This window comes from Cytobacillus sp. NCCP-133, from assembly GCF_026011715.1.
GTDB lineage: Bacteria > Bacillota > Bacilli > Bacillales > Cytobacillaceae > Cytobacillus.
The window spans coordinates 39955-96534 of record NZ_BRVM01000006.1 but is presented as its reverse complement, the minus strand read 5'-3'; the positions used below and the strand labels follow the sequence as shown (position 1 = coordinate 96534).

The 56580-nt window shown below is 42.2% G+C and carries 61 protein-coding genes, 2 pseudogenes and 3 riboswitches (2 of these 66 cut by a window edge); of the genes and pseudogenes, 48 read left to right on the top strand and 15 right to left on the bottom strand.

Annotated elements, in window-relative coordinates; genetic code table 11:
- Nucleotide 1 carries a 1-nt sliver of an ABC transporter ATP-binding protein gene (locus NCCP133_RS09600; protein WP_264804712.1) on the top strand. Its footprint begins 824 nt before the window's first position, so just 1 of its 825 coding nucleotides falls inside the window; the start codon falls outside the window, past its left edge; only part of the stop codon is in view: it crosses the left edge, with 1 base visible at nt 1.
- On the top strand, nt 1-756 hold the 3' portion of the coding sequence (locus NCCP133_RS09595; protein ID WP_264804711.1) for an IucA/IucC family C-terminal-domain containing protein. 3 nt of this gene lie to the left of the window's left edge; 756 of the gene's 759 nt are visible here — the last part of the coding sequence; its start codon lies off the left edge, out of view; its stop codon occupies nt 754-756. Before NCCP133_RS09600 ends, NCCP133_RS09595 begins: the two co-directional genes overlap by 4 nt.
- Before the next feature lie 4 nt (nt 757-760).
- Nucleotides 761-1012, top strand: a complete 252-nt coding sequence (locus NCCP133_RS09590) for a YusU family protein (protein WP_264804710.1) — start codon at nt 761-763, stop codon at nt 1010-1012.
- Between the two features lie 282 nt (nt 1013-1294).
- Here the strand turns inward: NCCP133_RS09590 and NCCP133_RS09585 are convergent, their stop codons facing one another.
- The 3 genes from NCCP133_RS09585 to NCCP133_RS09575 all read right to left on the bottom strand — a co-directional run bounded on the left by NCCP133_RS09585 (nt 1295) and on the right by NCCP133_RS09575 (nt 2303).
- The gene (locus NCCP133_RS09585) at nt 1295-1648 is read right to left on the bottom strand and encodes a spore coat protein (RefSeq protein WP_264804709.1); all 354 of its coding nucleotides are present in this window, start codon (nt 1646-1648) and stop codon (nt 1295-1297) included.
- A gap of 27 nt (nt 1649-1675) precedes the next feature.
- On the bottom strand, nt 1676-1948 hold the full coding sequence (locus NCCP133_RS09580; protein ID WP_264804708.1) for a hypothetical protein: 273 nt from the start codon (nt 1946-1948) through the stop codon (nt 1676-1678).
- A gap of 223 nt (nt 1949-2171) precedes the next feature.
- Nucleotides 2172-2303: a YuzL family protein gene (locus NCCP133_RS09575; RefSeq protein ID WP_214724073.1), complete on the bottom strand. Its 132-nt coding sequence runs from the start codon at nt 2301-2303 to the stop codon at nt 2172-2174.
- Nucleotides 2304-2602: 299 nt separating this feature from the next.
- Between NCCP133_RS09575 and NCCP133_RS09570 the strand changes: the two genes are divergently transcribed.
- From NCCP133_RS09570 to NCCP133_RS09440, 27 genes are all read left to right on the top strand, one after another.
- Complete coding sequence (locus tag NCCP133_RS09570) at nt 2603-4984, top strand: 3-hydroxyacyl-CoA dehydrogenase/enoyl-CoA hydratase family protein (protein ID WP_264804813.1); 2382 nt, start codon at nt 2603-2605, stop codon at nt 4982-4984.
- A gap of 251 nt (nt 4985-5235) precedes the next feature.
- Nucleotides 5236-6411 carry an acetyl-CoA C-acetyltransferase gene (locus NCCP133_RS09565; RefSeq protein WP_264804707.1) on the top strand — a complete coding sequence of 392 codons (1176 nt, stop codon included), beginning with the start codon at nt 5236-5238 and terminating at the stop codon, nt 6409-6411.
- Between the two features lie 69 nt (nt 6412-6480).
- Complete coding sequence (locus tag NCCP133_RS09560; protein ID WP_264804706.1) at nt 6481-8265, top strand: acyl-CoA dehydrogenase family protein; 1785 nt, start codon at nt 6481-6483, stop codon at nt 8263-8265.
- Nucleotides 8266-8534: 269 nt separating this feature from the next.
- Nucleotides 8535-8894, top strand: a complete 360-nt coding sequence (locus NCCP133_RS09555; protein WP_264804705.1) for an arsenate reductase family protein — start codon at nt 8535-8537, stop codon at nt 8892-8894.
- A gap of 90 nt (nt 8895-8984) precedes the next feature.
- Nucleotides 8985-9368, top strand: coding sequence for a glycine cleavage system protein GcvH (gene gcvH, locus NCCP133_RS09550; protein ID WP_264804812.1), 384 nt, complete (start codon nt 8985-8987; stop codon nt 9366-9368).
- A gap of 137 nt (nt 9369-9505) precedes the next feature.
- Nucleotides 9506-9745 carry a YusG family protein gene (locus NCCP133_RS09545; protein WP_264804704.1) on the top strand — a complete coding sequence of 80 codons (240 nt, stop codon included), beginning with the start codon at nt 9506-9508 and terminating at the stop codon, nt 9743-9745.
- Nucleotides 9746-10009: 264 nt separating this feature from the next.
- Nucleotides 10010-10363, top strand: coding sequence for a toprim domain-containing protein (locus NCCP133_RS09540; protein ID WP_264804703.1), 354 nt, complete (start codon nt 10010-10012; stop codon nt 10361-10363).
- Between the two features lie 10 nt (nt 10364-10373).
- Nucleotides 10374-10679 (top strand): thioredoxin family protein, encoded by a 306-nt coding sequence (locus NCCP133_RS09535; RefSeq protein WP_264804701.1) that lies wholly within the window; start codon nt 10374-10376, stop codon nt 10677-10679.
- 333 nt (nt 10680-11012) lie between these two features.
- Nucleotides 11013-11351 (top strand): hypothetical protein, encoded by a 339-nt coding sequence (locus NCCP133_RS09530; protein WP_264804700.1) that lies wholly within the window; start codon nt 11013-11015, stop codon nt 11349-11351.
- Nucleotides 11352-11404: 53 nt separating this feature from the next.
- Nucleotides 11405-11506, top strand: a riboswitch (SAM riboswitch).
- A 109-nt stretch (nt 11507-11615) separates the two neighbouring features.
- Nucleotides 11616-12932: an O-acetylhomoserine aminocarboxypropyltransferase/cysteine synthase family protein gene (locus NCCP133_RS09525; RefSeq protein WP_264804699.1), complete on the top strand. Its 1317-nt coding sequence runs from the start codon at nt 11616-11618 to the stop codon at nt 12930-12932.
- A gap of 146 nt (nt 12933-13078) precedes the next feature.
- Nucleotides 13079-13182: riboswitch (SAM riboswitch) on the top strand.
- 153 nt (nt 13183-13335) lie between these two features.
- On the top strand, nt 13336-14361 hold the full coding sequence (locus NCCP133_RS09520) for a methionine ABC transporter ATP-binding protein (protein WP_264804698.1): 1026 nt from the start codon (nt 13336-13338) through the stop codon (nt 14359-14361).
- Entirely contained in the window at nt 14354-15022 is a 669-nt protein-coding gene (locus NCCP133_RS09515) for a methionine ABC transporter permease (protein WP_264804696.1), read from the top strand. The genes NCCP133_RS09520 and NCCP133_RS09515 overlap by 8 nt, the downstream gene beginning before the upstream one ends.
- Nucleotides 15023-15036: 14 nt before the next feature.
- Nucleotides 15037-15885: a MetQ/NlpA family ABC transporter substrate-binding protein gene (locus NCCP133_RS09510; RefSeq protein ID WP_264804695.1), complete on the top strand. Its 849-nt coding sequence runs from the start codon at nt 15037-15039 to the stop codon at nt 15883-15885.
- Nucleotides 15886-16032: 147 nt separating this feature from the next.
- Entirely contained in the window at nt 16033-16404 is a 372-nt protein-coding gene (locus tag NCCP133_RS09505) for a carboxymuconolactone decarboxylase family protein (protein WP_264804694.1), read from the top strand.
- Nucleotides 16405-16769: 365 nt separating this feature from the next.
- Nucleotides 16770-16922 carry a hypothetical protein gene (locus NCCP133_RS09500; RefSeq protein WP_264804693.1) on the top strand — a complete coding sequence of 51 codons (153 nt, stop codon included), beginning with the start codon at nt 16770-16772 and terminating at the stop codon, nt 16920-16922.
- A gap of 356 nt (nt 16923-17278) precedes the next feature.
- A complete protein-coding gene (gene sufC / locus NCCP133_RS09495) occupies nt 17279-18064 on the top strand; it encodes a Fe-S cluster assembly ATPase SufC (protein ID WP_264804692.1) in 786 nt (261 codons plus the stop codon).
- Between the two features lie 17 nt (nt 18065-18081).
- A complete protein-coding gene (gene sufD / locus NCCP133_RS09490; RefSeq protein ID WP_264804690.1) occupies nt 18082-19392 on the top strand; it encodes a Fe-S cluster assembly protein SufD in 1311 nt (436 codons plus the stop codon).
- Nucleotides 19392-20621 carry a cysteine desulfurase gene (locus tag NCCP133_RS09485; RefSeq protein ID WP_264804689.1) on the top strand — a complete coding sequence of 410 codons (1230 nt, stop codon included), beginning with the start codon at nt 19392-19394 and terminating at the stop codon, nt 20619-20621. The genes sufD and NCCP133_RS09485 overlap by 1 nt, the downstream gene beginning before the upstream one ends.
- Nucleotides 20611-21060 carry a Fe-S cluster assembly sulfur transfer protein SufU gene (sufU, locus tag NCCP133_RS09480; RefSeq protein ID WP_264804688.1) on the top strand — a complete coding sequence of 150 codons (450 nt, stop codon included), beginning with the start codon at nt 20611-20613 and terminating at the stop codon, nt 21058-21060. Before NCCP133_RS09485 ends, sufU begins: the two co-directional genes overlap by 11 nt.
- A gap of 141 nt (nt 21061-21201) precedes the next feature.
- Complete coding sequence (sufB, locus tag NCCP133_RS09475) at nt 21202-22599, top strand: Fe-S cluster assembly protein SufB (protein ID WP_264804687.1); 1398 nt, start codon at nt 21202-21204, stop codon at nt 22597-22599.
- Between the two features lie 199 nt (nt 22600-22798).
- Nucleotides 22799-23644, top strand: a complete 846-nt coding sequence (locus NCCP133_RS09470) for a DUF72 domain-containing protein (RefSeq protein WP_264804686.1) — start codon at nt 22799-22801, stop codon at nt 23642-23644.
- Between the two features lie 112 nt (nt 23645-23756).
- Nucleotides 23757-24059, top strand: coding sequence for a YunC family protein (locus tag NCCP133_RS09465; RefSeq protein WP_264804811.1), 303 nt, complete (start codon nt 23757-23759; stop codon nt 24057-24059).
- Nucleotides 24060-24258: 199 nt separating this feature from the next.
- The gene (locus tag NCCP133_RS09460; protein WP_264804685.1) at nt 24259-25353 is read left to right on the top strand and encodes an HD-GYP domain-containing protein; all 1095 of its coding nucleotides are present in this window, start codon (nt 24259-24261) and stop codon (nt 25351-25353) included.
- Nucleotides 25354-25416: 63 nt separating this feature from the next.
- Nucleotides 25417-26163 (top strand): sporulation protein YunB, encoded by a 747-nt coding sequence (yunB, locus tag NCCP133_RS09455; protein WP_264804684.1) that lies wholly within the window; start codon nt 25417-25419, stop codon nt 26161-26163.
- Nucleotides 26164-26230: 67 nt separating this feature from the next.
- Nucleotides 26231-26437: riboswitch (Lysine riboswitch) on the top strand.
- Between the two features lie 159 nt (nt 26438-26596).
- Nucleotides 26597-28177, top strand: a complete 1581-nt coding sequence (locus NCCP133_RS09450) for a Na+/H+ antiporter NhaC family protein (RefSeq protein WP_264804683.1) — start codon at nt 26597-26599, stop codon at nt 28175-28177.
- Between the two features lie 652 nt (nt 28178-28829).
- Complete coding sequence (locus NCCP133_RS09445; RefSeq protein ID WP_264804682.1) at nt 28830-30341, top strand: sodium-dependent transporter; 1512 nt, start codon at nt 28830-28832, stop codon at nt 30339-30341.
- Nucleotides 30341-30448, top strand: a complete 108-nt coding sequence (locus tag NCCP133_RS09440; RefSeq protein ID WP_264804681.1) for a methionine/alanine import family NSS transporter small subunit — start codon at nt 30341-30343, stop codon at nt 30446-30448. The genes NCCP133_RS09445 and NCCP133_RS09440 overlap by 1 nt, the downstream gene beginning before the upstream one ends.
- Nucleotides 30449-30652: 204 nt before the next feature.
- Here the strand turns inward: NCCP133_RS09440 and NCCP133_RS09435 are convergent, their stop codons facing one another.
- Nucleotides 30653-31645, bottom strand: a complete 993-nt coding sequence (locus tag NCCP133_RS09435) for a M23 family metallopeptidase (protein ID WP_309298051.1) — start codon at nt 31643-31645, stop codon at nt 30653-30655.
- Nucleotides 31646-31879: 234 nt separating this feature from the next.
- On the opposite strand from NCCP133_RS09435, the gene lipA reads away from it, so the two are divergent.
- Nucleotides 31880-32797, top strand: a complete 918-nt coding sequence (lipA, locus tag NCCP133_RS09430) for a lipoyl synthase (protein ID WP_264804680.1) — start codon at nt 31880-31882, stop codon at nt 32795-32797.
- Nucleotides 32798-32848: 51 nt separating this feature from the next.
- Here the strand turns inward: lipA and NCCP133_RS09425 are convergent, their stop codons facing one another.
- A complete protein-coding gene (locus NCCP133_RS09425; protein WP_264804679.1) occupies nt 32849-33535 on the bottom strand; it encodes a YhcN/YlaJ family sporulation lipoprotein in 687 nt (228 codons plus the stop codon).
- Between the two features lie 167 nt (nt 33536-33702).
- On the opposite strand from NCCP133_RS09425, the gene NCCP133_RS09420 reads away from it, so the two are divergent.
- Entirely contained in the window at nt 33703-33978 is a 276-nt protein-coding gene (locus NCCP133_RS09420; RefSeq protein ID WP_264804678.1) for a YutD family protein, read from the top strand.
- A gap of 31 nt (nt 33979-34009) precedes the next feature.
- Here the strand turns inward: NCCP133_RS09420 and NCCP133_RS09415 are convergent, their stop codons facing one another.
- From NCCP133_RS09415 to glpX, 3 genes and pseudogenes are all read right to left on the bottom strand, one after another.
- Nucleotides 34010-34297 carry a cytosolic protein gene (locus NCCP133_RS09415; RefSeq protein ID WP_264804677.1) on the bottom strand — a complete coding sequence of 96 codons (288 nt, stop codon included), beginning with the start codon at nt 34295-34297 and terminating at the stop codon, nt 34010-34012.
- Between the two features lie 103 nt (nt 34298-34400).
- The gene (locus NCCP133_RS09410) at nt 34401-34667 is read right to left on the bottom strand and encodes a DUF3055 domain-containing protein (RefSeq protein WP_264804676.1); all 267 of its coding nucleotides are present in this window, start codon (nt 34665-34667) and stop codon (nt 34401-34403) included.
- A 32-nt stretch (nt 34668-34699) separates the two neighbouring features.
- Nucleotides 34700-35652: pseudogene (gene glpX, locus NCCP133_RS09405) on the bottom strand (class II fructose-bisphosphatase).
- A 302-nt stretch (nt 35653-35954) separates the two neighbouring features.
- On the opposite strand from glpX, the gene NCCP133_RS09400 reads away from it, so the two are divergent.
- From NCCP133_RS09400 to NCCP133_RS09390, 3 genes are all read left to right on the top strand, one after another.
- The gene (locus tag NCCP133_RS09400) at nt 35955-37250 is read left to right on the top strand and encodes an EAL domain-containing protein (protein ID WP_264804675.1); all 1296 of its coding nucleotides are present in this window, start codon (nt 35955-35957) and stop codon (nt 37248-37250) included.
- Between the two features lie 25 nt (nt 37251-37275).
- Nucleotides 37276-37716, top strand: a complete 441-nt coding sequence (gene hepT, locus NCCP133_RS09395) for a type VII toxin-antitoxin system HepT family RNase toxin (protein WP_264804674.1) — start codon at nt 37276-37278, stop codon at nt 37714-37716.
- Between the two features lie 483 nt (nt 37717-38199).
- Nucleotides 38200-38967: a TIGR01457 family HAD-type hydrolase gene (locus tag NCCP133_RS09390; protein ID WP_264804672.1), complete on the top strand. Its 768-nt coding sequence runs from the start codon at nt 38200-38202 to the stop codon at nt 38965-38967.
- A gap of 108 nt (nt 38968-39075) precedes the next feature.
- Here NCCP133_RS09390 and NCCP133_RS09385 read toward each other — a convergent pair whose 3' ends face one another.
- Nucleotides 39076-39579, bottom strand: a complete 504-nt coding sequence (locus NCCP133_RS09385) for a phosphatidylglycerophosphatase A family protein (RefSeq protein WP_264804671.1) — start codon at nt 39577-39579, stop codon at nt 39076-39078.
- 200 nt (nt 39580-39779) lie between these two features.
- On the opposite strand from NCCP133_RS09385, the gene yutH reads away from it, so the two are divergent.
- The 5 genes from yutH to thrB all read left to right on the top strand — a co-directional run bounded on the left by yutH (nt 39780) and on the right by thrB (nt 45459).
- Nucleotides 39780-40787 (top strand): spore coat putative kinase YutH, encoded by a 1008-nt coding sequence (gene yutH, locus NCCP133_RS09380; RefSeq protein WP_264804670.1) that lies wholly within the window; start codon nt 39780-39782, stop codon nt 40785-40787.
- A 73-nt stretch (nt 40788-40860) separates the two neighbouring features.
- Nucleotides 40861-41829 (top strand): 2-hydroxyacid dehydrogenase, encoded by a 969-nt coding sequence (locus NCCP133_RS09375; protein WP_264804669.1) that lies wholly within the window; start codon nt 40861-40863, stop codon nt 41827-41829.
- Between the two features lie 332 nt (nt 41830-42161).
- On the top strand, nt 42162-43460 hold the full coding sequence (locus NCCP133_RS09370; protein WP_264804668.1) for a homoserine dehydrogenase: 1299 nt from the start codon (nt 42162-42164) through the stop codon (nt 43458-43460).
- Nucleotides 43457-44518 (top strand): threonine synthase, encoded by a 1062-nt coding sequence (thrC, locus tag NCCP133_RS09365; protein WP_264804667.1) that lies wholly within the window; start codon nt 43457-43459, stop codon nt 44516-44518. Before NCCP133_RS09370 ends, thrC begins: the two co-directional genes overlap by 4 nt.
- Nucleotides 44515-45459 (top strand): homoserine kinase, encoded by a 945-nt coding sequence (gene thrB, locus NCCP133_RS09360; RefSeq protein WP_264804666.1) that lies wholly within the window; start codon nt 44515-44517, stop codon nt 45457-45459. Before thrC ends, thrB begins: the two co-directional genes overlap by 4 nt.
- Nucleotides 45460-45701: 242 nt before the next feature.
- Here the strand turns inward: thrB and NCCP133_RS09355 are convergent.
- Nucleotides 45702-45923: pseudogene (locus tag NCCP133_RS09355) on the bottom strand (NifU family protein); the annotation flags it as partial.
- Nucleotides 45924-46105: 182 nt separating this feature from the next.
- Here NCCP133_RS09355 and NCCP133_RS09350 point away from each other — a divergent pair.
- The gene (locus NCCP133_RS09350; protein WP_264804665.1) at nt 46106-46429 is read left to right on the top strand and encodes a YuzD family protein; all 324 of its coding nucleotides are present in this window, start codon (nt 46106-46108) and stop codon (nt 46427-46429) included.
- Nucleotides 46430-46577: 148 nt separating this feature from the next.
- Here the strand turns inward: NCCP133_RS09350 and NCCP133_RS09345 are convergent, their stop codons facing one another.
- Nucleotides 46578-47645, bottom strand: coding sequence for an NAD(P)/FAD-dependent oxidoreductase (locus NCCP133_RS09345; protein ID WP_264804663.1), 1068 nt, complete (start codon nt 47643-47645; stop codon nt 46578-46580).
- A 291-nt stretch (nt 47646-47936) separates the two neighbouring features.
- Here NCCP133_RS09345 and NCCP133_RS09340 point away from each other — a divergent pair, with 291 nt between their 5' ends.
- A complete protein-coding gene (locus tag NCCP133_RS09340) occupies nt 47937-48176 on the top strand; it encodes a YuzB family protein (protein ID WP_264804662.1) in 240 nt (79 codons plus the stop codon).
- A 223-nt stretch (nt 48177-48399) separates the two neighbouring features.
- Here the strand turns inward: NCCP133_RS09340 and NCCP133_RS09335 are convergent, their stop codons facing one another.
- Nucleotides 48400-49092: a DUF2225 domain-containing protein gene (locus NCCP133_RS09335; RefSeq protein WP_264804661.1), complete on the bottom strand. Its 693-nt coding sequence runs from the start codon at nt 49090-49092 to the stop codon at nt 48400-48402.
- A 198-nt stretch (nt 49093-49290) separates the two neighbouring features.
- Between NCCP133_RS09335 and NCCP133_RS09330 the strand changes: the two genes are divergently transcribed.
- On the top strand, nt 49291-49653 hold the full coding sequence (locus NCCP133_RS09330) for a HesB/IscA family protein (RefSeq protein ID WP_264804660.1): 363 nt from the start codon (nt 49291-49293) through the stop codon (nt 49651-49653).
- A gap of 311 nt (nt 49654-49964) precedes the next feature.
- On the opposite strand, the gene NCCP133_RS09325 is transcribed toward NCCP133_RS09330, so the two are convergent.
- A complete protein-coding gene (locus tag NCCP133_RS09325) occupies nt 49965-50963 on the bottom strand; it encodes an NAD(P)/FAD-dependent oxidoreductase (protein ID WP_264804659.1) in 999 nt (332 codons plus the stop codon).
- Between the two features lie 389 nt (nt 50964-51352).
- Here NCCP133_RS09325 and NCCP133_RS09320 point away from each other — a divergent pair, with 389 nt between their 5' ends.
- From NCCP133_RS09320 to NCCP133_RS09300, 5 genes are all read left to right on the top strand, one after another.
- Nucleotides 51353-52570, top strand: a complete 1218-nt coding sequence (locus NCCP133_RS09320; RefSeq protein WP_264804658.1) for an NAD(P)/FAD-dependent oxidoreductase — start codon at nt 51353-51355, stop codon at nt 52568-52570.
- Between the two features lie 179 nt (nt 52571-52749).
- Nucleotides 52750-53241: an NUDIX domain-containing protein gene (locus NCCP133_RS09315; RefSeq protein WP_264804657.1), complete on the top strand. Its 492-nt coding sequence runs from the start codon at nt 52750-52752 to the stop codon at nt 53239-53241.
- 160 nt (nt 53242-53401) lie between these two features.
- On the top strand, nt 53402-53527 hold the full coding sequence (locus NCCP133_RS09310; protein ID WP_264804656.1) for a YuiA family protein: 126 nt from the start codon (nt 53402-53404) through the stop codon (nt 53525-53527).
- 154 nt (nt 53528-53681) lie between these two features.
- Entirely contained in the window at nt 53682-54005 is a 324-nt protein-coding gene (locus NCCP133_RS09305) for a YuiB family protein (RefSeq protein ID WP_264804655.1), read from the top strand.
- Between the two features lie 190 nt (nt 54006-54195).
- Nucleotides 54196-54906 carry a 3D domain-containing protein gene (locus tag NCCP133_RS09300; protein ID WP_264804654.1) on the top strand — a complete coding sequence of 237 codons (711 nt, stop codon included), beginning with the start codon at nt 54196-54198 and terminating at the stop codon, nt 54904-54906.
- A 183-nt stretch (nt 54907-55089) separates the two neighbouring features.
- Here the strand turns inward: NCCP133_RS09300 and NCCP133_RS09295 are convergent, their stop codons facing one another.
- Both NCCP133_RS09295 and NCCP133_RS09290 read right to left on the bottom strand, forming a co-directional pair.
- Nucleotides 55090-55875 carry a cobalamin-binding protein gene (locus NCCP133_RS09295; RefSeq protein WP_264804653.1) on the bottom strand — a complete coding sequence of 262 codons (786 nt, stop codon included), beginning with the start codon at nt 55873-55875 and terminating at the stop codon, nt 55090-55092.
- A gap of 14 nt (nt 55876-55889) precedes the next feature.
- Nucleotides 55890-56366 carry a divergent PAP2 family protein gene (locus NCCP133_RS09290; RefSeq protein WP_264804652.1) on the bottom strand — a complete coding sequence of 159 codons (477 nt, stop codon included), beginning with the start codon at nt 56364-56366 and terminating at the stop codon, nt 55890-55892.
- Nucleotides 56367-56580: the final 214 nt, after the last annotated feature.

Sequence of the window (56580 nt, the reverse complement as noted above, 5' to 3'; positions counted from 1 at the left end):
ATGGTGCTGACGGAAAAGCAAGCAGAAGCGCTGCAGCTGTTCAGGCTTGCTGATCATGAAAGCCCTTCTTTTTCGATAGAAGTGACTGATCTGCTGGATCCCGGAAAAATAAGGGGATATCTTCAGCAGGTAAAACAGCTAATTGGTGCCAATGATGAAAAAACAGCTGCTTCCATACTGATTAAAAGATATGCCTTTCTTCCTGTGATTTTTTTATATAGCATGACTTCCTGGAACTTGAAACTAGACATATCGCATGAGAACCTGGTAATGGAAAGCAGGGAAAAGAACGGACTGTGGCTTCCAAATTTTCGGTTTAAAAAGCTTATTGGAGAAAGAGCCGGAAAAAATAGGGACCAGTGGCGGGAAGAGGTGATTCGCACTTTATTTAGCGAGCATGTTTTTCCAATCGTGGACTGTGTCGCAAAGGAAGCGAGGATTTCCAAGCTGATTCTCTGGGAAAATATCGCCATTTATGTATATTGGCTGTATGAAACCATCATGCCAAAAGAAACAGCAGTGGCCAAACAGGCTGTTAAAGATTTTAAATTCATCATCGAAGAGGCCTCTTGTGAGGTATTTGGCGGATATCATGCCAACCCGCTCGGGCGTTTTTATAATGAAAAAATCTTTATGGAAAACAAAGAGAACATGATCAGGCCAAGAAAAACATGCTGCTTTTCTTATTTGACTGATAGTGGTAAACGCTGCGGCCCTTGTCCTCTAACTTGCAGGAACAGAAAAAAGGAGGAATAGGAGAATGAATGATAAATTAAAAGGTCAGCTTGACGGCCTGCTGGAAAAATATACGGAACTCCTTATCGGCGAGACCAACCCGGAACTAAAGGACAAGGTTGAAGCATGGGCACTATACTCCTTTATTGCCAAATCCATGCCCCCTTTAGCGAAGCATTGGAATGATACATATCCGGATGCAAAAGAGGAAATGAAAGCTCTTATTGCTGAAATCAAGATGATGAATGAAGAAATGAGAAGCAAAAAAACACAATAAAGATGTGAAAGAGTAGTACATGTTTTTTTTTTGCAATTATTTGCAAGAAACCGCTACAAGGATTGCAGCGGTTTCTTGTTTATAATATCAGAATATGTATCTCTTTGAACTTACAGAACTGTCTAGCTGCAGGCGCCTACCTCCCTCGAGGTCACAAACTTGTCTAGTTTCGGCTCCTAGGGACTCGGGATCATAATCCAATCCCTTCCAGAAGGAAAAAACACCTTCTGGAAGGGATTGTCTAATGCTTGTCGGGGGAGGTCAAGGTGCCTTGCGCTTTTCTTATTGCATTTGTCCATTTCCATACGGAAACTGACTGGAATAACCTTGGAATTGCTGATAGGATTGCTGTAGCTTTTGCTGGTCAGCTGCTTCCACCTTGTACCAGCCTTTTCTGAACATAAGATTATAAAGCTCTCTTTGCTGATTTTGCGTTTCATTGAACACTGTCAGCATGTCCTGGTAAAGGCTTTGGTGGCTTGCTTCATTCATGGCAACAGAATAGGCATTTGTCATCCATTTCTCCATTGCCAGCAAATCGTTTGAAAAGTCCCGGTCATTCATTTGCGGGGTTTTATTAACCTGAGTTTCAGAGTTTTGAATGGTATTTTGATTTTGGTTCTGATTTTGATTCATTATAATCTCCTTCAATATTTATTTTTCTTATTGCATTCCCATAAAGCTTTGCTGATTCTGCTGATTTAAATGGGTAAGCAGCTGCTGATAATGACGCTGATGCATTTGCCCACACTGTTCGAAATGAGTCTTCAGCTCCTGATCCTGACACTGCTGGGCATAAAAATGAGCCTTTTTAAAAGCAAGAAGGTTCCAGGAAAGCATATCTGTTAAGTACAGAGAATCCTTAGTGGAAACAACGGCAGGCGGCTGCTGCATAATGCCCTGCTGGTTTTGCATGTTCATATTTTGCTGTTGCATAGAAAACCCTCCAATTTAGTATTGTTAACCGCAAATATATAAAGCGACACAGGGAATAAAAGCACTTTTATTCGAACATATCTTTCCTCTGAAAAACCTCGGTTATTCTTAAGGAAAGAATTTGAAGATTTACCCTATGTACATAATGGAAAGAGGCTGGCAGCAGCCAGCCCAATAAGCAAGCAAGTTATATTTAATTTACGCTTTTAAATCCTACTCTGAATTAACGTTTGTATTGATTGTTTTGGCTGTTCCTCTTTTTGGGGCCTTGTCTTTCAACAGTTGGTCCCGCATCGCCCTGAACACTTGCTGCACTGACTCCAGCCCTCGATGGATCCTTTTTCATTTTGCCCATCTTTTTTCACCTCCATTACAATCAACTTCTGATTGCAGACTGATACGTCCGGCAACAGAAGCTTCTTTTATAGGATGTCCCAAAACAATCTGTATCATTTCTCCCAAAAGTCCCTGCGGCCTTCAAAAAAATTCAAAACATTTTCAAATTTTTCCGATTAAAATCATTGCGTAAATTTTGCAAATATTTTATAGTTATAACTAACAGGACTCATTCAGATCAGATCAGATCAGATGAATATTTTTTTGGGAATAAAATGAATGATTGTTCATTCAAAAATAAAGGGGGAAATAAAGTTGATCCAACAAATTAAAAAGGCTGCTGTTTTGGGCTCCGGTGTAATGGGTTCAGGAATCGCTGCCCACCTGGCTAATATCGGAATACCAACATTATTGCTCGATATTGTACCTCGTGAATTAACGGATGCTGAAAAAGCAAAAGGACTTACCCTTGAAAATCAAGCGGTGCGCAATCGATTAAGTGAGGGCAACCGCCAAAAACTATTGAAGCAAAAACCGGCTCCGCTTACATCCAAAAAGAATCTTGCGCTGATTGAAGCTGGCAATTTTGAAGATGATATGGAACGCATTAAAGATGTGGATTGGGTAATCGAAGTGGTTGTAGAAAATTTAAACATAAAGAGACAGGTTTTTGAAAAAGTGGACCAGTACAGAAAGCCTGGAAGCATCATCAGTACCAATACTTCGGGTATTTCTGTTGAAGCTATGTCGGAAGGGCGTTCAGAGGATTTCCAGAAGCACTTCCTTGGCACCCATTTCTTCAATCCTCCGCGATACTTAAAGCTTTTAGAAATAATCCCCGCTAAGAATACTGCTCCTGAAGTGATTACATTCATGAAGCAGTTCGGAGAAGATGTACTGGGCAAGGGCGTTGTAGAAGCAAAGGATACGCCAAACTTTATTGCAAACCGGATTGGCACATACGGTCTTCTGGTAACCGTTCAGGAAATGCTGAAGGGCGGCTATAGTGTCGGCGAAGTAGATTCCGTTACAGGACCGCTGATCGGAAGGCCAAAAAGCGCCACTTTCAGAACGCTAGATGTAGTTGGCCTTGATACATTTATACACGTCGCAGGGAACGTTTATGAGCAAGTGGAAGGAAAAGAAAAAGAAGTATTTGAAGTGCCTGGCTTCATGAAAGCCATGCAGGAAAAAGGCTGGCTTGGAAGCAAGTCCGGACAGGGATTCTTTTTGAAAAAAGGAAAAGAAATCCTTGAACTTAATCCTGAAAGCTTGGAATACGGTTCTCGCAAAAAGCTTAAAACGGCATCAGTAGAAATGAGCAAACAGGAAAAAGGAACTGCCGGAAAGTTGAAGGCGCTTGTATATGCGGATGACCGCGCAGGCGGGCTTTTATGGAATATCCTTAGCCCGGCACTGCTTTATTCTGCTCAATTGCTAGGCGAAATTGCAGATGATCTCACTGCGATAGACCGTGCCATGAAATGGGGCTTCGGATGGGAGCTTGGCCCATTTGAATCATGGGATGCTATCGGGGTAGAAAAGTCTGTTCAGAAAATGGAAGAAGCAGGTGAAGAAGTCCCTGCATGGGTTAAAGAGATGCTCGAAAAAGGCTTCACCTCATTCTATAAGGAAGAGGATGGGCTCAAGTATTTCTATCTTAACGGCGAATATAAATTAATCGAAGAAAATCCAAAAGTAATCAATCTTAAGCAGCTCAAAAAGCAAAAGGGAGTCATTAAAAAGAATACTGGTGCAAGCCTTATTGACATAGGTGATGGCGTTGCCCTACTGGAATTCCATTCACAAAGCAATGCGATCGGACTAGATATTATCCAAATGATCAATTTTGCAGTTGATGAGGTGGAGAAACATTACAAAGGCCTTGTCATTGGAAATCAGGGCAAGAACTTCTGTGTCGGCGCCAACTTGGGAATGATCCTGTTGGAAGCGCAAGATGACAATATTTACGAACTGGATATGGTCGTCCGCCAATTCCAGAATGCCATGATGAAAATCAAATACAGCTCGAAGCCTGTTGTTGCTTCTCCATTCGGAATGACACTTGGCGGAGGGACAGAGGTTTGCCTGCCTGCAGCGCATATCCAGGCTTCCAGCGAAACTTATATGGGTCTTGTTGAAGCAGGAGTTGGTCTGATTCCAGGCGGAAGTGGCAACAAGGAGCTATATATTAAGCACCTTGAAAGCCTGCCTAATGGTATAGAATTTGATCTTCAAAAGGTTGCCAATAAAGTATTTGAGACGATTGCCATGGCGAAAGTATCTACATCCGGTGAAGAAGCACGCGATCATAGCTTCCTGAATCCTGCTGATGGCATTAGCGTAAACGGAGACCACCTTCTCTACGATGCGAAGCAGGCTGTGCTTGCTCTACATGAAAAAGGCTACAAGCCTCGTGTCCGCAAAAAAGTGCCAGTCGTCGGGGAAACTGGCTATGCCACATTGCTGCTTGGCGCACACGCCATGTTCCAATCCGGCTATATTTCAGAGCATGACCTGAAAATCGCAAAAAAGCTCGCGTATGTCCTTGCTGGCGGTAAAGTGCCGTATGGAACGGAAGTAGATGAGCAATACTTGCTTGATTTGGAAAGGGAGGCATTCTTAAGCCTTGTTGCTGAGCCAAAATCACAGCAGCGTATGCAGCACATGCTTTTAAAAGGGAAGCCATTGCGCAACTAATTAAATAGATTAAAACATTTATCGCAGTTTAACAGGCAGTAAGCCGCCAAATAGAAACTAGGAGAATCGGGACTGAATTGCGGGGCGTAATTGCCCGTATAAGCCCGAAAGAGGAACTCAGACTAAATTCAGCACATCCTGTAGCAACGTCTGAGTGACCCGCATCGTGCGGGCCTCGATTAACACTCAGCCTCAGCGGGAAAAAAAACCCTCTGTGTGAAGTCTCACTTTATAGAAAGAGAGGGAATAGAATGAGAGAAGCTGTAATTGTTGCAGGTGCTAGAACACCGGTCGGCAAAGCAAAAAAAGGTACCCTTGCAAATGTAAGGCCGGATGATTTAGGTGCGCTTGTTGTAAAGGAAACATTGAAACGTGCAGGAAATTATGAAGGAAATATCGATGACTTAATCATTGGCTGTGCCATGCCCGAAGCAGAACAGGGCTTGAATATGGCGAGGAATATCGGAGCTCTTGCTGGACTTTCCCACGAGGTTCCGGCAATTACAATCAACCGGTATTGCTCTTCAGGCTTGCAGTCAATCGCTTATGCTGCCGAAAAAATTATGATCGGCCATGCCGATACCATCATTGCCGGCGGAGCGGAATCGATGAGCCTTGTACCGATGATGGGGCATGTGGTCCGCCCGAACGCCAAATTGGCGGAAACAGCGCCTCAATACTACATGGGAATGGGACATACAGCTGAAGAAGTGGCTAAAAAATATGGCATCTCACGACAGGACCAGGATGCTTTTGCGGTTAGAAGCCATCAAAATGCTGCGAAGGCAATCCAGGATGGCCGATTTGCAGATGAAATTGTTCCTGTTGATGTCACGTTACGATCTGTCGGAAAAGATAATAAGATTACAGAAAAAACACTCCAGTTCAGCCAGGATGAAGGGGTTCGCCCGGATTCTACCGTTGAAACGCTAGGAAAGCTGCGCCCTGCCTTCTCGGTAACGGGTACAGTCACAGCAGGGAACTCTTCACAAACAAGTGATGGGGCAGCCGCAGTCATGGTAATGGACCGTGAAAAAGCTGAATCATCAGGCTTGCAGCCAATGGCTACATTCAGAAGTTTCGCAGTCGGCGGAGTGCCTCCTGAAATCATGGGTGTAGGGCCGGTGGTAGCCATTCCCAAAGCACTTAAGCTAGCAGGGCTTGAGCTTTCCGACATCGGTTTGTTCGAACTGAATGAAGCCTTCGCATCACAATCACTTCAGATTATCCGTGAGCTGGGCTTGGATGAAGAAAAAGTGAATGTTAACGGCGGAGCCATTGCGCTTGGACACCCGCTTGGATGTACAGGTGCAAAGCTGACACTTTCTCTTATTCATGAAATGAAGCGCCGCAAACAGCAATTCGGAGTTGTCACCATGTGCATTGGAGGCGGAATGGGAGCAGCTGGAGTCTTTGAGCTTTTATAATTCATAAAAAATTCATGGAGTAACGCCTCTGCAGGCTTTCTCCTCAATATAGAATGGAGGAACATGAAAATGTCAAATCAAACTGAAAACCTAATTAAAGGCGGAAGCTTTTTAATTGAAGATGTTTCCTATGACCGTGTGTTTACACCAGAGGATTACACGGATGAACAGGTTATGATTGCGAAAACCACAGAAGACTATGTTGTGAATGAAGTAGTTCCGCAAATCGAACATCTAGAAAATCATGAGTTTGACCGTTCAGTTAAATTATTGAAGCAAGCAGGCGAACTAGGCCTTTTAGGAGCAGACGTTCCGGAAGAGTACGGCGGACTTGCATTGGATAAAGTAAGCTCAGCATTAATCGCTGAAAAAATGGCGCGTGCCGGCGGATTTTCAATCTCACATGGTGCCCATGTAGGGATTGGTTCACTGCCGATCGTTCTATTCGGTAACGAAGACCAAAAACAAAAGTATCTTCCAGCCTTGGCTACGGGCGAAAAGCTCGCTGCATATGCATTGACTGAACCCAGCTCAGGCTCAGACGCTCTAGGGGCAAAAACGACTGCCAAGCTGAATGCTGAAGGCACTCACTATGTATTAAATGGCGAAAAGCAATGGATTACAAATGCAGGCTTCGCAGATGTATTTGTGGTGTATGCAAAAATTGATGGAGAGTATTTCTCCGCGTTCATCGTAGAAAGAGAATTCCCTGGTGTATCTGTAGGGGCAGAAGAAAAGAAAATGGGAATCAAGAGTTCATCAACACGCACTTTAATTCTTGAAGATGCGCAGGTGCCAAAAGAAAACCTGCTTGGAGAATTTGGCAAAGGCCATGTCATTGCCTTTAACATCTTAAATATCGGCCGCTACAAGTTAGGTGTAGGTGCAGTCGGCGGCGCCAAACGCGCATTCGAATTAGCTGCACAATACGCAAACCAGCGACAGCAGTTCAAAACGCCAATTGCACAATTCAACTTGACGAAAGAAAAATTTGGAACGATGGCTTCGAAAATCTATGCAGCGGAAAGTGCAGTTTACCGTACAGTAGGCTTATTCGAAGACCGTATGAGCAAGCTTACTGATGAAGAAGTGAAAGACGGGAAAGAAGTGGCCAAATCCATCGCGGAATATGCAATTGAGTGTTCGATGAACAAGTACTTCAACACGGAAGTCCTTGACTATGTGGTAGATGAAGGCGTTCAAATTCATGGCGGATATGGTTTCATGGCTGAATATGAAATCGAAAGAGCCTACCGGGACTCCCGCATTAACCGTATTTTCGAAGGGACAAACGAAATCAACCGTCTATTGGTTCCAGGCACATATCTTCGCAAAGCATTAAAAGGGGAACTTCCATTATTCCAAAAAGCTCAAGCGCTGCAGGAAGAGCTCATGATGATGATGCCTGAAGAGCCTGGCGATGAGCCATTGGCACAGGAAAAATATTTAGTGAAAAATGCGAAGAAGATTGGCTTGCTTGCTGCGGGGTTAGCGGCCCAGAAGTACGGCAAGGCTCTTGATAAAGAACAGGAAATCCTAGTAAATATTGCTGACATCATTTCAAATGCATATGCAATGGAATCCGTTGTTCTTCGTACAGAAAAGGCCATTGAAAAAGCTGGCCTTGAAAAGAGTAAGCAAAAGCTTCTTTATACTCAAATCTTCTGTCAGGAAGCTTTCAACAAAATCGAGCAGGATGCAAAAGAAACGCTTGTTGCAGTAGAAAATGGTGATGCCCTTCGCATGATGATGTCTGCTCTTCGCAAATTTACGCGCCACACACCTATTAACGTGATCGCGAAAAAGCGCGAAGCTGCTGAAAAGCTAATTGACGCTGAACGTTTCGCAGTTTGATTGTAATCTGGCTCCCTTCTTTGTGAAGGGGGCATTTATTTTAGGTAATTGTTTGCTTAAATCTCTTCTTTAAACTTCGAAGCATCACGGAATATGAGCACTAGATTTTTTATAGTTAGAAATTTATTCACCTGCAGGAACTTATAGAAAAATGTCGAATATAAAATGGTGAATCAATGTTATGCTTTGTCATCCATTTATGGTAGTATTCAATTAAAAGGCAGCAAATTTTTAAAAGCCTGGATATGTTAACATGGATGGTGAAAAAAATGGCGTTGACTTTTTACTGGTATCCCAAATGCGGGACATGCCGGAAGGCCAGGAAATGGCTTGATGAACATAACTTGTCTTATGAAGAAGTACATATCGTTGAGAATCCGCCTTCAGGAAGCGAGCTTAAAACGCTTTATCAAAACAGCGGATTGGAATTAAAAAAGTTCTTTAATACGAGCGGCCAGAAATATAGGGAGCTTGGTTTGAAGAACAAGGTAAAAACCTCTTCAGAGGAAGAACTGCTTGACATTCTTGCAACAGACGGCATGCTGATCAAGCGACCGCTTCTGACAGATGGCCAAAAGGTAACTGTTGGATTTAAAGAAGAGGATTATGAAAAGGCATGGCTGTCCTAAGGGAGCATCTGGGTGCTTAAGGCCATCATGAATGATGAGATCGATTTTTACGATCATAAATTGGCATTTAAAAAAATGGAGGGATACATTATGAGCACACCAAAAGAATTACGTTATTCAGAAGAGCATGAGTGGGTAAAGACAGAAGATGGAAAAGTCCGCATCGGGATCACGCATTTCGCGCAATCAGAGCTTGGGGACATCGTATTCGTCGAGCTGCCTGAAGCAGGTGACGAGTTAACAGTAAACGAGCCTTTCGGCAGTGTTGAATCTGTTAAAACCGTTTCTGAACTATATGCGCCTATTAGCGGAAAAGTTGTTGAAATCAATGAAGACCTGAATGACAATCCTGAGTTCGTTAACGAATCTCCATATGAAAAAGCCTGGATGGTTGTAGTGGAGCCATCCGATATGAGTGAAATTGAGAAGTTAATGACTGCTGATCAATACGAGGAAATGACAAACGAAGAATAAAAAGCAGAAAAAGCCGGTTCATTAGAAGCCGGCTTATTATTTTGGCAGCCGAAAACTGCTGGCTTTAATTGCTATTTTTCTTTTATCGAGATCGGGCAAAACTATGAGTACCAAAAGGTATGAAAGGATGGGTCACCGTGTCATTGAAGCAGCAAAAAATAGATATTACAGACCGGGTTGTAGGCAAACTGAAAAATGAACACATAGAGCTTTATCTCGAAAATGAAAAAATTGGAGAAATTAGTCTGCCTGAAGGTTTTTCTTTTAAACTGGAACATCACTTTGAAACAGACCAGCAAAAAATTTATCAGAACGTTTCTGTAACAGACCAGGCGCAAGAGCGCTATACGGACTGTGACGAAGGCGGATGGTGTTAAATTTTCTAAACAGCGGGAGCTTTTCCGCTGTTTATTTAATAGGCTAAAGCAATAAAGGAATAGCATAGATTAGAATAAACTAAACACCACTATTTTTGTTAAGAGCATTTCACGAGTAATCATGAACTAAATCAGCAAGTTCCCTTCATCAAAATGGGCAGGATATACACACCCTAATCTCGAATATTGAATATATTAGGATAAAAACCAATGGTTTTAGAATTAACATTTCAGCTTTAAAATAACTCCTTTCAGGTGATGATGATGAATGAGGCAATTCCGGAAAAGGTTATTATTGTTGAAGGTAAGTCAGATAAGACAAAAGTTAAGACTATTATAAGAGAACCAGTTGAAATTATTTGTACAAACGGGACAATCAGCATTACGAAATTGGACGAATTAATTGACACACTATTTGATAGGAATGTATATATATTGGTGGATGCCGACTCGGCCGGGGAAAAGCTAAGAAAGCAATTTAAAAGGGAATTTCCCGAGGCGGTGCATCTATATATCGACAGGATGTACAGGGAAGTTGCAACAGCTCCTGAGCATCATCTAGCAACGGTGCTGCTTGGAGCGAACATTGATGTTTATACACAGTATTTAGATAGATAAGGATGATAAAATGCAGGAATGGTCGCGCCAAGAGATAGAGGAAACGGTAAAAGGGAAAAAAAGCGCTCTCTTATATCTGTATACACCTATGTGCGGAACCTGCCAGATGGCAGGCAAGATGCTGGCTGTGGCAGCCGAACTGCTGCCGCATCGGGAAATAGGGAAAGCTGATTTAAATTATATGCCGGAAATCGCTGAACAGTGGGGAGTTGAAAGTGTCCCCTGCCTCATCATCTTTAAGGAAGGAAACGTATACGAAAAGCTCTATGCATTTCGGTCTGTTCCATACCTATTGGAAAAAATCAGAAATAGTTAGCGCTGGCGGCACGCGAAAGCAGCTCATACAAGAACCTGGTGAACATACGCCTGGTTTTTTGCTGTGTAAAAATAGCCTTTAAAAATATTCGAATTACATGACCAGATAGGAGTACTCTACTTGTTCTTTATCTTCAGAAGCCATAAAAAGATAAAAAATGCAAGACCGGCCGTTATAGCAATATGATCCGACATATTTCCCGAGAAATGAAAGACAATCAGATAGAAAAACAGGTATTGTCTTTTTTTTTGGCCGTATTTGTCGAACTAAAATTAAAGGACTGTGCCCTTTTTATATATAAAAAAAGAGAAACCCATTCTGCGAGGTGAGTCTATGGAAGGTTTAGCAGATGTATTAGTCAGGGAGGCGCAAACGAAAGGCCATGTTGGCTATTTATTAAGAAATTCAACTTTTTCTATGCTGATCCTGGCCGGAAATAAAAACATCCCGCTTCTTATTTCGAATGGGGCAATCAAGAAGGCTAGCCGTGTGAAAAATTTTGATATCATCATGACTGGTTCCGAAGAAACCGTGCTTTCAGTTATAGCAGGCAAGAAAAAACTGAGAGAGGCAATGCTGCAAAAGGATATAGCATTAGACACGACTTTCCGAAAAAAACTGCTGCTTGAATCACTCTTCTGTCTGGGGAAGTTTTCTTATGCAAATCCTTGACCATTTTTTCTTTCATATGATAATATCACTTTAACATTAAAATTAACTGAATATTCTTATCGAGAGCGGCGGAGGGACTGGCCCGATGAAACCCGGCAACCGGTAATTTACACGGTGCTAAATCCAGCAGAGCAAATGGCTCTGAAAGATAAGAAGAGATGATACAGCCCTCTTCTTGTGAAGAGGGTTTTCAGCTTTTCTATAGAAAAGTTTAAAGATCCGCTGGTTGATTTTAATAAAATTTAAAATAGAGGAGAGAAAAAGATGACTGACAAACAAAAAAGCTACCGTTTTGAAACAATTGGCGTACATGGCGGGTTAAATCCTGATCCTGTTACAGGAGCAAGAGCTGTTCCGATTTATCAAAATAACGCCTATCAATTTAAAAATACGGACCACGCGGCAGATCTGTTCGCCTTGAAGGAGCCAGGTTATATTTATAGCCGGATCCATAATCCGACTGTAAGTGTATTTGAAGAAAGAGTAGCCCTGCTTGAAGGGGGAGTCGGTGCATTGGCTCTTGCCAGCGGCCAGTCTGCCATTACACTTGCAATCCTCAATATAGCGGAAGCTGGCGATGAGATTGTTGCTGCGTCCAACCTATATGGCGGTACCTATAATTTGTTTGCGGTCACTCTTCCTAAGTATGGAATCAATGTAAAATTGGTGGATCCTGAAGATCCGGAGAACTTCCGGAAGGCGATTACAGATAAAACGAAAGCTATTTTTGCTGAAACGATTGGGAATCCGAGTTTGAAGGTCCTTGATATCGAAAAGGCCGCTGCTGTTGCTCATGAAAATGGTTTACCGCTTATTATAGATAACACATTTGCGACACCTTATCTATGCAGGCCAATTGAGCATGGAGCTGATATTGTTATACACTCTGCTACGAAATGGCTGCTTGGGAACGGCACAACAATGGGCGGAATTATTGTAGACGGAGGGAGGTTTGATTGGAACTCACCCAAGTTCCCTGGTTTTACAGAGCCAGATCTAAGCTATCATAACATTGTATATAGTGAGGCAATTGGTGCAGCTGCTTATATCATTAAAGCCCGGGTGCAGCTTTTAAGAGATTTGGGGCCTGCAATGAGTGCGCAAAGTGCATTCCAATTTACACTGGGACTTGAAACATTGCATGTGAGAATGAAGGAGCATATTGCCAATACCAGGAAAGTGGTTGAATATTTGGAAGCTCACCCTTCCGTAAATTGGGTGCTTTACCCTGGCCATGAAAGCCACCCGGATAAACCATTAGCAGATAAATACTTGCCTAAAGGAGCAGGTGCTGTGGCTGTGTTTGGAATTGCGGGAGGCAGAGAAGCAGGTGCAAAACTGATTAATAATCTTCAGCTTTGGGCTCATGTAGCCAATGTCGGGGATGCGAAGAGCCTGATCATCCACCCCGCTAGCACAACTCACCAGCAGCTGGATGAGGAAGCTCTAAAGGCGGCCGGTGTCCGTGAAGATTTAATTCGAATCTCGATCGGCATTGAGAATGTGGAGGATTTAATCGAGGACCTCGAACAGGCGATAGAAGCTGCTACAGGTGTCACATCGCTTACGGCAAAAGCCTAATGCAGACAAAAAATATTTCCATTCATTTTTTTGGAAAAGTTTAATCATTTGTCGTTGACACCTTTTTAATCGCTATGATACGATAGCAAACGTAATGAAGAACTGCTTAAATTATTTAAAGTGTTAATTCAATATAGTATGTTACGCTCTTATCAAGAGAGGTGGAGGGAAGTGCCCTATGAAGCCCGGCAACCGTCATTAAGTTGAAATGGTGCCAATTCACTCAAAGCATTGCTTTGATAGATGAGAGAAAGGACTTAATTTTTTATGCCTTTCTGCTCATGTGCAGAAAGGCATTTTTCGTTTAGCGCATGAAAGCTCATAAGGAGCAAAAACTAGGGAAATATAAAGCGGTTTATTAATTATAATCAGTATTTTTCGACTAAAGAGGTGAAACAACACGTTGATTTCCATAAAAGATGTTAAGAAGATTTACGATTCTAAAAAAGGCCAGATCAAGGCAGTTGATGAAGTCAACCTGGAAATAAAAGAAGGAGAAATCTTCGGTGTGATTGGATATAGCGGTGCGGGCAAAAGTACCCTAATCCGCATGCTGAATGGCCTTGAACTTCCCACTCAAGGAAGTGTGACGGTTGCCGGCAATGAAGTTTCCAGGATAAAGGGCAGCAAACTTAGAAAAGCACGACAGGAAATAAGCATGATTTTTCAGCACTTTAACCTGTTATGGTCCAGAACGGTAAGGGATAATATTGCATTTCCTCTTGAAATTGCAGGTGTTTCGCGAAAGGAAAGGCTGAAAAAAGTGGATGATCTTATTAGGCTTGTTGGACTTGAAGGCAGGGAGGATGCCTATCCATCCCAGCTTAGCGGCGGACAAAAGCAAAGGGTTGGGATTGCAAGGGCTCTTGCCAATAACCCGAAAGTGCTGCTTTGTGATGAAGCAACATCTGCTCTTGACCCTGAGACAACGGATTCCATCTTGGAGCTGCTAGTGGATATTAATGAGCGCTTAGGGTTAACCATTGTGCTGATTACACATGAAATGCATGTGATCCGTAAAATCTGTCATCGAGTTGCTGTCATGGAAGGCGGCCGTATAGTTGAAATCGGGCCAGTGCTGGATGTGTTTAAAAATCCTAAAGCCACGATTACAAAACGTTTTGTCCAGCAGGTCACAGAGCCTGAAGAGACAAAGGAAACCATTGATCACCTGGTGGATCTGTATCCGCAAGGCAAGGTTGTTCAATTGGGATTTGTCGGTGAAGCCGCAGAACAGCCGTTGATTACGAATCTGATCCGCAATTTCCAGGTGACAGTAAATATCCTTCAAGGGAAGATCTCACAAACACAAAGTGGCTCTTATGGAACGTTGTTCATCCATGTGGATGGACAGGCAGAGGAAGTTGCCAAAGCGATTGATTATATTCATTCCCAGCGGGTAGGCGTGGAGGTGATTTCCAATGCTTAACGAATGGTTTCCAAATGTAAAATGGGACTCCATGTGGGAAGCTACCATGGAAACCCTTTATATGACCGCTATCTCTGTTGTGGCAACATTTGTTTTGGGAGCAATTTTGGGGCTGCTACTTTTCCTGACCTCCAAGGGGAATATTTGGGAAAATGTTATGATCAGTAAAGTCATTTCTGCTTTCGTTAATATTTTTCGTTCGATTCCGTTTATTATCTTGATTGTACTGTTAATTCCTTTTACCAAGTTTTTAATTGGAACAATGATCGGGGAAAATGCAGCACTGCCTGCACTCATTATCGGTGCGGCACCATTTTATGCCCGTATGGTTGAAATCGGTTTAAGGGAGATTGACAAAGGTGTTATCGAAGCGGCAAAGTCAATGGGTGCAAAGACAAGCACGATTATATGGAAAGTGCTGCTTCCTGAATCGATGCCGGCCCTTGTATCGGGTATTACAGTAACAGCGATTGCACTTGTCGGATACACAGCAATGGCAGGTGTTATCGGGGCAGGAGGACTGGGGAACCTTGCTTATCTTGAAGGGTTCCAGAGAAGCCGAAATGATGTCACGCTAATGGCAACTATTATTATTTTAATCATCGTATTTATCATCCAGATTATTGGTGATTTAATAACAACCAAACTAGACAAACGATAAGGAGAGGTCAACACATGAAAAAATGGTTATCACTTGTTCTGGCATTAGCTGTAGCTTTAGTTCTTGCAGCATGCGGAACATCAGAGGAAGAAGGCAATCAAGCAGGTGAAGGCGGAGAAAGCAAAGAAAGCACTAAAATAACTGTAGGAGCTTCTAACGTACCGCATGCGGAAATCCTTGAAGAAGCGAAACCTTTGCTTGAGGAAAAAGGATTTGAACTCGATGTTGTTACATTTCAGGATTATGTACTGCCAAATAAGGCTTTAGAATCTAAAGAGCTAGATGCAAACTACTTCCAGCACATTCCTTACCTGGAGTCCCAAAAAGCGGAGCATGGCTATGACTTTGCGAACGCTGGCGGAATCCATATCGAGCCAATCGGCGTATACTCTCAAAAATTTAAGAGTCTTGAAGAGCTTCCGGAAGGCGCAACAATTATCATGAGCAACTCCGTGGCAGACCATGGGCGTATATTATCCATGCTTGAAGCTGAAGGACTTATTACTTTAAATGAAGAAGTTGAAAAAACGGAAGCTACACTTGAAGACATTAAAGACAACCCGAAGAAGCTAAAGTTTGATACAGAATATGAAGCCTCACTTCTTCCGCAAATTTACAACAACGGAGAAGGCGATGCCGTTCTAATCAACTCCAACTATGCCATTGATGCAGGACTGAATCCTTTGGAAGATTCAATTGCTATCGAAGACAAAGAGTCACCATATGTAAACGTAATTGCAGTACGCAGCGGAGATGAAGAGAAAGAAAGCATTAAAGCTCTTGTAGAAGTGCTTCGCTCTAAAGAAATTCAGGATTTCATTCTGGAAAAATATGAAGGAGCCGTTGTACCGGTTTCTGAGTAATAATAATTAAAAGCAGGCCGTGGTGCCTGCTTTTTGTATGCTTTAAATTTTCTAATAAAATACATTTGCGATCACCATAGCTCCGCATAGTTTGAAAACCATTTAAACATACTAACGTTGATCATATTTTGAAAGGAGTGGAGCAGAATGGAACATTATCATGAACCATCAAACTCAATCGAAGCAGCTCTTCATGATTATAAAGAAGGTTTAGGCGTCTTCACAGAAAAAATGCCTGACTTAGCACAGCACTACAATGCGTTTACAGAAGCGTGCTTTAAGGAAGGGACATTAAGCCAAAAACAGAAACAGTTAATTGCCCTTGGCATCAGCTTATATTCACAGGATGAATATTGTATCATTTATCATACGAAAGGGTGTCTTGATCAGGGAGCTTCTGAAGAAGAAATACTTGAGGCAATAGGGGTTACCGCAGCTTTTGGCGGCGGCGCAGCAATGAGCCAGGCCGTCACGCTTGTACAGGAAGCCATGACAGAATTAAATCAGCAAAAACAATAAAAAATCAGCTCCTGCTAAAAGCGGGAGTTTTATTTATGATATAAGAAATTATATCCTTTGGAACTTAGATAACTATCTAGCGCAAGACGCCTTGCGCCTTTTGTATGAAAAAAACCAGTATATTTCAGAAAATTCCCAAAACAAACATTTATCAAGAGCAATTAGCCAGTATTGTAAGTATGGGTGAGATGTAAGCGTCTCATGAATTCTGGTTCCTTATTTTGCTAAAAAAATCAGGTTTTTTCAGCTTTGTGACGGGTATATGGTGAGTGTTAAGATATTAAATGTAAAAACTAAATTCGATAAGCTAAAATTGAAAGGATTGATTCATTATCAGTCAGTTACAGCTGAACTACACAAGTGATATGGAAAAAGCCATGCAAGCTGCCCATGGAGTTGGGTACGAAGTGTACAGCCGGAAACATGATATTCGAATGGAAGTTGAAAAGAAACGCGAAGAAGATTATCTTCAAAGCCAGCGCTTAGTAGCGGACCTTGACAGAAAAATTCACTCTTAAGATTACTATATAATAATGAAGAGAAATGGAAACCAGCGGCTGTTATGTCCTGGTTTTCTTTTTTTTTTCTATTCCCGTTTTAATCTTGGTACATGAAATAAATCCTTGAGGAAAAAATAGATGAAACATGCCTATTTTTTGAAAAGCTTTCACTTTGAAGATGTAAATTGAATGTGATAAAATCTATATTTGCAATCTTTCTAAACATTTTTACTTAGAAAGTTTGTTAATATTCTTAAAGAGTTGCTATCAAATTTCATTTGTTATAAGATTGTAATGAGAATAAAATGAGAATAGAGATTTGCGGCAAACAGCCGATTTAAACAAATCTTCTTTTATTGACGGAGGTATATATTATGGCAGGATCAGTACTAACTATCAAAGACCTTCATGTTGCGATTGAGGGGAAAGAAATATTAAAAGGTGTGAACCTTGAGATTAAAGGCGGAGAAATTCACGCAATCATGGGCCCTAACGGAACAGGTAAATCCACTTTATCTTCTGCAATCATGGGCCATCCTAAATATGAAGTGACTGGGGGCAGCATTACTTTAGACGGCAAAGATGTTCTTGAAATGGAAGTTGACGAGCGTGCACAAGCTGGCCTATTCCTGGCAATGCAATATCCAAGCGAAATCAGCGGCGTAACCAATGCCGATTTTTTACGTTCAGCCATTAACAGCCGCATGGAAGAAGGCAATGAAATTTCATTAATGAAATTCATCCGCAAAATGGACAGCAAAATGGAATATCTTGAAATGGACCTTGATATGGCACAGCGTTACTTGAACGAAGGTTTTTCAGGCGGTGAAAAGAAGCGTAATGAAATTCTGCAGTTAATGATGCTTGAACCAAGAATTGCCATCCTTGACGAAATCGACTCAGGTTTGGATATCGATGCATTAAAGGTTGTTTCGAAAGGAATCAACGAAATGCGCGGAGAGGAATTTGGATGCTTAATTATTACTCATTACCAGCGTCTTCTTAACTACATCACTCCTGATCAAGTACACGTGATGATGCAGGGACGCGTTGTAAAATCGGGCGGACCAGAGCTTGCACAGCGCTTAGAGTCAGAAGGTTATGACTGGATTAAAAAAGAATTGGGCATTGAAGACGAAACAGTTGGGCAAGAAGCGTAAGCGTTAGGAGGATCACTATGACAACGGAAACAATACTACCATTTGACAAGGATTATGTTAGTTCCTTCTCAAAAGATATGGGCGAGCCGGCATGGCTGACAGAACTCCGCCTAAATGCGCTTGCAAACGCGGAAAGCCTGCCAATGCCAAGGCCTGATAAGACAAAAATAAATAAATGGAACTTCACTCAGTTCGAAAAACACATTGTAGGAAGTGAAGACTTTGCGTCTTTAAACGATCTTCCCCGGGATGTCAGAAATCTGATTGACCTGGAAGCTCGAGAACAAAATTTATACATTCAGCGCAATAACAGACCAACTCATTTGACTGTTTCAAAAGAGCTTCAAGAAAAAGGTGTGATTTTCACAGATATTTTTACTGCAGCAAGAGAGCATGGTGAACTTCTTCAGAAGTATTTCATGAAGGATGGCGTGAAAACAGATGAGCATCGTCTGACAGCACTTCATGCAGCGCTTTTTAACGGTGGAGCTTTCTTGTATGTTCCTAAAAACGTGGAAATTACAGATCCAATTCAGACTGTATATATCCATGATGATAAAGAAGCCAACCTATTCAATCATGTTTTGGTTGTAGCTGATGATAACAGCTCCGTTACTTACGTAGAAAACTACGTTTCAACTGTTGAAGAAGCAAACGGAATCTTCAATATCGTGACTGAAGTCATTGTAAATGCAAACGCGAAAGTTCAATACGGAGCGGTGGATACACTTGCAAAGGGCACTACTGCTTATGTAAACCGCCGTGGTGTTGCAGGCCGTGATGCCCGCATTGAATGGGCTCTTGGCCTTATGAATGACGGCAACACAGTTTCTGAAAATACCACGAACCTTGTTGGTGATGGCTCTTTCGGAGACTCAAAAACAGTTGTAGTCGGACGCGGAGAGCAAACACAAAACTTTACCACAAAAGTTGTTCACTTTGGCAAGAACTCAGAAGGATATATTTTAAAGCATGGGGTTATGAAAGACTCAGCTTCATCCATCTTTAACGGAATTGGAAAGATTGTGCATGGGGCTACCAAGTCAAATGCCGAGCAGGAGTCTCGCGTACTTATGTTAAGCGAGAAAGCGCGCGGGGATGCAAACCCAATTCTATTGATTGACGAAGATGATGTAACGGCAGGACACGCTGCTTCAGTTGGCCGTGTAGATCCAATGCAGCTCTACTACCTAATGAGCCGCGGAATTTCGCAAAAAGAGGCAGAACGCCTTGTTATTCACGGATTCTTAGCGCCTGTTGTTAATGCTCTTCCTATAGAAGGGGTTAAAAAGCAGCTGACAGCCGTTATCGAAGGGAAAGTAAAATAATGAATGCCCGTGAGATTCGGCAGATGTTTCCCATCCTGGACCAGGAAGTCAATGGAAAGCCCCTTGTGTATCTGGACAGTGCTGCTACTTCCCAAAAACCAGTTCCGGTCATTGAAGCGCTTGATAAATATTATCGGGAATACAATTCGAATGTTCATAGAGGTGTCCATACGCTGGGCACTAGAGCAACAGATGGCTATGAAGGCGCTCGGGAAAAGGTCCGCAAGTTCATTCATGCTAAATCAACTGAGGAAGTTATTTTTACAAGAGGAACTACAACAGCCATTAATACAGTTGCTGCCAGCTATGGACGTGACAACCTGAATGAAGGTGATGAAATTGTAATTTCCTATATGGAGCATCACAGCAATATCATTCCTTGGCAGCAGGTTGCCAAACAAACGGGCGCTGCACTGAAGTATCTTCCGTTTCAGGAAGATGGAACCATCTCCCTTGAAGATGTAAGGGAAACTGTGACAAGCCATACCAAAATCGTGTCCATTATGCAGGTGTCGAATGTACTTGGCGTGATGAACCCGATTAAGGAAATTGCGAAAATTGCCCATGAAAATGGGGCAGTTATGGTTGTGGACGGTGCACAAAGTGCCCCTCATATGAAAATTGATGTTCAGGATCTGGACTGTGATTTCCTTGCTTTTTCCGGCCATAAGATGTGCGGCCCTACTGGCATTGGAGTTCTGTATGGAAAGAAAAAGCATCTTGAAAAAATGGAGCCGATCGAGTTTGGCGGAGAAATGATCGACTTTGTCGGCCTTTATGAATCCACCTGGAAGGAGCTTCCTTGGAAGTTCGAAGGCGGTACCCCAATTATTGCAGGTGCTATAGGATTGGGTGCTGCAATTGATTTCCTTGAGCAGATCGGCCAGGACGAAATTGAGGCATACGAGCACAAGCTGGCAGCTTATGCTATGGAAAAAATGTCTGGAATAGAAGGAATGACCATATATGGGCCGAAAGAAGCATCGAAACGCGCTGGCCTGGTTACTTTTAATATAGACGATGTTCATCCACATGATGTGGCTACTGTATTGGATGCAGAAGGAATTGCAGTCCGCGCCGGCCATCACTGTGCACAGCCATTGATGAAATGGCTGAAGGTATCGGCAACTGCACGTGCAAGCTTCTATCTGTACAATACGGAAGAAGATATTGATAAGCTTGTTAAAGGGCTTATCAAAACAAAGGAGTATTTCAGCGATGTCTTCTAATAATTTAGATACCCTTTACCGCCAGGTGATTATGGATCATTATAAAAACCCTCGTAACAAAGGGGTACTTGAAGATGACAGCCTGACGATCAATATGAATAATCCTACTTGCGGAGACCGGATTCAATTGACGCTGAAGCTAGAGGATGGCAAAGTGGCAGATGCGAAATTTGAAGGCGAAGGATGCTCTATCTCCATGTCCTCAGCTTCCATGATGACTCAAGCCATCAAGGGTAAAAATATGGAAGAAGCATTAAAGCTTTCCAAAGTTTTCTCAGACATGATGCTGGGAAAAGAATATGATGAAGATGATTTGGATCTTGGTGATATTGAAGCACTTCAGGGTGTATCCCAGTTCCCGGCGAGAATCAAATGTGCCACATTGGCGTGGAAAGCAATGGAGAAAGGCATTAACGAGGAAAAGGATGGCCAGGAATAATTCAATCAAACGTTTGATTGAACCGTTACAGGAAATTCAATCAAACCGTCTGACTTAAATTTTTTTGGTTGCCTTCTGTGCTAAAATATTATGAAATGATGGGGTTATAACCCTTTCTTAAATGAATGGAGGAATACGACGATGGCAAAAAAGATGCCTGAGATTGGCGATTACAAGTATGGTTTTGCCGATAAAGACGTTTCCATTTTCCGATCAAAACGCGGTTTGACAAAAGAAATTGTTGAAGAGATTTCAAAATTGAAGGAAGAGCCACAATGGATGCTTGACTTCCGTTTAAAATCATTGGAGCATTTCTATAATATGCCTATGCCGCAATGGGGCGGAGATTTAGCGTCATTAAACTTTGATGAAATTACGTATTATGTAAAGCCATCTGAAAAAACTGAGCGCTCTTGGGATGAAGTACCTGAAGAAATAAAACAAACGTTTGATAAATTGGGTATTCCTGAAGCAGAGCAGAAGTATCTTGCTGGTGTTTCTGCGCAGTATGAATCAGAGGTTGTTTATCATAATATGCAGGAAGACCTTGAAGCGAAAGGAATTGTGTTCAAAGATACAGATTCTGCTCTTCGCGAAAATGAGGATATCTTCCGTGAGCACTGGGCAAAGGTTATCCCCCCAACAGACAACAAATTTTCTGCGCTTAACTCAGCGGTTTGGTCTGGCGGATCATTCATCTATGTTCCAAAAGGTGTTAAGGTGGATACACCATTACAGGCATACTTCCGTATTAACTCTGAGAACATGGGACAGTTTGAGCGTACACTGATCATTGTTGATGAAGGTGCACATGTACATTATGTAGAAGGATGTACGGCTCCAGTTTACACAACAAACTCACTTCACAGCGCAGTTGTTGAAATTATTATCAAAAAAGACGCATATTGCCGCTACACAACCATCCAGAACTGGGCGAACAATGTATACAACCTGGTAACGAAGCGTGCGGTTTGTGAATCAAACGCTACAATGGAATGGATTGACGGAAATATCGGTTCAAAATTAACAATGAAATACCCAGCAGTTATCCTTAAAGGAGAAGGTGCGCGAGGGATGACTCTTTCCATTGCATTAGCAGGCAAAGGGCAGCACCAGGATGCAGGTGCGAAAATGATCCACCTTGCGCCAAACACTTCTTCAACGATTGTGTCCAAATCGATTTCCAAACAAGGCGGCAAAGTAACATACCGCGGGATCGTACACTTCGGCCGAAAAGCGGATGGAGCACGTGCCAATATCGAGTGTGATACATTAATCATGGATAACCAGTCAACTTCAGATACAATTCCTTACAATGAAATCCTGAACGATAACATCTCACTAGAACATGAAGCGAAGGTTTCAAAAGTATCCGAAGAGCAGCTATTCTATCTAATGAGCAGAGGCATCTCCGAGGAAGAAGCAACAGAAATGATCGTAATGGGCTTCATTGAGCCATTCACAAAAGAGCTTCCAATGGAATACGCAGTTGAAATGAACCGTCTGATCAAGTTCGAGATGGAAGGTTCTATCGGTTAATAGAAGATAGTTTATGAAAACCCGTTTACCAGGCATGGTAAACGGGTTTTTAAATAGGTAAAAGGTGAAGCTGGACCGAAGCTGATAATATTTTTGGAAATCTGATGATTTAATTGCTAAAGTGAAGATATAACCCTTTGCGTAAAGCCAATGCGGCTTTGAATGGAATTATTTACAGCAAAGAAATGGAGGTGTTTCAATGATTATCATAGGTGTAACAGGCTGGGGCGACCATGATAGCCTTTATACAGGCAATAGTTCACCGAGAGATAAATTAAAGGAGTACGCAGGCCATTTTCCGACTGTAGAAGTGGATTCTGCTTTTTATGCGGTGCAGCCAAAGCACAACTCTTCCAAATGGGTAAAGGATACGCCGGAGTCTTTTCAATTCATTGTAAAAGCCTATCAGGGCATGACCGGCCATCAGCGAGGAGAGACCCCCTTTGAGAGCAAAGAAAAAATGTTTGAAGCTTTTAAGGACTCTTTGGAGCCTTATATTGAAGCTGGCAAGCTTGCCATGGTGCTTTTTCAATTTCCGCCATGGTTTGACTGCAAAAAAGCCAATGTCAACTATCTGCGCTGGTGCAAAGAGCAGATGGGGGATATCCCATGTGCCCTGGAATTCAGGCATCAATCATGGTTTAGGTCTGAATTTAAGGAAAGCACACTAGAGTTTATGAAAGAGGAAGGGTGGATTCACAGCATTTGCGATGAACCTCAAGCTGAAGAAGGCTCTATTCCAGCCGTTCTGGAAATAACCACCTTTGACAAAGTGCTTGTTCGCTTCCATGGACGCAATTTTCATGGCTGGCAGAAGAAGAATGCAGATAATTGGCGCGAAGTACGCTATCTTTACCGTTATAACGAAAAAGAGCTTTCCGAATGGGCAGTCCAATTAAAAGAACTGGAGAAAACCTGCAAAAGTGTTTATGTCGTATTTAACAACAACTCAGGAGGAGATGCCGCGGATAACGCAAAACAAATGATCGATCTTCTGGATATTGAATACGAACAGCTCGCACCTAGGCAGCTGGATTTATTTTAATAGATCCCAGACACCTATCCCGCTCCAGGCAGCTGGTATAAGTGTCTGGCGCTTTCACTCTTTTCCTTGTCATCACATATTGTGTAATAGAAGGAAAGGAGTGGCGGAAAAATTGATTGATTTAAAACCGATTGATATAGATGGCCATACTTTTTTAGGCATTTCAGTGCAATTGCCGAAAACGAATTTACTGGTTATAGCAAATGATAAAGGATATATTATGTGCGGTGCCTTGGATGTTGCTTTGCTGAATGAGAAGCTAAAGGACCGTAAAGTAATTGCAGGGAGAGCGGTAGGAGTCAAGACGATTGAACAGCTGCTCCATGCACCGCTGGAATCTGTCACGTATGAAGCCGAGAACCTGGGCATCCATAAAGGAACAATCGGAAGGGATGCCCTTCTAAAGATGCTATAAGGCAAGCCATTAATGAGCTGCCTTTTTATTTTTGGAATCAAACCTGAGTGTTTCATCACCCTATCTTAAAATATCTTTTCTGAAAAATTTATCTGTTTCTCCGGAATGAGCCAAAATTTTGTCGTATAATATAAATAAACCTTGAATAAGCCCGATATGATTAAAAAGGGTGCAATTCAAAAAATTACGGGAGATTCATATGAGATTAGCTGCAACAGAAACGGTTGAGGCCGGCAGCATTTTGGCCAAGGCTATATATAATGATAAAGGTCAAGTCCTTCTACGTGAAGGCGTGAAACTGGCTGAGAAAATGATCGGAAGGCTTCAGGGAATGGGAATAAGCTATATCTATATCAGGGATTGCCGCACTGAAGATATTCAATATAAAGATCCGCTTCCCGCCAAAATGCGCAAGGAAGCCATTCAGACAATCGAATCTGTTTTTCGGCAAGTGGAAGAGGACCAGAACCTAACAGGCTCGTTAGTTATTGAAAAAGCTTCTAAGCGGTTTTCTGAGATAATCCGCCAGCTGATTGGTGAAGTTAGAGGGAATAAAGAACTGCTGACCATTCTATCTAATGTTTATACGTATGATCACTATATTTTTACCCATTCCCTTAACGTTACCCTTTATTCACTGGCAATCGGAATGAAGATAAAGATGCCCCCAAAGGAGCTTGAGACTTTGGGACTGGGGGCTATTTTGCATGATGTGGGAAAAATTAAGGTGCCCGCCGATATTTTAATGAAGCCAGGAAGGTTAACAGCTGAAGAGTTTGAAGAAATAAAAAAGCATCCGGGAGATGGCTTTGAACTTTTAAAAGGAGTCCAGACGATCCCGCTGATTGTTGCCCATTGTGCATTTCAGCATCACGAACGGATTAATGGATCGGGTTACCCACGAGGACTTCAAGGGGAACAGATTCATGATTATGGGAAGATTATTGCGGTCGCGGATGTTTTTGATGCGGTAACTTCCAATCGAATATACAGGCAGGCTATGCTTCCGCATGAGGGCCTTGAAATTTTATATGCCGGTGCGGGAACCCTTTTTGAGGCAAAACTTATTGAAGCTTTCCGCCAGGCAGTTGCCATTTATCCTGTGGGCATAACAATTGAATTGAATGATGGAAGAAAGGGAGTTGTCTGCAGGCAGAATGCAGGGCTCAGTGACAGGCCGGTCATTCGTATTTTAGAGGACAATGGAAGCGTTACCAATCCGTATGAAGTAGATTTAAGGACTGAGCTGAATACCGTTATTACAGGCTGTGACACTACTTTTGTAAAACAATGAACGATTTTGGATTAGTTCCCTCCTTTACAGCATACATATAGCTTGTAAAGGGGGGGATTTGTTTTGGCAAAATTACGCGGCCGGCTGCCCCGGAAAGGTCCATTGCCGTTTCGGTATGTTTTTCTTCTGACCTTTGTGTTTTTTGTTTTTTCAACAGCTGCCGGCCTATGGATTATCAATGAAGGACTAAAACCCACACTTATGAGCTATGCCGATTCTCAAACAAGAAAAATCGCATCGTTGGTTATCAACAATGCGATCAATAAAAAAATTACAAATGTAATGGATTTGGAAGACATGTTTGAAGCAAGCGAAAGCGGTGTCATCAGCATAAATGTCGAAAAACTGAACAGGGTAAAGGCCGAAGTGACAGAACTCGTTCAAGATAATATTAAAAAAGCGGAAAAAGGAGATCTCGATGACTTAGAATCGTTTACAGATGTTGAGATTAATACGGAACAGAAGCAGAGTTCAAATGGAATTGTCTATTATGTGCCGCTTGGGCAGGCGACCAATAATGCGCTTCTCGGGAACCTGGGGCCAAGGATTCCCGTCAAGTTCAATGCAGTAGGTTCCGTCACGTCCAACTTCATAACCGAAACAAAGGACCACGGCATCAACAATGTGGAAGTGAAGGTACTAGTCCGTTTGGATGTACAGGTTCAAATCATTATTCCTTTTGCAACCAAAATTATTACTGTTCAAGAAGATGTGCTTGCGGCGTATGGTATTTATCCTGGCAAGGTTCCGCAATTCTATAATGGCGGCGGAGGCACATCGCCTTCAATAGAAATTCCTGCAGGACAATAAAGACTTGCCAAAGGATTAGTAGTTTGCTATAATTATAAATACAATTGTATAAAAACCTTATCATATCCGATGGGGTAGAGGTGCAGGATTCAAAAGTAAGCTGTGCGAGGATGACAACCGTGACCACAGCTGAAAGGGAATTTTGCCGAAGCAGAATAAATGGGTCAGCGTTTATTCCGCTGGGGTTACTTCGAATAGAAGTAACACTGTCATTATGAGGGGAAAGTATGAATATACTTTGTCAAAGCCTTCATAATGGGGAGCTACAGATCGTGATGGAGAAACTAATTACTTCAAAAGAGTAATGATAGATTTTTCTCTATCGTTGCTCTTTTTTTATTTTCGATCTGTCATCATCCTTGTTGTTCCCCTAGCGAAAAGCCGGAAGGCGCCTGCAGCTGGACACCAATCAAATTTCAGAGGAGGACAAGTAATGGCAAACACGATCTTTTCCCTGCTGCCGCCGCTGGTAGCAATCGCAATGGTTATTCTGACAAGGCGCGTACTTCTGTCTTTGGGAGTGGGGATCGTAACAGCAGCACTTTTGCTGGCTGAATTCAGCATTACAGAAACATTTAGCATTATATTTGATGCAGTAAAAGGAATTTTCGTTTCAGAAGGAGAGCTGAACACCTGGAATGTATATATTATCTTATTCTTGTTAGTTTTGGGAATCATTACTGCATTTATTTCAATCTCAGGCGGAAGCCGGGCATTTGGCGAATGGGCAATGAAGCGGGTAAAAACCCGTGCAGGTGCACAGATTGTCGGAGCTGTATTAGGTATTATCATTTTTATTGACGACTATTTTAATGCTCTGGCAGTCGGGCAGATTTCGCGTCCGATTACGGACCGCCAGCGAGTTTCCCGCGCGAAGCTTGCCTACTTAATTGATTCAACTTCAGCGCCCGTTTGTGTAGTTTCACCAGTATCCAGCTGGGGTGCTTACATCATTGCGCTGATCAGCACGATCCTTGCAGCGCATAATGTTTCAGAATATACAGCGTTCTCGGCTTTCATTCAAATGATTCCGATGAACCTTTATGTATGGGCTACCTTAGCCATTGTTTTCATTGTTGCATGGAGAAAAATTGAAATTGGCCCAATGAAAATTCATGAGAAGCGAGCAATCGAAGAAGGTTTGGTTATGGATCCTGAGAAGCCTGCACCAGGCGAATTAAAGGATGATCTTCCAACAAGTTCTAAAGGTTCAGTGGGTGATCTTGTTTGGCCAATTGTGGCACTTGTAATTGGTACTGTGGGCTCTATGGTCTGGACAGGATCACAGGTGGTTGAAGGAAACGCAACGATTCTGCAAATCTTTGAAAACACAGATGTTTCAAAGTCTCTTATCTTAGGCGGCCTGTTTGGTTTATTTGTCACGATGGCACTATTTCTTCGCCAGGCATTTGTTTTAAAAGGCATTAACTCAAACGTAATTGGCAAAGGGGTATGGGAAGGCATTAAAGCCATGCTGCCAGCTGTGTATATCTTATTGTTTGCGTGGGCAATCGTTGACTTAATCGGCCGTTTGGAAACTGGAAAGTATCTGGCTGGAATGGTGGAAAGCTCAAATATGAGTACTTCCTGGCTGCCTGTCATTCTATTTATTATCGCTGGAATTATGGCATTCAGTACAGGGACATCTTGGGGTTCATTTGGCATCCTGCTTCCAATCGCAGGAGATATCGCAGCTGCAACGGATATTAGCCTATTGCTTCCGGCGATGGCAGCAGTATTGGCAGGAGCCGTATTTGGCGACCATTGTTCTCCTATTTCTGATACTACCATTCTTTCCTCAACAGGAGCAGGCTGCAATCATATTGACCATGTGATGACGCAACTTCCATACGCGCTGATCTCAGCAGGAATTGCCTCTGTCGGTTACTTGATAATCGGGTTTACAGGCAGCACAATCTTTGCATTGCTGGCTGTTGCCGTACTTGTCTTTGCCTTTGCTCTTTTGGCAGGCAATCGGAAAGATGGCGCAATTCAAGAGAAAACCGCTAGTTAATTTACAAAATAAAATGCTGTGTTAACACTTAATGTTGATTTTAGCACCCTGTTGATTGAACGGAAGAAGTCAATTGGCAGCTTTGACAAAGCTAAATAAAAAGGCCTTCTCTTCATGGAGAAGGCCTTTTTTGTGTCTTTCCGCACGGTTTTTTGGCTTGGCTATAAAGGGTACGGTTCTTTCGCAATAGTTTCATCCGTCGGTCTTAGCTGCAAGGGACACTCCTTTTTGTGTTTAAAAGTGATTAAAAGGTAAAGTGCTGCAATATGGTATAAACAGATAATATTTAAAACTTTCTGAATGAAAAAATGAAAGTTTTTAGCATGCAAGAATAAGTTTAAATAAAAGGAGGTGGAAACAAATGTTCAAACCCTAATAGATAAACCTTTGGTAATATAGTTCTTGTCTTACTGTTTTAAATTGGAAATTAAAATAGGAAAATACTAATTCTGAATGCAACATTACTTTAGCAGAGTGTCTGACTAAAGCAGTCAAAAAAATTTTACTATTCCCAAAATAATGTTTTGACAGAATTTAAAAAAGTAGATATACTAGTCTTATGTTAGATAGAATTATCTGAAAATATAAAAAGTTCCCATTGTTCTATTTAATTGGGAGAAAAGTAATTAATTCACAGGGGGTAGAAAATACTATGGATAATCGTCCGCAGTGGGGTACAAGGGCAGGCTTTATTTTAGCTGCTGTAGGTTCAGCTGTTGGCTTAGGGAACATTTGGAGATTCCCGGCAGTGGCCTATGAAAATGGAGGGGGAGCCTTCTTCTTTCCGTATTTATTTGCATTATTGACAGCAGGGATTCCGCTGCTTGTCATGGAATTTACCATTGGCCATAAGTATCGCGGGTCAGCACCGCTTTCGTATGCGAGATTAAGCAAAAAATATGAATGGGTTGGCTGGTGGCAGGTTGCCGTTTCATTTGTTATTTCAACTTATTATGCTGTAATTATTGCTTGGGCTATGTCGTTTGCTGGTTTTTCATTCAGCCTGAAATGGGGAGATGATCCGGAAGGATTCCTATTCGGAAGCTATTTAAACCTAGCGGAAGCTCCTGGCCAGGTTGGATCAATTGTTCCAGGCGTATTTATTCCATTGATTATCGTATGGGTGATAACACTTGGTGTTTTATTTAAAGGCGTAAAAAAAGGAATCGAAATTGCGAACAAAATCTTTATTCCGGCACTCGTTATTTTATTCTTAATTATCGTTGTTCGCGCCCTTACATTAGAAGGTGCTGCACAGGGTCTTGATGCTTTCTTCAAGCCTGACTGGAGCCAGATTGCGAATCCAAAAGTTTGGGTAGCGGCATATGGGCAGATTTTCTTCAGCTTATCAATTGCCTTTGCGATCATGGTAACATACTCTAGCTATCTGCCAAAGAAGACTGACATTACAAACAATGCCTTCATTACGGGGTTTGCCAACTCAGGCTTCGAATTGCTTGCAGGCATCGGTGTATTTGCTGCTCTTGGATTTATGGCTTCTCAGGCTGGAGTACCAGTCAGTGAAGTAGTAACAGGCGGTGTAGGATTGGCTTTTGTGGTCTTCCCGCAAATTATTAATGAATTTCCAGCTTTAAATGGCCTTTTTGGTTCACTGTTCTTTATCTGTTTGGTGCTTGCAGGATTATCATCACTAATCTCAATCGTAGAAACATTTGTTGCAGGGATACAGGATAAATTTAAAGTTTCGCGTACAAAGGCTGTTCTATACGGCGGCGGATTGTCTGCGATTATCTCGATCTTGTTCTCCACTCAGGGCGGTTTATACTTCCTCGACGCTGCAGACTATTTCATCAACCAATTTGGTGTGGCTCTTGCAGGCTTGGTTGAAGTTGTTGTTGTAGCTTGGGTACTGAAAGAGCTTAAGAACCTTCAAAGCCATGCGGACAGCATGTCTGATATCCGCCTTGGCGGCTGGTGGAAAATATGCTTAGGCCTGATTACTCCTTTAGTGTTAGGCTATATGATGATTCAGAACCTCGTTACAAACATTAAAGAAAATTATGAAGGTTACCCAACAAGCTTCCTTCTGTATTCAGGCTGGGGAGTTGCCATCGGAGCCATTATTCTTGGGGTTGTCTTCATGACATTTAAATGGCAGAAAAACACACTTGAAATTCCTGAAAAGAAGGAGGTATCTCAATAATGTCCGGTAGCGCAATTACAATGATGGTGGTTGGGATGCTCATTATTTGGGGCGGTCTTGCAGCAAGCGTAATGAATGCCGTAGTTAAAGCGAAAAAAGCTAAATAAGTTAAAAGGACTGTCCGTGCAAAAGGACAGTCCTTTTTTGTAATATCAACTTTATATCCCTTTAAACTTAGATAATTGTCTAGCTCCAGGCGCCATCGGCTCTCGGATCTAAGCCAATCCGTCCAAAAGGTTAAAAAACAACCTTTCAGCCGGCTCGTCTTGTTTTGTCTGGGGTGAGCAAGGTGCCTTGCGCTTTTCATGCAGCTATTTTTTCCTCGCCTTTATCCGATCCTGTCTTTCCCACAGCTTTAAGTGGGGATAAGGGTCATAAGACCATTCGGTATACCCATTATCTTTGTATATTCCGTAATGAAGGTGAGGAGGGAATTTTCCAGATGTTCCCGGCGGACCATAGCCCGAGCTTCCAACTCCGCCAATCAGCATTCCTGGCTCAACAATTTGGCCCAGCTTTATGTCTTTAGCAAATCCGCTTAAGTGGGCAAAGTAATGATAATTATTATTAATATCACGTATGCCGATTCTCCATCCCCCATACTTGTTCCATCCCTTCATTTCTACAACTCCATAGGATGTGGCGCGGACAGGCACTCCATAATCGGCAAAAATATCGGTACCTTCATGAATTCTTCTTCCTCCCCATCCTCTTGCGTCCCCCCATGTATTTCTAAAGCTGTAATTGCTTCTGAGGGGTACCGGAAAGGCATGATCATCAAGGTCAAGGCGCCCGAAGTGTTTATAGACCTGAGCTTTGCCAATAATGATGCCAACCGTTTTATCCCGCTTATAATAATTCCACAATCCAATTTTTAAATTGTCATGGTCTGTACCATAAGAGAGAAGGAAATTTGCAAAGGAATGAAGAACATCTTCATCGCTTTTCGGGCTGGCTTTTCCGTCTCCATCCCCGTCTATCCCAATTCCGTTGAATAATTGAATTGATGTGGGATTTTCATCGTGTGGATTGGGATTCAAAACCCCGGCCCATTCTTCAGGCTTATAATAGATCCCTGTTATTCCTTCTGCTTTTGGAATATCCCTTCTGGACTGCCGGACATTCCGTTCATACTGATCAATTCCGGCCAGGTAATACCAGGGGATGTTCGAGACGGCTTCCACTTTTTTATATAGCGTCATTCTTTGCTTATAGATATCAGCTTGATTTTCCTGAGCGCTTGCTGTGCATAAAGAAGTCAGAAAAAACGATAAGGCCGCAACAGCGGTAAATAATATCCGCACGGAAATTCTCCCTTCTTATATGGTCTGCCTATATAGTTTGTGAGTAATGGATAATTTAATAAATATCAATTAATGGTAATCCCAATATCTGCAGCTTGTTCTCTTGTATTCATTATGTTAAAGTGGCATCAGGTGAAGCCTAAACAGCCTGGTCAAAAGAATGATGACGGGCTTTTGTATATGCCTAGCTTCGGCCCATGAAATGGCGCTTATGATTTTCTAAGGAGTGGGAAAATGAGCAAAAAAGAAGAGTACTTGCGTAAGCCTGAATGGCTAAAAATAAAATTAAATACAAACGAAAACTATACTGGCCTCAAAAAGATGATGAGAGAAAAAAACCTACATACTGTTTGTGAAGAGGCTAAATGTCCGAATATCCATGAATGCTGGGCAGTTAGAAGAACAGCCACATTTATGATTCTCGGTGATGTGTGCACACGCGCATGCCGCTTTTGTGCCGTGAAAACGGGACTGCCAACTGAACTGGATCTTCAGGAGCCGGAACGTGTAGCTGATTCAGTTGCGCTTATGAATCTTAAACATGCGGTTGTTACGGCCGTGGCAAGAGATGATTTGAAAGATGGCGGTGCAGCTGTCTTCGCAGAAACAGTCCGTGCAATTAGAAGAAAGAGCCCGTTCACAACAATAGAAGTATTGCCTTCAGATATGGGCGGTGTTTATGAAAACCTGAAGACGCTGATGGATGCACGTCCTGATATTCTCAACCACAATATTGAGACGGTTGAGCGCCTTACGCCAAGAGTAAGAGCGCGTGCGAAGTATAAGCGTTCCCTTGAGTTTTTAAAGCGTGCAAAGGAAATGCAGCCTGATATTCCAACAAAATCCAGCTTAATGATTGGCCTTGGCGAAACAAAGGAGGAAATCATTGCCGTAATGGATGACCTGCGTCACCATGATGTAGACATCATGACAATCGGCCAATATCTGCAGCCGTCTAAAAAACATATTAAGGTTGTCAAGTACTATAGTCCGGAGGAATTCCAGGAGCTGAACGAAATTGCCATGAGCAAAGGCTTCAGCCACTGCGAAGCTGGACCGCTAGTTCGCTCTTCCTACCATGCAGATGAACAGGTAAATGCAGCATCCAAGCAGAAACAGCTAATGGGAGAAAAGGAAATGAAAGAGGCTTAATAATAAAAAAGAGTTCAGCGCCATACCGCTGGACTCTTTTTTGCCTCTTGATTACTGATTTCCTGCTTTGCGGACAGACTCGCCAAGGTCGTCCTTATCCATAACATCATTTCTTTCTCCTTGCATTTCACCGTTCTCATTTTCGCTTTCGCTCATTTTTTCACCTTGAGGCGATTTCAGCATTTGCTTAATGAGCTGGTTAATGCCATTTTCTGCATTACGTCCATCAGAGTCAACGGTTGCAAAGTTTTCCACATTTTTTCTCAAAGAAGTATCATCACTAACATAAACATGATACCATCGAGGTACAACCGACATGGCCATTTTCTTGACTTGATCAGCGGTTTGGCTGCGGTTTTCAGTATCTGTATCATATACAATCAAGACTTCTTCATCTGTCACAAGAGTTGAAACATCATCAACACTCGGTACTTCGGTGCAATATTGGCCGATAATATCAGCAATCTGTTCACGGTCAATTGCTGCATAATGATTGGCTGAGGCATTTTCTCCCATAATAGGACTTCTTTGATGACGGACATATCCAAAGTCTTCGCTAACATTATTTCGTCCATTTCTGCCATTGCCCATATTCCTGTTATATAATTCAGCACGCTGGTCGTTTACATTAATCGTATTGCCGCTTTCTTCATAAATATCTTCTCTTGCAGCATTGTTTTGGCATGCGGTCAATGCTGCCATGCTGAAAATCCCAAGAATGATTAGTGGCTTTTTCACTAAAAACACCTCCTTATCAATAGAGTTGCCACCATAAAATTTTTTTCTCTTAGTAATTGATGGGGAATCAGTTATAATTTAAGTAGGACTTCTTAATATTCGTTTTTATATCCCGTAATTTTCCAATATAATACTGGTACATATGCTGCTAAGTCGAGGTGAAAAAATTGGTTTGCATTAATAATATTTGCTATGAAGTAATTCAGGAAGAACGAAATGGCTTTAATGAGGAAGCCTTTCGAGGAAGATATAGTGAAATTCTTTCCAGATATGATTATATTGTGGGGGATTGGGGCTATGGCCAGCTGCGGCTGCGCGGTTTTTTCGATGACCAGAACCAAAAAGCTTCCTTTGATTCTAAAATCAGCACGCTTACAGAATACCTATATGAATTCTGTAATTTTGGCTGTGCTTATTTTGTTGTGAAAAAGGTAAAAAGCTAAAAGGGCAGGGGGAGGAACCCCGGCCCTTTTATTATGTCTCCGTATAAGGCGGTTCTTCGTTCTTTTCCGGATCATCATGGGGAGGATGAGCACCTTCCATCTGCCGCGGAAGATTTTGGTGAAGGGATTTAAATTCATAATTAAATGAACTGTAATAACGCTGTCCTTCCCGCCAAGGAGTACTTTTGTTTTCTACAGGCTCATCAGCATTCCTCGGAGCACCATAGGCCCCTTCAGGCAAGTCCTCTGGAATAAGGAAATTCCTTTGCGTTTCCACATTTGAAAAATCTGAATAGGTCCTTCTTTCCTTATCGTCCATATGTTTCACTCCTTATGAAGGATGGATGAAGCTGGGTGAAAAAGTGAAAAAAGGAGAACCCTTCGTAACGGGTCCTCCTTTAGTATCTGTATTTCAATTAATATTAAACGATTTCCATCAGAAATGACCGCAATTCTTCTGCGTCTTCCTCTGACAGCTGAAAAACATGCTCCAGGTAGCCTTCTTCCTTTAAATCATCTTCGCCAATAATCGCGAAGCGGCTTCCTTGAATATCAAGCACCAATTGTTTGCCATAATAGCGATCCGAACGAATGATGGCAAGATCGAATCGCTGATTTTCCCCCATAAAGCTGATAAAACGGGTTTTTGTATCTTCCAGATCATCATATAAGAAAAAACGATCAGCCATATTGCACACTCCCTTTGGTAGAATATTCAAGATTAGAGCATAACCAGGTGAGGCTTATGCTCTAGATGATGGTGGGCCGTTATATAAGGTACGGTCTTGGTTTTTGAACGCATGACAATTGAGTGTGTTTCAATGAGATCGCCGCCAAGAAAGCGGACCCCATCAAGCAGCTCTCCGCTCGAAACACCTGTTGCTGCAAAAATGGCGTCATTACCAGAAACAAGGTCGCAAAGCTTGAGCAGCTGACGGGGGTCTTGTAATCCCATTTCAATGCAGCGCTCTTCTTCGGCTTTTGTATATGGTACGAGGCGGGCCTGCATATCACCGCCAAGCGCTTTTAGAGCTGCAGCTGAGATAACCCCTTCAGGTGCTCCGCCGATTCCGACGAATAAATCAATCCCTGTATGTGGAAGTGCAGTTGCAATGGCAGCTCCCACATCACCATCTCCAAATAATTTAACACGGGAACCCTTTGCCCGAATTCTTTCGATTAGCTCGTCGTGGCGGTCTCGTTCATGAATAATAACCGTCAGATCCTGGACGCGTTTATTATTTGCTTCAGCAACAATATCAATGGTTTCCTCGATTGGATCAAGCAAACTCACTTTTCCGGCAGCGATTTTTTCCATGTACATATCCGGGGCATGAAGCAATGTGCCTTTGTCCGCAACAGCAATTACCGCCATTGCGTTGTTATGTCCTTTGGCCACAATACTTGTACCTTCCAGCGGATCAACGGCAATGTCCACCTTGGGTCCCATGCCTGTGCCCAGCTCTTCGCCAATATATAGCATAGGGGCTTCGTCCAATTCTCCTTCTCCAATCACAACCACACCGTTCATATTAACTGAATCAAACATACCTCGCATGCTGCTGTAGCAGCGCCATCTGCTTCGTTCTTTTTCCCTCTGCTCATCCATTGAGCGGATGCAAGTGCGGCAGCTTCGGTAACACGGACAATCTCTAGAGCCAGCTCACGTTCCACCAGGTTCCCTCCTGTTAGCAATTCTCTGTCTTTTAATAAAAAAATTTTAGCGGTTAAAAAGCTAATGCGCTTACATACTATCAATGGCTTCCGCAATCAGCTTTTATCCTTTCTAATCTTATCAGAATTACGCCTAATACTGAATGTCATTATGGAAATTTCGACAATATTCCAATTCATTTATCTTCTATTATAGGAAAAAATATTAAATTCAAAATATTGTGATACAATAGATTACATATAAATTGGAAGCGTTATTTTTATAAAGACTGAAGCTGACACACCCGAGAGGATTGAAGGATATGGTTCGACAATGCCTAAAAAATATTAACCTAATCAGCAAATGGGGGAAACTTGTCCTGCCATTACAAAAAATAAAGTACTTTCCGCCGCAATTTGTCATTCGAGATCCTGTCGCTAAAGGGGTTAACCGGGTATTGGAACAAGGATCTGAGGTAGCAGTTGCTGTTTTTAACATTAAAAATTTGCCAGAGCTATCCGAATTGCTTGGGGATATGGGGTTCTGGGAATTTATGAATATGCTGAAGTCCACATTCAAGAAGGTCATTGAACATGAACTGGAAGATGAGAAAATCATTAGCCTCCTTGATTATTATAATGACGATCTGACATTAGTATTAAAAGTGGACTATAGCCGGGACTGTGTAACAGAAATTGATCAAACGATGAAAAAGATTGTCCGGCAATCCGAGAAAATTTTATTTAAAGAAATGCCGTATATAGAGCCTGTTTTTGATATAGGATATATGTTTGTTGAAAAAAAGTACTGCTCTTCTGTCCGTGAAGCCGTGTTTAAAGCCCATCAGCAAGCGTTGGCCATGGCAGAAAAAAGAGTAAGATCCGAATTTAACGAGATGATGTATACGATTAATAAAATTGTAGAAAAAAAGGATATCCGCATGCTGGCGCAGCCTATCATCAATGTGGCTACAGGCGAGGTAAGGGCATGGGAAATGCTTGCGCGGGGTCCACAAGGCACCTCTCTTGAAAGACCGCTGCAGCTTTTTTCGGTTGCCCGGCAAACGGGAAGGCTCTATAACCTGGAGCTGATTGTTTTTGAAAAAACGATTGAACAGATGATAAAAACTGGCTGCCTTCAGGATATTTTCATCAACTTTACTCCTGTGACAATCGGCAATGAACGATTTGTCAGGGATATCAAAAAGATGCTGGCCAAGAATAGAACTATCTCTCCGTACCAGATTACACTGGAAATAACCGAGCGAGATTCCATTGAAGGGATGGAAAACTTTATATACAATATAAAGGTACTAAGATCTTTGGGATTTCGGGTGGCTGTTGACGACACTGGGGCAGGGTATGCCAGTTTGCATTCCATTAGTGAGATCATGCCGGACATTATTAAAATCGACCGGTCTGTCATTCAGGGCATTGATACAAACACAGTGAAAGAATCAATGCTGAAGGGCCTTCTATTGGTAGCGAAAGAAGCAGGTTCACTAGTTGTTGCTGAGGGAATTGAAAGTGAAGGGGAAGCGTCTGTTCTTTTCCGAAACAAAGTGGATTTAGCGCAGGGGTACTTTTACGCTCGTCCAGACACATTACCAGGAGCCTGAAATCTTCATAGGAGGAAGAAGCATTATGTATTTCGTAGACAGGGAAAAAATAGAAGACACGCTTAAACACTTGGAACAGCAAATCTCCCTTTTTGAAGAAAAGAAAGAGTGGACATCCCCTATTGAAAAGGCAGCTTTGGAGCGCATTGCCCAAATTATGATTGAAGCCATTCTGGATACAGGCAATGCCATGATTGATGGCTTTATCATGAGGGACCCAGGCAGCTACGAAGATATTGTGGATATTCTTGATGATGAAAAAGTAATCACTAAAGAGATGAGCGAAAGCTTTAAAGAAATCCTTACATACCGTAAAATGCTTGTCCAGAATTATACGGATGTTCAGCACGATGATGTAAAGGAAGCATTTGGAAAACACTTGCCGATGCTAAAAGAATTCCCGGGCTGTGTAAGGGACTATTTAATAAGCGAATTAGGCCCTGTTTCTGCGTTTAAGCCGCGATAAAAGATCGGAGAAATCCGATCTTTTTCCCTATAAGCTTCTTATCTATTGTAGTGCCTAACGGGCGTAAAGCAAAATAAAGGGAAGGACGCTTAATTTCATGCTTGTTGGATCGAAATCGATGAAAGGTCTTATCCTGCGGTTCATCAAGATTTCCGGAAAACAATCGATTATGGAATGAAATAGCGATCGAATTAGGAATTTCCGAAGTGGCTGTTAGAAGATATATTCAGGTTCTTAAAATATGCCTATATAGAGTCAGTATTCTCAGACAAACAAAAGGCGTCAAAACCACCCTATTACCCCAAAAAAAGGAAGGGACCTAAAGCATCATTTTTTACAGAAAGTACCTCAGGCAAAAATCGTGAAAGATTGCACAAATGACATCTATCCTTTAAGATAGCTTTTATGGACATTTTACATAGCTAAAAAGCCAATCTTATACAAATACTAACTTTTGCAATGATCAATTTGGGAGTGATGATTTTGAAAAAATATAAAGGCTATTTAATAGATCTGGACGGCACGATGTACCGTGGAACAGAACTGATCAGTGAGGCTGCTGACTTTGTGAACAAGCTTCGCGAATACGGCTTGCCCTATTTGTTTGTAACCAATAATTCTTCGAGAACACCTGCGCAGGTAGCAGACAAGTTAGCCAAATTCGGCATCCCGGCAGAAGAGGGGCAGGTTTTTACAACAAGCATGGCGACAGCGAATTACATATACGAACAAAAAAATGATGCATCTGTTTATGTGATTGGAGAAGAAGGGATTCGGGAAGCATTGTCTGAAAAAGGGCTAAGCTTTGCTGAAGAGAAAGCTGATTATGTAGTGGTGGGAATCGACCGCTCCATTAACTATGAAAAGCTTTCCATTGCCTGTCTGGCTGTAAGAAATGGAGCCACATTCATTTCTACGAACGGAGATATTGCTATTCCGACTGAAAGAGGGCTTTTGCCAGGGAATGGCTCCCTGACTTCTGTTATTACAGTTTCGACGCAGACAAAGCCTGTATTCATAGGCAAGCCGGAATCGATCATCATGGAGCAGGCATTAAAAGTACTGGGTACACCGAAGGAAGAAACCCTTATGGTGGGGGATAATTACGATACGGATATTTTGGCGGGCATGAATGCCGGCATGGATACACTGCTGGTCCATACAGGTGTAACAACAAAAGAATTGCTGAAAGGGTACGAAAAAATGCCGGCATTTGTCCTTGATTCTTTAGCGGATTGGGACTTTAAGTAGATAAAAAAGGATGGAGGCGCTCTCCATCCTTTTACGACGAAATAAGATAAGAAGTATAACGTTTTGAACTTAGATAAACGGTCTAGCTCAAGGCGCCCTGCACTTTTCTTACTCCGCATGCGCAGCACTGTGTGCCAGTCTGCTTGAAGCTGCCGCAGCAATAGCGCCAACAATATCATCAAGAAATGTATGGCATCTGCCCGAACTCTTGTCGTTAAGGTCTTTAAGAATCCCAGGCTTTAATTTATCGATATAGCCGAAATTGGTAAATCCAATCGAACCGTACACGTTTACAATGGATAATGCCAGCACTTCGTCTGCTCCGTACAACCCTTCATCTGTTTCAACTATGGACTGAAGCGGCTCTAGCAGTTTCTTTTCTTCAGCAAGCATATCAAGCTGAATGCCAGTTAAAATCGCGTTCTGTACTTCTCTTTTGGACAAGACTCTTTGCACATTATTCACGCAGTCTTCCATTTTGAGATCAGGATGATATTTTTCCTGGAGAAAGTATACTAAATCAGCGATATCCTGAATTTCTACGCCTCTTTCATGGAGCCATTTCCGCGCAGTTTGTTCTGTAACACTTACTACTTTTTCTTCTTCATTCATTGGCTTCACCTTTTTCTATTTATTTTCCCTATATATATACCCTTTTTTGAAAAAATATGCCCATAGCGGGTTAGTCGGATAAATTTCATACCTTTTAACATCATCTCCATGGTACACAGTCTTATTCAGGAAAACAACAAGTTTTGGCTGCCTCTTTCATATATATTCCATAAGGACTTATTCCTAAAGAGGTGATAAAGGTGTTTACGAAGTTGCTTAAGGAGCAATTTGGAATAGAGGCGGAAGGGACGATGCGGATTGGCAAATATGATGCATGCCGTAAGCAAGGACAGCTATACTTGTTTGTGCCTGCGGGGAATGCACCAGAAGAAGAGCTTGAGGAACTGGATAAAATAGCTGATCATCTTGTGAAGAATGGGGATCGAAATATAAGTACTTTCGTAAAAACAAAAGAAGGCAAGCGGTACATTGATATGGATGACAGACGCTTTTGTATTTTAGTTAATCATCATGCCCAAAACCGCCGGCTGAATAAGTTTGGCCGGAAACTGTCCAAATTTCACTATAGGGGGAGGACAATCTCCTTTCCGGTGAAAAAGATAAGCAGAATCGGGCAGTGGAAGCAACTGTGGGAGCAGAGGCTGGATCAAATGGAGAAGGTTTGGAATGAAATGCTGTTCCAGAAGCCTGACAATGATTTCGAGCGGATGTTTTTAGAATCTTTTCCTTACTATATGGGTCTCGCTGAAAATTCGATTCAGTACCTTGTGGATACAGAGCTGGATGATGAGCCAGGGCTGATAGACAGCGGGACAGTTTGCCATGTCAGGCTCTCTTCGACGACTTGGGGCGATTCTTATTATATGAAAAATCCATTCGATTGGGTGTTTGACCATGCATCAAGAGACTTGGCCGAGTGGACGCGCGAGAGATATTTCCATAATATTAGAACCTATCAGCCTGAACTCCGCCAGTTTTTATCGGAATATCAAAGCATAGCGCCGCTGTCTTCTTTTTCCTGGAGGCTTCTCTATGCACGTCTTCTGTTCCCGCTGCATTATTTTGAGACGATTGAAGACTATTACATGACAAATTCTGAACAGCAGAAGCTGCAGATGCAGGAGCGGCTTCAAAAATACCTTTGGCAGTCGGATGACCATGAACGTTTTCTGGGCAGCTTTTATGAATTTGCTGAAGTGCCTGTAAAAAGACTTAGAATTCCGCTTGTAGATTGGATTAAGAGTTAAATGAAAAGGAAGGGATTTCAACCTTTGCTGGCGAAAGAAACATACAGCAGAGAAAGTAAAGAGGGGATGCTGTATGAAGCCATATGTATTTATAAGCAGAAAACTGCCTGATGAGGCAATAGCCATTTTAAAGGAAAAGTACGATGTCCATATGTGGGAGCAAGAAGATGCTGCTGTTCCGTATGAAGTTTTTCTGGAAGAAACAAAAAAGGCGGATGCCCTTTTGACCATGCTGTCAGAGCCTGTGAATGAAGATGTGCTGAAAGCAGGAGAAAAGCTGAAAATCGTAGCTAACATGGCTGTTGGGTATGATAATATCGATGTGAAGGCAGCATCAAGGCTTGGGGTCACCGTGACCAACACGCCGAATGTCTTAAATGACTCCACTGCCGATCTGACTTTTGCGCTGGTGCTTGCCGCCGCTCGGAGGATGGTGGAAGCATCTGAGTTTGTGAAAGAAGGGAATTGGAAGAGCTGGAGCCCTTTTCTCCTGGCTGGACAGGATGTTCATCATAAAACAATTGGCATAGTGGGAATGGGAAACATAGGAAAGACGGTTGCGAAGCGTGCAACCGGCTTTGAGATGGAGATTTTATATCACAATCGCTCCAGGAAGCATGATGCCGAGCAGGAACTGGGGGCAAAATACGCCAGCTTTAAAGAACTTTTGGAGCGGTCTGACTTTGTTGTCTGCATGACTCCTTTAACGGAAGAGACAAGGAATCTATTCAATCGGAATGCGTTTAAAAAAATGAAACAGCAGGCCGTCTTCGTCAATGCCTCAAGAGGCCCGGTGGTAAATGAACATGATTTATATGAAGCGCTGGTGGAAGGGGAAATAGCCGCTGCAGGGCTGGATGTATTTGCTGAAGAGCCAATCGGCTCTGACCATCCGCTATTGGGATTGAAGAATGTAGTGGCAATGCCCCATATCGGAAGTGCAAGCATGGAAACACGCTTTGCCATGATGAAGCTTTGTGTGGAGAATATCGACCTTGTTCTTTCAGGGAATGCACCTAAAACTCCAGTTAATAAGAAGTGATTTTATTAAGCACCCAGAATACCTGGGTGCTTTTGAAAATTTAGAGTAAGGCTAGATTCCCTAGCGTGCTTTTTGATCATTATTTAAATGGTTGGCATGGTAATGCCGGACACTTTTAAAACACGATTGCCTGCAGCGGAAATTAACTCCTGGGTTTATGAGAAGCACATAAAAAAATTTTCATAAATAAAACCGCAATGCACTAGTATGTTAAGCGTTTCCAATCTAATTTTTCGGAAAATTGGCTATTGTAAAAACCGACTATAAATCCTATAATGTCTACTATACAAATACAAATGTATTTTCATAGTGAACATTAAGGGGGAGCTGGCATGGATTCAATCTCAATCGGTTTATTAGGACTAGGAACAGTTGGATCAGGAGTTGTGCAAATCATTGAGAAACATCAGGATAAACTCATGCACCAGGTAGGGTGTCCAGTTGTTGTAAAAAAAGTTCTTGTGAAAGACTTAGATAAAGAAAGAGCGGTCAAGGTCGACCAGGAAATGCTGACTGTCAATCCCGATGATATCTTAAATGATCATGATATAGATGTAGTCATCGAAGTAATGGGCGGAATTGAAGAAACAAGAAATCACTTAAAGACAGCATTAAACAATGGCAAGCATGTCGTGACAGCGAATAAGGATCTGATGGCTGTACACGGACCGGAGCTGCTCGCCGCTGCTTCACAGAATGGCTGTGATCTGTTTTATGAAGCAAGTGTGGCTGGCGGAATCCCTATCTTAAGAGGTCTTGTAGATGGACTGGCTTCAGACCGGATTACCAAAATGATGGGAATTGTAAACGGGACAACAAATTTTATTTTGACAAAAATGAGCAAGAATGGAAGCGCATATGATGAGGTTCTGAAGGAAGCGCAGGAGCTCGGCTATGCTGAAAGCGACCCGACGTCTGACGTTGAGGGCTTAGATGCCGCCAGAAAAATGGCCATCCTGTCTACTCTCGGCTTCTCAATGAATATTGATTTGGACGACGTAAAAGTGAAGGGGATTACGGAAATTACGGAAGAGGATCTTCAATATGGCAAACAGCTTGGCTATACAATGAAGCTGATCGGGATTGCCCATAGGGAAGGAGAGAAGGTGGAGGTTAGCGTGCAGCCGACTCTTCTTGCCGAATCCCACCCGCTGGCATCCGTACAGGATGAATATAACGCCGTATATGTGTACGGGGAAGCTGTAGGAGAAACGATGTTCTACGGACCAGGTGCCGGCAGCCTGCCAACAGCCACTGCCGTTGTCTCAGATCTCGTTGGAGTCATGAAAAATATGCGCCTGGGCGTTAACGGGAAAAGTGCCGTAACACCACAGTATAAGAAAAAATTAAAAGGTGCAAAAGAAATTTATTCGAAGTATTTCTTGAGGCTGCATGTAAAAGATGAAGTGGGAACTTTCGCCAATATTACTTCAATCTTTTCCGATCATCATGTCAGCTTTGAAAAAATCCTGCAGCTGCCTTTGAAAGAAAAAGGGCTTGCTGAAATCGTGCTGGTTACGCACCAGGCTTCTTTGCAGGATTATGAGGACATTTTAGTGAATTTAAGAGATTTGCCTGCTGTACAAAACATTAAAAGTTCGTATCGGGCGGAAGGGAGCGCGAGAGTATGAGATGGGAAGGGCTAATCAAAACATATAAAGATTTTCTTCCGGTAAATGAGTATACACCTATGCTTACTTTAAATGAAGGCAACACGCCCCTGATTAGGCTTGAGAAGCTCTCAAGAGATTGGGGCATTGACCTTTATGTTAAAACAGAGGGTGCCAATCCGACTGGATCCTTTAAAGACAGGGGAATGGTGATGGCGGTTGCAAAGGCCAAGGAAGAAGGCAGTGATGCTATCATTTGTGCTTCCACAGGCAATACATCTGCGGCAGCAGCTGCGTATGCAGCTCGAGCGGGCATGAGATGCGTTGTCGTCATTCCTGAAGGAAAGATTGCCATGGGCAAGCTGGCACAGGCGGTCATGTATGGTGCTGAGGTAGTATCAATTGAGGGGAATTTTGACCAGGCCCTTGCTATGGTACGGAAAATTAGTGAAACTGAACCTATTACTCTTGTAAATTCGGTTAATCCATATCGTCTTGAAGGCCAAAAGACAGGTGCTTTTGAAATCTGTGACCAGCTGGGAGGCGCACCTGAAATTCTGGCTCTCCCTGTCGGTAATGCAGGCAATATTTCTGCTTACTGGAAAGGTTTTAAGGAATATAATGAGGCCCGCCAGACTGGTCTTCCGAAAATGCATGGAGTACAGGCTGAAGGAGCAGCTGCCATTGTCCATAATCGTGTTTTTGATAACCCTGAAACGGTTGCAACAGCGATCAGAATCGGCAATCCGGCAAGCTGGCATTTAGCTAATGCAGCTTTGGCTGAATCCCAGGGCAAAATTGATGAAGTTAGTGACGAAGAAATCCTTTGCATGTACCGCAAGCTAGCCTTGACAGAAGGAATTTTCGCAGAGCCTGCTTCTTGTGCTTCTCTGGCAGGAATTTATAAACAGCTCCGCAATGGTGAGATTCCGCATAAAACTAGAGTTGTAGCAATCCTTACTGGCAATGGCCTTAAGGATCCGAATACAGCCATTGACTGCAGCCCTGTTAAACCGGTCTTGCTTCCGAATGATGAAAAATTGGTCGCTGAACATATTAAGGGAGTCGTTCACGTATGATCGAAGGTGAAATGTTTGTCATCAAAGTGCCAGGCAGCACCGCAAATCTGGGGCCAGGTTTTGATTCCATCGGTCTTGCATTAAATTTATATTTAACGCTAGAAGCGGAAAAGGCCGATCATTTTGAGATGATCCCCTTATCAGCACCTTTGAACGTTTATCCTGCAGATAAATCAAATTTCATTTTTCAAGTGGCAATGGAAACGGCAAAAAAGTATGGAAGAGAACTTCCAGGATGCAAAGCGAGGATTTCAAGCGATATTCCGCTGACAAGAGGCCTTGGCTCAAGTGCAGCAGCCATTGTAGCAGGAATCGAATTGGCTGATGCGCTCTGCAATCTTCAATTAAGCCAGCAGGATAAATTAGAGATTTCATCGCGTATGGAAGGGCACCCTGATAACGCAGGAGCATCATTGCTGGGCGGTCTGGTGATTGGCTGCCAGTCCGAGGAAGAAGTTAATGTTCAAAATATAAAAAAACTGGATTTTGATATCGTTGCAGTAGTGCCTAAGGAGGAGCTGCTTACTAAGGAATCGAGGGGTGTCCTCCCTGAGGAGTGGTCTTTTAAAGAGGCTGTACAAGCAGGGGCAGTCGGCAATGTCATGGTTGCAGCCTTATTAACCGGGAACTTTGCTCTAGCGGGCAAGATGATGAATGCTGACTTATACCATCATCCTTACCGCAAAAAAATGGTTCCTCACTTAGAAACTGTAGTAAAGCTGGGTCCTTCGCTAGGGGCTTTCGGTGTTGCTTTAAGCGGTGCCGGACCGGCTGTTCTCTGCCTTGCTGAATCCGGCATGGGTCAGCCAATTGCATTCAGGCTGCAAAAAGCTTTGCCGGATATGGATATTCTCTGCCTGCAAATCGACCAGGAAGGAAGCAGCGTTTTAAAAAAAAGCCTAGCTGAAGAGCAAGAGCATGAATTAGATCATATTTTCTAAAAAAAGCGATGTCTGCGTGACATCGCTTTTCTGTAAAATGAGAAAGTATAGCATTTGAACTACAATAACTGTCTAGCTCCAGCGCCTGCCCCCTAGAGGCACTAGTTTGTCTAGTTACGGCTTATGCCTGTCGTCCCTGGGCAGTCGCCTCCACATTTCAGGAGAGCCTCCCAAAAAGCAAAGGATGCCTTTCCGTGAGGCTCGTCTTGTGCTTGTCGGGGGAGGTCAAGGCGCCTTGCGCTTTAAAATACTTGTTCTACTTCGACTACACCCGGTACTTCTTCTAAAAGAGCGCGCTCAATACCGGCTTTTAACGTAATCGTTGAACTTGGGCAGCTTCCGCAAGCACCAAGAAGACGAAGCTTAACGATGCCGTCTTCAACATCCACCAATTCGCAGTCCCCGCCATCGCGAAGAAGGAATGGACGCAATTTATCTAATACTTCCTGAACTTGTTCAGTCATAGTCGTTTGTTCTGCCATGTAAAATCGACTCCTTTCCATACATTTATTATAATCAAATCGATCCTAAAAATCTATTCCCAGAACATAATTTCCACACTTTAGGTAAATATTTTCTTATGTTAGATGTATGGATATATTGTAAAATAAAACTATGAAGGGAAAGTGTAAAAGGGGGAGTTAATTTGAAAAAAGAAGTAGAGATTGTTGTTTATGGTGCGACACAGCTGTGCCCAAGCTGTGTGAACCTTCCATCATCCAAAGAGACTTACGAATGGCTGGAAGCCGCACTGGCGCGAAAATACGCAGATCAGCCTTTTTATATCAGCTATGTGGATATCCACAACCCTCCTGAAGAGGCGGATAAAAAGGAATTTGCCCAGCGTGTTATTGACGAAGACATGTTTTATCCGGTCGTTTTGCTTGAGAACGAAATCGTCGGCGAAGGAAATCCAAAATTGAAAACGATTTATGCGGAAATGGAAAAATACGGATACCAGGAAGTGTGACATGAAAAGAGCATCCAAGGGTGGATGCTCTTTTCATGTCACACTTCTCAAATATCTGTTTTTCTGGTTATGGCGTCTACTTTAATTAGCATTGTGGAAAACGGGGAATGATTTCTAACAGCAGCAATTTTCGGCGAAAAAGCCTTTTTCACCCGTTATGGTATTTATACATCCAAAGGATGCCAGACTTTAACAGGCGGGCTACACGTCCTGTTATTGGCCGTTCAGCAACCAAACCAAATCCATGCTTTTTGCCCAGAGATCCGAGAACTCCTTTTAGCTTGATGACGGGCAATGACTCAGGAAGTTCTTCACCTTTCCAGCGTTTCAGAAGGACTTGAACAATTTGCTCTGCCTGTCCTTCTGCAAGCTGGGCACTTGGTGCGTGAGGAAGGCTTGCGCAATCACCCACTACATAAACATGGTCGTTATCCTGAAGGCTGTGATACTTGGTTAAAACAACGCGTCCTTGCTGGTCCTTTTCCACATCCATATCACGGATTACTTTATTAGGCTGGATGCCGGCAGTCCACACAATAGCATCGCATTGCATCGCTTCATCATGGTTGTAAAGGGTATTCTCTTCCACTTTTGTTATGTTCGAATGGTTAATAATTTCAACATTATGTGATTCAAACCAATTTTCTACATAGGTGCTTAATCTTTCAGGGAACGCGGATAAAATATGCTTCCCTCTATCGAATAATTTTACTTTAAGATCCGGACGGCTTTCATTTAGTTCGGACGCAAGTTCTACACCGCTTAATCCTGCACCGACTATTGCAACCACAGATCCTGGAGTTAAATTATTCAAGACCTGGTAAGTTTTTCTCGACTTTTCTATCGTCTGGATGCTAAAAGTATGGACATCAGCGCCTGGGACGTTATGGTATTTATCCTCGCAGCCAAGGCCAATAATTATATCATCATAGGAAACAGGCTCTTCATCTTTTAAATATACCTTATTTTCCCCGATGCTGATATTTGTTACTTCTCCATATTTAATTGTTAATCTTGGATGTTCAGGGTAAGCAACACGTACATGCTGATCGGAAATAGTGCCGGCAGCAAGCGCGTAATATTCTGTCTTCAGGCAATGGTATGGCACGCGGTCTACTAACGTGATGGAGACATCTTCAGGAAGCTGGTTGGGCAAAAGACGTGCAAGCACCCTCATTCCACCATAGCCACCGCCAAGTATCACAAGATTTTTCATAGTATTATTCCCCTTTATGTCCGTACTGTTTAACTGAAACAAGCTCTTTTTCTCACCGAACTATACGTTTTCATATTATTTTAAAAAAATAAATAAATGATATGAATAAGCTCAATCCATAAAAAGTATAACGAAATTGTGACAAAATCACAACACATATAAGAAGAAAACTTGACAATATACGACATAAAATGGTAGAAATCTGCACGGTTAAAAGGATGTGCAGCCCATCCTCTTCTTGCGGAATCCTTGTAAAAAAGGTAGCATTAATTGGGTAGAGAGGTGATAGATGTGATTAAGCCAATCATCGAATTTTGCATCAGCAATTTGGCCAGCGGCTCTCAAAAAGCGCTGGAAATGCTCGAGAAAGATTATGACCTTGATGTCATTGAATATGGCTGTTTGGGCTATTGCGGAAAATGTGCAAGCACTCTGTTTGCGCTAGTAAACGGTGATGTTGTTACTGGGGAAACACCAGATGGGCTGGTTGAAAATATATATCAATATTTGGAGGAAAATCCAATGTTTTAAACAGTAAAAAGGAGCGAACTGTGTTCGCTCCTTTTTACTGTTTAACTCCAGCGCCATCGGCTCTTGGGTCTAAGCCAACCTCCCAAAAAGGCAAAGGACGCCTTTTTAGTGAGGCTTGGCTTGTGCTTGAGGCCTCCAGGATGGGGGTTCATGCAGACGTTGCCTCAGGAAGTGGCGTTCTTAGTCTGCGTTCCTTTTGTGGGCAAGGCGCCCTGCGCTTTTTTTAGTTAGATGCCGTTTTTTGTTCCTCTCTTATTTCATACCACCGTTCCCTAGCCATTTCAATCAGTTTGGGCTCAGTTGTATGGGTTTGCTTTTCGATTACTTTTGAGAAGTATTTAACTGCCTGGTCAATTTGATGGGTCCTTCTCGATAACTCCCCGATCAAATAGAAGATCCTCGTTTCAGATACTTGAGATCCTTTAAAGTCATCTCCCATATAGGAGTCCATGTATTCTTTAATGGCAAGCTTCATAAAGCGCTGTTCTTGAACAGTGTTTTTTATTGACCGATATAGCCAGGCAAGCCTTAAATATAATCCTGCCAGTGTAATATGCTTCTCATTTTTTAAGGTCCCGCTGTAAATAGCCAATTTATAAGTACTAATTGCATCTTGAATACTGCGTTCCTGGCTGTAGTCATGAGGCATCCAGGCATCTGCCACTTTAGACTTGATGAGTTCCAGGGCACCCTGCGGAAAATATGGTGAAAAGTCATCTGATTCCGAATAGCCGCAATTTGGGCATGTATGGATATAATAATGAAGAGGATTCAAGCCTTCAATATAATTTGGACAAAAATCACTGTCAAAACTGGAGACTTTCACAAATCTGGAGCGAATTTTTTTTGTGGTGAAACTCTTTTTACAGAACCTGCAAGCACATTTTTTGTTGTAAGCGGGCTCAATTGTCTGCATTTGAATGGCACCTCCTGGGGAAAGGATTATTATGACTATTGTAACATGATATGGTTGTTTATTAAGTGAAAAGAACTAGTTTATATGCAGAATTTCTAGATCGATAGTAAGACGTTAAGCTTCTTGAGTTGAGCACATATCATTTACTGTATATACTATGAATATAGAAGTATCTATACAGGACAGGAGGGAAATGAAATGGAACAAGTAGTGGAAATTACAGAAGCAGCGGCTTTGTATATAAAAGAAATGATGAAGCAGAATGAGGAAGAAGATGCATTCCTGAGAGTAGCAGTAAAAGGTGGCGGATGCAGCGGACTTTCCTACGGAATGGGATTTGCTCATGAAGCGGAAGAAGGTGATATCCAGGCAGAACACCATGGCATTCAAGTCCTGGTAAGCAAGGAAGATGCCCCGATACTAAAAGGCACAAAAATTGATTACAAACAATCCATGATGGGCGGCGGATTCACCATCGATAATCCCAATGCCATTGCATCCTGCGGCTGCGGTTCATCATTCCGCACAGCTTCGAATACTGGTACTCCAGAAGAGTGCTAATCTGACGCATATTTTTCAAATGGGACGCAAAACCAAACCAGAGACGGAAAAAACAGGTTAAGACGCAAACCATGCTTGTATTACGGAGAAAAGAATACGGATGACGCAAATCATATCCATTCCTGTAAAAAGGGCGGACCCAAGGCCACCCTATTTCCTTTTTTTTGCAGTATATCGGGCAGTAAGGCTCTCTCTTCAAGACTCAGAGAAATCGAAAGAGTAAAAGTGGGAGCCCAACTGCCCGTAAAGGCCCGATTGATTCTACTAACAATCAGCGGGGATAAAGCTCCCCGCTGATTGTTAGTTTCACTTTATTTTCCAAACATGGAAGAACTGTGCATTGGCTGGACTTTTGCTTTTGGATCGATGAATGATTTGGCATGATTGACTGCAGTAGGTGCTTCACCAAATCCGCAGGCAATAAGCTTTACTTTCCCATCGTATGTGCAAATGTCGCCGGCAGCATAGATGCCATCGATGTTTGTTTCCATTCGGGAGTTAACAACGATTGAATTTTTTTCGATTTCAAGACCCCATTCTTTAATTGGGCCAAGGGAGGAAACGAAACCGTAGTTGACGATTACGGCATCAACATCGAATACTTCCTTTTCTTTGGACGTAACGCCCTCAAGAACAACCTGCTTAATGCCTTCATCGTCACCGATAAGCTCTGCAGGTACATAAGGAGTTTTGATTTCGACCTTTGAACTTTGGAGGTTTTCTACACTGTGTTCATGTGCGCGGAATTTATCGCGGCGGTGAACAATTGTTACATTATCAGCGATTGGTTCAAGCATTAATGCCCAGTCTACTGCAGAATCTCCGCCGCCGAATACAACGACTTTCTGGCCGGCAAATTGATTCAAATCATCAATAAAGTAATGAAGGTTTTTCCCCTCATATTGTGCAGCACTTTCAAGTTCAAGGCGGCGTGGCTGGAATGCGCCATTGCCAGCAGTGATGATGATGGTTTTGGAATAGTGGACTTCTTTGTTGGTGGTTAGCTTAAAAGTGCCATCAGCCTGCTTTTCCAATTTCTCTACAGACTGCTCAAGAGATACAGTTGGCTCGAATTTAGCCATTTGTTCTTTCAGGTTATCGATTAATTCCTGAGCGCGGACTTTTGGAAAGCCAGCAACATCATATATGTATTTTTCAGGATAAAGAGCAGATAGTTGTCCCCCAAGCTGCGGCAGGCTTTCAATAATTTTTACTGAAGCTTGTCTCATTCCCCCGTAGAAAGCAGTGAATAAACCAGTTGGCCCCCCGCCAATAATGGTTATGTCAAACACCTTTTGATCTTCTTTCATGCTATATCCCCCCAAGTATGTAGTAAAAATTCCACTCTTAATTCTAACATAAATCAATAAAAACCTCACTAATCATGGTAAATATTATGAAAACTAAAAACACAGCTGCTCTTCGAGTACATATATATAAAACACGTACGTTCTTTAAAAGATTCTCAAAATATTTAAGGTTTTCAACTATTTATTAAGACTTGAAAAACAGTTGGAAGTAGAATAATATGAATGTAGGAATAATGTTACTATTTTGTGACAATTTCGAGGTATTTTTTTGCACTTATTAGTGAATAACATCACAAAGTTTTTTATCTATTTTTTGCAATAAAATAGATAAAGCAGCGGAAGATAATAAGAACATTAGAAAATATTTTATAAAGGTGGATGTGATACATTTGAGAAAGCCAAAGATTGTTATCCTGGGTGCAGGTTATGGCGGATTGATAGTTGCAACTCGTCTTCAGAAATCTGTAGGGACAAATGAAGCAGAAATTGTACTGGTGAATAAAAATGATTACCACTATGAAACAACTTGGCTGCATGAGGCATCAGCCGGAACACTTCATCATGATCGTGTACGCTATGATATTAAAGATGTTATTGATCGCAATAAGGTTGAATTTGTTCAGGGAACTGCGCTTGAAATTAAAGCAGAAGAAAAGAAAGTCATATTAGAAAACGGCGAAATGGACTATGATTACCTTGTTGTGGCGCTTGGCGCTGAGCCGGAAACGTTTGGAATCAAAGGGTTAAAGGAGTACGCATTCTCCATTGTCAATGTAAATGCAGCACGTCAAATCCGCGAGCATATTGAATATCAATTTGCTACTTACAATTCTGAAGCTGAGAAGAAGGATGAGCGCCTGACAATTGTTGTCGGCGGTGCGGGGTTTACAGGGATCGAATTCCTTGGTGAATTGGCAAACCGTGTTCCTGAACTTTGCAAAGAATATGATGTAGACTACCACAAAGTAAAAATAATTTGTGTGGAAGCAGCGCCAATGGTTCTTCCTGGTTTTGATCCCGAACTTGTTAACTATGCTGTTTCTCACTTGGAGAAAAAAGGCGTACAATTCATGATTGGCACTGCCATTAAAGAAGCTACACCTGAAGGCATCATTGTGGGCAAAGGCGAAGAAGAAGTAGAGGAAATTAAAGCTGGAACAGTCGTCTGGGCAGCAGGAGTACGCGGAAACTCCATTATTGAGAATTCAGGCATTGAGGCCATGCGCGGCCGTGTAAAAGTTCAGCCGGATCTAAGGGCTCCTGGATATGACAACATGTTTATCATTGGGGACTGTTCTTTAATTATTAATGAAGAAATTAACCGTCCATACCCTCCTACTGCTCAGATCGCCATGCAGCAAGGTGAAGTATGTGCGAGAAACCTAACAGCTTTAATCCGCAACAAAACTGAACTGGAAACATTCACACCTGATATTAAAGGAACTGTATGTTCCCTTGGCGAGGACGATGCAATCGGTGTTGCATTCGGCAAAAAAATGGTTGGCTCCAAAGCTTCATTTATGAAGAAAATGATTGATAATCGTGCTCTTTACATGGTTGGCGGACCATCCCTTGTTTTGAAAAAAGGTAAATTCAAGGTTCTTTAATAAAAGTTCTTATACATGATGGGGATAGACCTTTGGTCTATCCCTTTTTTGATAATATCAGAATTTATATCCTTTTGAACTTAGATAACTGTGTAGCTCCAGGCGCCTTGCGCTTTTTTTTTATGTTCATTAATCCCAGTCATATCGTGTTAAAATATTTTTAAAAAGGGGGATTGCTTATGGGAGTGGAGCATAAAAGAGGCAAGGTTTGGCTGGCAGTTTCTGGGCTTGTCGTTTCTCCAGAAGGCAAATGGCTTGTCGTGAAAAAGAAATACGGCGGTCTGAAAGGAAAATGGTCGCTGCCTGCAGGGTTTGTGGAGCCGGGAGAAACCGCAGATGAAGCTGCAGTGCGTGAGATTAAGGAAGAAACCGGTGTGAAGTGCACAGTTCAAGGCATGATCGGCTTGCGAACAGGAGTCATTAAAGGAGAAGTCAGCGATAATATGATCCTTTTTAAGCTGGAAGCTGATCCAGGACAATCCCTAAAAGTCCAGGAGAGCGAGCTTTACGATGTGCAATATCGCGAACCGAAGGAACTGGCTGGTGACCCTGATGCATCTGTCCTTCTCCAATATATATTGACTGCTTCAGAATCATCTGTTAAACCACTGATAGACGGAGTAAATCCTGGAGATACATTTAGTTATACAGCATATAAAATATTTTTATAATTTTCTGAAATCTAAAGGTACAGCGAGATTTTAGAAGGAAAACATGCTTGTATGCGTTTCCATTAAACCTTTTTCAAGATATTTGGCGCTTTTCATTTATTCAGATTCTTGATATATTATCAGAAAATTCAGTTACAAAAACCTTAAGGAGATGAATAAAATGGCAGCAAAGAATTATGAAAATAAAGAGTGTATGTATTGTTCAGGGAAAGGTTATTTTCAATTGCTTTTAGGTGGATCGGAAACCTGCACATGCTGTGGCGGCACAGGGAAAGAGAAAGAATAAGACGAAACTTCGCGTCATGCGAAGTTTTTTCTTTTCGAGTCATCCCATTTTTTATAGTCAAATTGGAGGCTCAATGGCTAATATACATTCTTATTGACTCCCTATCCCACATTAAGTACACTAAATATTGATGTGCTAAGGGAGGAACAAGTCCATGCAAATGACGATTTTTATTTTGCCTATTTCCATGCTTTTGTTTTTTGTCCTATTTTTTGGAATAGGCTTTATTTTGAATATGCTATTAAGAATGTCCTGGATTATGGCTATTATCTATCCAATTATCGCAATCTTGATTATCGATAAAGTACGGTTTATTGAATATTTCCAAAATGCTGGTGAAGCATTCTCCAGTCTTGGTGTAGAATTAACCAGCCTTGCACTCGCGGATATCCTTATTTTAAGCAGCGGGATGGCAGGAGCGGTTGTTGCCGGAATTACAATCAGACTTCTTCGCAAAAAAGGATACCGGATGTTCTAATTTGATCAAAATCTCTGCTGATGGCAGAGATTTTTTATTTTTTTTGAATAGTGTGTTCAAGTCTGTCGAACTCTTGGCAACATTGGCTTGACCCTGTGTGGACGGGCAGTCTCGAAGCTCTCTCTCCCTTAAAGTTATGAATATTTCTCTGAAAGATGGGAAATGAATAACTTTGGGAGGAGTGTTTTAGATGAACAGATTAAAAAAATGGACAAAACGTGCCATAATGTCAGCTTTATTTTTAGGCGCATTATTTACGACATTTCATTCCATTTCAGGTGTGGAAGCAAGGTCGATTGTCAACTTATACCAAAGTACAGCTGATCAAACCAAGGAAGAGCTATCAGGTTTTGACCATACATTTAAGTCGGTTGGCGTAGCATTAAAATTTTTAAAGCGTGCAGCAATCCCGGATTCAAAGATTTCAGCCAGCGAAGCGGCAGCGAGCCAGCCTCCAACTTTGGAGGAATCAATTGACTGGTCGCAATATCAGACGAAGCAGGTTGTAGCGACGGGGTATACGGCATTTTATGAATCCACGGGTAAAAATCCTGATCACCCGTCATTTGGCATTACATACTCAGGAGTTAAAGTGAAACGAGACTTATATTCTACTGTCGCAGCAGATTTAAATGTTTTTCCGATTGGGACAATCCTGTTTGTTCCTGACTATGGCTATGGCGTCGTGGCTGATAAAGGCGGGGCTATTAAAGGGAATAAACTGGACCTTTATTATGAAACAGTTGAAGATGTTTATAATAATTGGGGAAAAAAGACGCTTGATGTCTATATCATTGAGATGGGGAACGGAACCCTTACGGAAGAAGATTTAAGAATACTGAATGAGAATGAATCGATGCAGGTTTTTAGGCAGCAGTATACTAAAACAGAGCAAAAATAAAGAAAAGCGGAAGCGTCTTCGGAACAACCAAAGACCGCTTGTTCTGCGATGATAATTCTAAGTAGCTTTCCTTATTGCCCACTCCAGGTAAGCACAGAGACGATCCTCCCAAAAAGGCATCCTTTGCCTTTTGGGAGGATCGTCTAATGCTTGTTGCCGATAGGCGGGCGCCTTCCGCTTTTCTTATAATGCTGAAAATTCATCTGGATGGATCTTTTTAGCCAATCGAACGGCACCTTCAATGAGCCGAGGGGAAGGCCGGCAATAAAGCTCTTCCTCAAGGACAAGGATTTTCCCCTGTTTTACTGCTTTCAGGCCGCTCCAGCCGGGACGCTTCAGTACAATTTCCGGCTTCACTTTTTCACGCCTTACACCAACCCATGCAAGGCAAATATAATCCGGATTTCTTTCCAGTATATCGTTCCAATCTGTTTGCACACTGGCAAGCTCCACATCACTGAATAAATTAACAGCACCTGCAATTTCACTGATTTCCGTGAGCCAATTCACCTGGCCAGGTGTAAAAACAGGCTTTGGCCACCACTCCCAATATAAGCTGGGCTTAATGTCTAGGGTGCTGGAGATTTTCTGGAGAGCATCTATTTTTGTCCGAACGCTTTTAGCGGCAGAAATGCCTGCTTCAGGTTTCCCGATTTTCTCGGCAACAGCAATTAAATCATGTTCAATATCTGCAAGGCTTTGCGGGTTCAAGACAATATGGGGGATTTGTCTCCTCTTCAGTTCCTCCACATTTTTCTCCATGCCGGGTACACTCAAAGATGCAAGTACAAGGTCAGGATTAAGTTTTTCTGCCTTATCCATATTAATGGACAAATCGGGTCCAAGCCGTGGAAGGGTATTAATTGGTTCGGGCCAATCGGAATAATCATCCACTCCGGCAAGCATATGAGTAAATCCCAAGTATTCCATTAACTCAGTATTGCTCGGGCATAAAGAAAGGATTTTCATTATATTCACACCTATCAGGAAAATAAATAATGAAGAGCTAAAGTCAGCAGGATGCCGGTTAAGCCTCCAAATAATACTTCAATTGGCTTATGGCCAAGCAATTCCTTCAATTCCTTCTGTTTTTCCTGCTCCTCTTTTTTTTGCCAAGTCTTTGCTTCTTCAACAAACTTATTGAAATCGGCAACAAGCTGATTTAAAACGATTGCTTGTTCTCCAGCCTGTCGGCGGACGCCTGTAGCGTCAAACATGGTAATGATGGCAAAAACGGCGGAGACGGCAAAAACAGCCGAGTTCATTCCGGTTTCAAATGCAACGCCAGTGGAAAGGGCCGTAACCGCTGCAGAGTGGGAGCTTGGCATTCCACCTGTACTGGTTAGTAATGACCAATCAATTTTCCTGGTAGCAAAATATTGAATGGGCACTTTTACAAATTGGGCAAAGAAGATGGCTGCCAGAGCAGACCAGAGAGGAAAATTCGTCAATAATTCCATTTGAGACCACCTTTATAGTTGAATGCTACTTCACTGGAACTTCTATCAATCTTTTTTTAGTCCGCAGATTAGCTGAAATTTCTTAAAACTTATACTTAATATTCTCTAATAGTTTCGCTCATCCTGCAAGCAGTTCCCTTAAGAAGAGCGATCCTGTTTTTTTTGTCGTGCGACGTATCGCTGCAGCAGCTTTCCCTTTTCTGTAGGCTTCAAC

Excerpts from the sequence above, each read along its gene's own strand:
- gcvH (WP_264804812.1), top strand. The coding sequence starts at position 8,985 with ATGAGCACACCAAAAGAATTACGTTATTCAGAAGAGCATGAGTGGGTA.
- NCCP133_RS09410 (WP_264804676.1), bottom strand. The coding sequence starts at position 34,667 with ATGGCTGATCGTTTTTTCTTATATGATGATCTGGAAGATACAAAAACC.
- NCCP133_RS09460 (WP_264804685.1), top strand. The coding sequence starts at position 24,259 with ATGAGATTAGCTGCAACAGAAACGGTTGAGGCCGGCAGCATTTTGGCC.
- sufC (WP_264804692.1), top strand. The coding sequence starts at position 17,279 with ATGGCAGGATCAGTACTAACTATCAAAGACCTTCATGTTGCGATTGAG.
- NCCP133_RS09500 (WP_264804693.1), top strand. The coding sequence starts at position 16,770 with ATGGAAAAAGCCATGCAAGCTGCCCATGGAGTTGGGTACGAAGTGTAC.
- NCCP133_RS09450 (WP_264804683.1), top strand. The coding sequence starts at position 26,597 with ATGGCAAACACGATCTTTTCCCTGCTGCCGCCGCTGGTAGCAATCGCA.
- NCCP133_RS09305 (WP_264804655.1), top strand. The coding sequence starts at position 53,682 with ATGCAAATGACGATTTTTATTTTGCCTATTTCCATGCTTTTGTTTTTT.
- NCCP133_RS09370 (WP_264804668.1), top strand. The coding sequence starts at position 42,162 with ATGGATTCAATCTCAATCGGTTTATTAGGACTAGGAACAGTTGGATCA.
- NCCP133_RS09565 (WP_264804707.1), top strand. The coding sequence starts at position 5,236 with ATGAGAGAAGCTGTAATTGTTGCAGGTGCTAGAACACCGGTCGGCAAA.
- NCCP133_RS09575 (WP_214724073.1), bottom strand. The coding sequence starts at position 2,303 with ATGGGCAAAATGAAAAAGGATCCATCGAGGGCTGGAGTCAGTGCAGCA.
- NCCP133_RS09315 (WP_264804657.1), top strand. The coding sequence starts at position 52,750 with ATGGGAGTGGAGCATAAAAGAGGCAAGGTTTGGCTGGCAGTTTCTGGG.
- sufU (WP_264804688.1), top strand. The coding sequence starts at position 20,611 with ATGTCTTCTAATAATTTAGATACCCTTTACCGCCAGGTGATTATGGAT.
- NCCP133_RS09345 (WP_264804663.1), bottom strand. The coding sequence starts at position 47,645 with ATGAAAAATCTTGTGATACTTGGCGGTGGCTATGGTGGAATGAGGGTG.
- sufD (WP_264804690.1), top strand. The coding sequence starts at position 18,082 with ATGACAACGGAAACAATACTACCATTTGACAAGGATTATGTTAGTTCC.
- NCCP133_RS09415 (WP_264804677.1), bottom strand. The coding sequence starts at position 34,297 with ATGGACGATAAGGAAAGAAGGACCTATTCAGATTTTTCAAATGTGGAA.
- NCCP133_RS09585 (WP_264804709.1), bottom strand. The coding sequence starts at position 1,648 with ATGAATCAAAATCAGAACCAAAATCAAAATACCATTCAAAACTCTGAA.
- lipA (WP_264804680.1), top strand. The coding sequence starts at position 31,880 with ATGAGCAAAAAAGAAGAGTACTTGCGTAAGCCTGAATGGCTAAAAATA.
- NCCP133_RS09515 (WP_264804696.1), top strand. The coding sequence starts at position 14,354 with ATGCTTAACGAATGGTTTCCAAATGTAAAATGGGACTCCATGTGGGAA.
- NCCP133_RS09385 (WP_264804671.1), bottom strand. The coding sequence starts at position 39,579 with ATGAATGAAGAAGAAAAAGTAGTAAGTGTTACAGAACAAACTGCGCGG.
- NCCP133_RS09290 (WP_264804652.1), bottom strand. The coding sequence starts at position 56,366 with ATGGAATTATTGACGAATTTTCCTCTCTGGTCTGCTCTGGCAGCCATC.
- NCCP133_RS09335 (WP_264804661.1), bottom strand. The coding sequence starts at position 49,092 with ATGCAGACAATTGAGCCCGCTTACAACAAAAAATGTGCTTGCAGGTTC.
- NCCP133_RS09485 (WP_264804689.1), top strand. The coding sequence starts at position 19,392 with ATGAATGCCCGTGAGATTCGGCAGATGTTTCCCATCCTGGACCAGGAA.
- NCCP133_RS09330 (WP_264804660.1), top strand. The coding sequence starts at position 49,291 with ATGGAACAAGTAGTGGAAATTACAGAAGCAGCGGCTTTGTATATAAAA.
- NCCP133_RS09560 (WP_264804706.1), top strand. The coding sequence starts at position 6,481 with ATGTCAAATCAAACTGAAAACCTAATTAAAGGCGGAAGCTTTTTAATT.
- NCCP133_RS09310 (WP_264804656.1), top strand. The coding sequence starts at position 53,402 with ATGGCAGCAAAGAATTATGAAAATAAAGAGTGTATGTATTGTTCAGGG.
- thrB (WP_264804666.1), top strand. The coding sequence starts at position 44,515 with ATGATCGAAGGTGAAATGTTTGTCATCAAAGTGCCAGGCAGCACCGCA.
- NCCP133_RS09535 (WP_264804701.1), top strand. The coding sequence starts at position 10,374 with ATGCAGGAATGGTCGCGCCAAGAGATAGAGGAAACGGTAAAAGGGAAA.
- NCCP133_RS09540 (WP_264804703.1), top strand. The coding sequence starts at position 10,010 with ATGAATGAGGCAATTCCGGAAAAGGTTATTATTGTTGAAGGTAAGTCA.
- NCCP133_RS09555 (WP_264804705.1), top strand. The coding sequence starts at position 8,535 with ATGGCGTTGACTTTTTACTGGTATCCCAAATGCGGGACATGCCGGAAG.
- NCCP133_RS09440 (WP_264804681.1), top strand. The coding sequence starts at position 30,341 with ATGTCCGGTAGCGCAATTACAATGATGGTGGTTGGGATGCTCATTATT.
- hepT (WP_264804674.1), top strand. The coding sequence starts at position 37,276 with ATGTATTTCGTAGACAGGGAAAAAATAGAAGACACGCTTAAACACTTG.
- NCCP133_RS09470 (WP_264804686.1), top strand. The coding sequence starts at position 22,799 with ATGATTATCATAGGTGTAACAGGCTGGGGCGACCATGATAGCCTTTAT.
- NCCP133_RS09505 (WP_264804694.1), top strand. The coding sequence starts at position 16,033 with ATGGAACATTATCATGAACCATCAAACTCAATCGAAGCAGCTCTTCAT.
- NCCP133_RS09300 (WP_264804654.1), top strand. The coding sequence starts at position 54,196 with ATGAACAGATTAAAAAAATGGACAAAACGTGCCATAATGTCAGCTTTA.
- NCCP133_RS09375 (WP_264804669.1), top strand. The coding sequence starts at position 40,861 with ATGAAGCCATATGTATTTATAAGCAGAAAACTGCCTGATGAGGCAATA.
- NCCP133_RS09400 (WP_264804675.1), top strand. The coding sequence starts at position 35,955 with ATGGTTCGACAATGCCTAAAAAATATTAACCTAATCAGCAAATGGGGG.
- NCCP133_RS09295 (WP_264804653.1), bottom strand. The coding sequence starts at position 55,875 with ATGAAAATCCTTTCTTTATGCCCGAGCAATACTGAGTTAATGGAATAC.
- NCCP133_RS09445 (WP_264804682.1), top strand. The coding sequence starts at position 28,830 with ATGGATAATCGTCCGCAGTGGGGTACAAGGGCAGGCTTTATTTTAGCT.
- NCCP133_RS09525 (WP_264804699.1), top strand. The coding sequence starts at position 11,616 with ATGACTGACAAACAAAAAAGCTACCGTTTTGAAACAATTGGCGTACAT.
- NCCP133_RS09580 (WP_264804708.1), bottom strand. The coding sequence starts at position 1,948 with ATGCAACAGCAAAATATGAACATGCAAAACCAGCAGGGCATTATGCAG.
- sufB (WP_264804687.1), top strand. The coding sequence starts at position 21,202 with ATGGCAAAAAAGATGCCTGAGATTGGCGATTACAAGTATGGTTTTGCC.
- NCCP133_RS09530 (WP_264804700.1), top strand. The coding sequence starts at position 11,013 with ATGGAAGGTTTAGCAGATGTATTAGTCAGGGAGGCGCAAACGAAAGGC.
- NCCP133_RS09590 (WP_264804710.1), top strand. The coding sequence starts at position 761 with ATGAATGATAAATTAAAAGGTCAGCTTGACGGCCTGCTGGAAAAATAT.
- thrC (WP_264804667.1), top strand. The coding sequence starts at position 43,457 with ATGAGATGGGAAGGGCTAATCAAAACATATAAAGATTTTCTTCCGGTA.
- NCCP133_RS09325 (WP_264804659.1), bottom strand. The coding sequence starts at position 50,963 with ATGAAAGAAGATCAAAAGGTGTTTGACATAACCATTATTGGCGGGGGG.
- NCCP133_RS09510 (WP_264804695.1), top strand. The coding sequence starts at position 15,037 with ATGAAAAAATGGTTATCACTTGTTCTGGCATTAGCTGTAGCTTTAGTT.